The sequence below is a fragment of the Kitasatospora purpeofusca genome (assembly GCF_000718025.1).
Taxonomy (GTDB): domain Bacteria; phylum Actinomycetota; class Actinomycetes; order Streptomycetales; family Streptomycetaceae; genus Kitasatospora; species Kitasatospora purpeofusca.
This window is the reverse complement of sequence record NZ_JODS01000027.1, coordinates 1-57,306: the sequence shown is the minus strand read 5'-3', so window position 1 is coordinate 57,306 and position 57,306 is coordinate 1. Positions and strand designations below refer to the sequence as shown.

The following is a 57,306-nucleotide window of genomic DNA, read 5'->3' as shown; positions in this document are numbered from 1 at the left end:
CGAGCCGCCCACCGCCTCCGGCCGTTACGCGCAGCAGTTCGACGTCGACGGCTTCGCACAGGACGGCCGCGGCTACCAGCCACCGGACCCGAATGCCTGGTGGCGCAAGCCCGCTGAGGTGTACGGCCAGGAACGCGGCTTCGGCACTCGTGAACTGGACGACATCCGGGCCCAGTTGGGTCTGCCGGATGTGTCCGGGGCGCGTGACCGGGCCGGGTTCTTCACCGACCGGGTGCAGCACCTGCGGAGCAAGTACGAGACGGTGCGTGCCGAGGTGGTGCGCCACTCCGGCGGGGGACCGCAGGTCGAGGCGTACCTGTCCGGCTACGACCGGTACTTCAGGACGGCACCGGACGAGTACCACGCCGGGCCGGAGCAGCTGTACCACGACCTCGTCCAGCACGGCCTGCCCCACCTGCCGCAGCTCCGGCAGTACTCGCGGAACCTCGCGTACCAGGCGTACGCCCAGCAGACGGCCGCGCACGCGCAGCCCTCCTGGGGGGGTGACGGGCTGGCCCCGCGGGCGCCGGCCTCCGACAGCACCGGCGCGGTCACCGGCCGGGTCACCGGCCACGCCGCCGGAACGTTCGCCGAGTCCCCGGCCGGGTCCTCGGGGGCCCGTGCCTCCGCGGGACCGGAGGGCCCGACGCCCGCCGGTCCGGCGGAACCCGCCGAGGCGGCCCCGCGCGCTCCGATGACGACCGGTGAGCACGACCTGTCCGGCCAGCAGCCCACCCAGCCCGTCCAGCCCGTCCACCCGCTCCAGCCTGCCCACCCGGTCCAGCCCCCCGCCGGGGCGGCCGCCGGGCCCGCCGCCCAGGGGCACCCGTTCCGCTACGCGGAAGGCGCCGTCGAGCCCGACGCCGCCCACTTCGCCCGTGCCGACGCCCTGGCCGCCGAGGTGGTCCGCGCCGCGGTCGGGCGCGTGGAGTCCGGGCTCCCGCTGCCGAGGATCACGGTCACCGGCCACGGCAACGGAACGGTCGCCGGCCGGCCCCACTTCGGCCGGGCCATGCAGGTCGGCAAGGAGCGCGCCGAGGCGCTCGCCGATCTCCTCGTCGAACGGATCGCCACGCACCTGGGCGGACACGACACCCGGCTCACGACGGCGGACTTCGAGGTCCGCACGCGCTCCCGCGGCCAGCTCGCCCCGCTGGGCACGGACCCGGCCCACCTCACCGCCGAGGAGCGCCGCCAGGCCGTGGTCACCATCGACCACCCGGAGCCGGAACCCGCCGCCGCGGCCCCGGCGGACCACCCCGACGGGGGCACCGGAGGCACGGCGGAGGCGCGGGCCAACGCCGTCCGTCACGGTCTCGGCGCGGAGACGGTCGACTACCTGTTCGGAGACGGCCCCAGGCCCGGGCAGACGGTTGCCGAGATCGGTGAGCACCCGTCCTGGGTCGAGGACCGCGCGCTCGGCCGGTGGGCCGCCGGGGTCGCGATGACCCCGAAGTACGAGACCCTCGTCGCGCTCAACCGGCTGACCCGCTCCGGCGAGGGGCCGCAGGGCGACACGCTGCTCTACCTCGGTGCGAACGCGGACGTCGAGCACCCGCTCTTCACCACCCGGGCGACGCGGATGACCCTCATCGGTGTCGACCCGGAGAACCTGGACGCGGTGACCCGCAAGGCCCACCTGGACCAGGTGGTCGGCGTGATGGAGCGCAGCCTGCGCGGCTACGCGACGCCCGGCCACGCGGTCGTGCGGGCGGAGACCGAACCCGGCCGGGTGACCAGACTGACCGTCGAGGGCCCGGACGGCCCGGTGCTCACCGTCGACTACCACGCGGTCACCTACGACGAGTACCTGCACGCGAACCCCGGCGAGCGGTTCGACGTGGTGATGGACAAGGACTCCTGGTTGCTGGAGTGGCGTTCGGAGCAGGGGGTGGCGGACGCGGTCGACGCTCTTCTGGCGCAGGGCGGCAGCTGGGTCGGCGGGACGGAGCTCGGCGCGGTGGCCGCCGCCCGGTTCACACGGGCCCCGGCGGAGCGGCTGGGCGTCGGCGACCCCAAATGGAGCGGCTACCAGGACCTGCGGCTCCGGACCCGGACCGACCGGCCCGCCGAACCGGCCGCCGCCACCGCCCCGCCCTCGCCCTCGACCTCGGATCCGGCCCCGACCTCGACCGCGACCTCCTCGACGTCGGCCGCTGCTGGCGCCGGTGCCGCCACGGAGGCCAGGGTCGGCGAGCTGTTCACAGGTGTCATGGTGGCCGCCCGGGACCGCTTCGCCTTCCGCGGCTGGACCTTCGACGAGGCCGCGTACAAGTCCATGCTCGACGACGACCTGGCCTACTCCCTCCCGTACCACAACTCCTTCGCCGGGGACGAGGCCAGCGTGCTGGCGAACGCGCTCGCGCTGCTCCCCGGCGTGGCCCGGCGCCTCTCCGCCGAGATCGCCACCTTCGCCGGGACGGACGGCGACTTCGGCGCTCGCCGCATCCTGCGGGACCTCGCGGTGCTGCTCGACCTCGACCCGGACGTGCTCGCCCCGCTCCCGACCGGGGTGACCGGAGAGGAGGGGGCCTGAGCCCACCGCGGCCCTTCGACCGCCCCCGCGTCCACCACCTCACTGGCGGCCACGGCGGTGCCGCCCCCCGAGCCGCACGCAGGACCGTCCACAGCGAGGGACCTTCGCTACCGCCCCGTCGTGGACGGCTGACCGATCGATGCGCCGGCCGAGGTCCGGTCGCTCGCCGACCAGGTCCGGGTGCCGGTGGGCGAGGAGGTCGGCGGCCCACGCGGCCCAGTGCGTCGGAGACGCTCTGTGAGGTCGGCCGGCGGTGGCGGTCCCGGTCACGGCGGTCAGCTCTCCCGGCCGGCGGCGGCCGCGGCGTCGATCTCGGTGATCAGGTTCTCGATCAGGCTCCTGATCTCGTCGCGGATCGGGCGGACGGCTTCGACGCCCTGGCCGGCCGGGTCCTCCAGCGTCCAGTCGAGGTACTTCTTGCCGGGGAAGTACGGGCAGGCGTCGCCGCAGCCCATGGTGATCACGTAGTCGGATGCCCGGACGGCCTCGGTGGTGAGCACCTTCGGCTTCTGGTCGGCGATGTCGATGCCAAGCTCCGCCATCGCGGCGACGGCGGAGGGGTTGATCCGGTCGCCGGGGACGGAGCCGGCGGAGCGGACCTCCACGCGGTCACCGGCGAGGTGACGCAGGAACCCGGCGGCCATCTGGGAGCGACCGGCGTTGTGGATGCAGACGAACAGCACGGAGGCGGCAGGAGCGGCGGTCATGGCGGGTCTTCCTTCGAGTGTGCGGGGGCATCGTGGGCTCCGGCCCGAACGGGGAGAGGGGGCACGGTCGTGGGGCGAGGCGTGCGACATCCCCAGTGGTGGCCGGAGGAGAACTGGGGCTCGCTCGGCGGGTCCGGCGCAGGTAACGTATCAGCCTATGGTGATGTCAGTCGACAGTGATGCAAGCGGGGCTCCGGCCACCGGCACGGCCCCCGACCAGGCCCGGGTCCTCAGGGCTCTGGCCGACCCGCTGAGGATGCGGATCGTCTCCCTGCTCTCCCGGGAGGCACTGTGCACGACGCACCTGGTCGAGGAGACCGGCGCGAAGCAGACCAACCTCTCCAACCACCTGAAGATCCTGCGCGAGGCCGGACTGGTGGACACCGAGCCCTGCGGCCGCTTCACCTACTACGCGCTGCGCCCCGAGGCCCTGACCGGCCTGGCCGCCGACTTCGCAGCCCTTGCCTCCGCTGCCCGCCTGACCGCCGAGGCGGGCTTCAAGCGGTCCTGCTGACCCACGCCGCCCCACCCACGCCACCTGACCCACCCGACCCACCCCACCCGGGCGGCCTGCCCCGCCCCGCGCACGAGGAGCTCCACAGCGTTGAACGCCACGGACGAGGCCAGACCCCACACCGCCGAGCCGCTGGCCGCCGAGCCCCCGGCCGTCCCGCTGCCGAACCGGGTGGCGGCCGAGCTGGTCGGCACCGCCGCCCTTGTCGCGGTCGTGGTCGGATCCGGCATCCAGGCCACCGAACTCACCCACGACGTCGGCCTCCAACTGCTGGCCAACTCCCTGGCCACCGTCTTCGGCCTCGGCGTGCTGATCCTGCTGCTCGGCCCGGTCTCCGGCGCGCACTTCAACCCCGTCGTCACCCTCGCCGAGTGGTGGAACGGCCGCCGCGACCCGAAGGGCCTGCGGCCGGTCGAGGTGGCCGCGTATGCCGCCGCCCAGACCGCGGGCGCGATCGGCGGGGCCGTGATCGCGGACGCGATGTTCGGCCGCGCGCTCGTCTCCTGGTCCGGCCACGACCGTTCGGCCGGACACCTGCTGCTCGGCGAGGTCGTCGCCACCGCCGGGCTGCTCTTCCTGATCTTCGGCCTCGCCGAGCGCGACCTGCTCCGGTACGCCCCCGTGGCGGTCGCCTCCTACATCGGCGCGGCCTACTGGTTCACCTCCTCCACCTCCTTCGCCAACCCCGCCGTGACCATCGGCCGGGCCTTCACCGACACCTTCGCCGGTATCGCCCCCACCTCCGTGCCCGGCTTCGTCGGCGCCCAGTTCGCCGGAGGCGTCCTCGGCCTGGTGCTGGTCGCGCTGGTCTTCGACCACCGCCGTCGAACGGCCGCCGCGAGGTGAGCGAGGTCCGGCACGCCCAGGTGGTCCTGGCCGAGCCCTGGTCATGGTTACCGGCAGCTGGGAGCGCCTCTTCGTCCCCGCCGTCTCCGGCCGGGGCGGGTTCACGGGCCGTCGGCTCCACGCGGACGGCTACCGCGGCACCGGCGGCTTCGCCGGGCGCCCGGCCGCCGGGCCGGGGCCGGGCGTCCGGTAGGTGGACACCCGCCCCGGCCCGGCCCGTCGGCGCCGATACTGGCCGCCGCACTCGGCACCGGCAGGAGGTCACCGCGTGGACTGGCCGACAACCCTGCTCGGCTTCGCGGCCGGGCTGGGCATCTCGACCGTCACCGCACCGGTCGGCGTCTCGGGTGCGGTGTTCCTGCTGCCTGTCCAAGTCAGCGTCCTGAACGTGCCCAGCCCCGCCGTGACCCCGACGAACCTGCTCTTCAACGTGGTGGCGGGCCCCGGCGCGCTCCTGCGGTACCGCCGCACCGGGCACCTGGGCGGCCCGCTCCCCCGCCTACTGATCGGGGGCACCGTTCCCGGCGTGATCGCAGGCGCTGTCATCCGGGTGTTCGCCGTCCCCGGCCCGGCCGTCTTCCGCCTGCTGGTCGCGGCCCTGCTGCTGCCGCTCGGCATGTGGCTGTGCGCGCGTACCCTGCGCCCTGGCCCGTACCGGGCCGCGGTAGGGCCGTCGCCGACGGCCCGGAGCACGACGGCGCTCGCGCTGGCCGTCGGTGTCGTCGGGGGGATCTACGGGATCGGCGGGGGCTCTCTGGTCGGCCCCGTCCTGGCCGGCCGCGGTGTCCCGGTCGCCACCGTGGCACCCGCCGCGCTGGCCACCACCTTCGTGACCTCCGTCGTCGGGGCCGGCACCTACGCGCTGCTGGCCCTGACCACCACCGGCGACATCGCCCCCGACTGGCCGCTCGGCCTGGCCTGCGGCCTCGGCGGCCTGACCGGCGGCTACCTCGGCGCCCGCCTCCAGTCCCACCTGCCCGAAACCGCCCTCCGACTGTTGCTCGGCTCCCTCGCCACCGCCCTCGGCGCGCTCTACGCCCTCCAAGCGGCCCGATGAGCGGTCGGTGCCCGCGCGCGGCGTACATGATCACAGCTTCGCCGGCCGGGCACGCCGGCGCACCGAGGACGTCGTAGCGGTCCGGCCGGTACCCGTCCACGGCCGTGCCGCGGGCCGGCGACCCGGCGACCGACACCCCGCCGTCGGCGGCGAGGATCCGCCGGAGTCGGCGTCCTCCTGCAAGGCGGCGACGAAGCCGCAGACGCCGAGCGCGACGGTGGACCTGTGCCCGGGTACCGGTGGCAGGCCCGCCGGGGGAGACGGGTCAGTCCGCGGTGCGGCTGCGGCGCTCGATCAGCACCACGTCGCGCCACACCCCGTGGTGGCGCGCGATCCGCTCGCGGGTGCCGATCACGCGGAAGCCCGCCTTCGCGTGCAGGGCCAGGCTCGCGGTGTTCTCCGGGAACACCCCGGACTGGATCGTCCAGATCCCGGCCGCCTCGGTCGAGGCCACCAGCGCCTGAAGAAGGGCGCGGGCGACGCCCCGGCCGCGGGCGTCGGGGTGGACGTAGACGGAGTGCTCGACCACCCCCGCGTACGCGGGCCGGGCCGAGACCGCGCTGACCGCCGCCCACCCGAGCACCCGGCCGCCCGGGTCGAGGGCGACGTGGCGGTGGCCGGGGAGGCGGGCGGCGTCGAACGCCGCCCAGGCGGGGGCGGCGGCCTCGAAGGTGGCGTTGCCCTCCTCGATCCCGGCCCGGTAGACGGCCAACACCTCATCGGCGTGCTCGGCCAGCATGGGGGCGAGGGTGAAGTCCGGGCCGGTCACCGGCGATCGCTCCTTCGGGGTGCGGGCGGTCAGCGGGTCAGGTCGAGCAGGGCGGACATGCCGGCCAGTACGGAGGGGGCGACCTTGTAGTACACCCAGGTGCCCCGGCGCTCGGAGGTCAGCAGCCCCGCCTCGCGGAGCTTCTTCAGGTGGTGGGAGACGGTCGGCTGGGAGACCCCGACGTCCTGGATGTCGCACACGCACGCCTCCCCGCCCGGGTGCGAGGCGACCTTGGAGAACAGCCGCAGCCGCACCGGGTCGCCGAGCGCCTTGAACATCGCCGCCATCCGCACCGAGTCCTCGACCGACAGCTCGGCCGAGGTGAGTGGCGGGCAGCACGGCACGGTCTCGGGCTCCAGAACCGTCAACTCCAGATTCGACATATGTCTATGTTGACACTCGTCAATGTCGGGTGGCAAGGTCGAAGGCGCAACCATATCGACAACTGTCGAATCAAAAGGGCGGGCGGACCGTGCTGCCGCCCACCCGATGCGAAGGGGAGAAACCGCCATGACCTCCGACACCGGCTTGCCCGTCCTCGTCATCGGCGCCGGCCCGATCGGCCTGGCCGCCGCCGCCCACCTCCTGGAGCGGGGCATGGAGCCGCTCGTCCTGGAAGCCGGCCCCACCGCCGGCAGCGCCGTGCGCTCCTGGTCCCATGTGCGGCTGTTCTCCTCCTGGGCCGAGGTCGTCGACCCCGCCGCCGAGAAGCTGCTCGCCCCCACCGGCTGGACCCACCCCGACCCCGCCGCCTGTCCGACCGGCGGCGACTGGGTCGCCCTCTACCTCCAGCCCCTCGCCGAGACCCTCGGCGACCGCGTCCGCTACGACACCCGTGTCACCGGCGTGGCCCGCGCCGGACGCGATCGCATCGTCGACGCCGACCGCGACCAGCAGCCCTTCACCGTCCACGTCGCCCACGCCGACGGGAGCGAGGAGCGCCTGCTCGTCGCCGCCGTCATCGACGCCTCCGGCACCTTCTCCACCCCCAACCCGCTCGGCGCCAACGGCCTGCCCGCCCTCGGCGAGCGCGCCAACGCCGACCGCATCTCCTACCGTGTGCCCGACCTCAGGGACCCCGTCGTCCGCGCCCGGTACGCCGGGAAGCGCACCGCTGTCGTCGGCACCGGCGCCTCCGCCTTCACCACCCTCGCCTCCCTGGCAGACCTCGCCGAGCAGGAGAGCGGCACCCACGCCGTGTGGGTCCTGCGCCGCGGCATCACCGGCTCCACCTACGGCGGCGGTACCGCCGACCAGCTCCCCGCCCGCGGTGCGCTCGGCCTCGCCGCCAAGGCCGCCGTCGACAACGGCTACGCCGACGCGCTCACCGGCTTCCGCACCGCCACCGTCGAGCGCACCGGCGACAAGCTCGCCCTCGTCGCCGAGGACGGCGCCCGCACCGACGGCCTGGACGAGGTCATCGTCCTGACCGGCCTGCGCCCCGACCTGTCCTACCTCACCGAGCTGCGGCTCGGCCTGGACGACCGGCTCCAGGCCCCGACCGCGCTGGCCCCGCTGATCGACCCCAACCAGCACTCCTGCGGCACCGTCTACCCCCACGGCGCGAACGAGCTCTCCCACCCGGAGAAGGACGTCTACCTCGTCGGCATGAAGTCGTACGGCCGTGCCCCCACCTTCCTCGCCATGACCGGCTACGAGCAGGTCCGCTCGGTGGCTGCACACGTCGCGGGCGACCTGGAGGCCGCAGCCCGCGTCGAACTCACCCTTCCCGAAACCGGCGTCTGCGGCGGCGCCGGCCTCTACGACCGGCCCACCCCGGCCGAAAGCACCGACGCGGGCTGCTGCTCCGTCTCCGCCGCACCCCGGCTCATCACCCTCGGTGTCGGCAACGACCCCGCCGGCGGCTCCTGCTCCACCCCTGGCGGTTGCTGACACCCCGACCGACCCGCTGCGGCCCGGCCCCGGTCGGCGGTGTCCCGGGTCGTCGGTGTGCTCGTCCTGGTCCTCCTCGTCCCCGGCCGCGGCCCCGCCCCGCGGCCCCGCCCCGCGGGCCCGCGGACCGCGTCTGCGGCTGGGCGCGCTGCTTCGCCTGCCCGCCCTGCGCCGGACCACCGCCTGCGCAGCCCTGCTCGGACTCGCCACTCGACGACCGCACCCTCGCCTACGCCCTCCCGGGCGACGACGGCAGTGACCTGTGGACCGTCCTCGCCGACGGAACCGGCACCCCGGCCCTGCTCGCCGCCGCCGCGCTCGCCCCCGCCGTCGTCCGGTGCCCCGGCGCACGGCCGGACGAGCGGGGGCGTCGGTCGGCTGCACCTCCGGCGCGGCCGCCCCTCCTGCCCGACCCCCCCTCCTGCCCTGCCTCCTCCGGCACTGATGGCCGACGACCTGCGCGGTCGAGGCTCGCACTTCACGGCCCGTCCAGCCGCGCCACCAGGGCGCGCACCCCGATGGGGAGTTCCCTCACCCGTACGCCGGTCGCGTGGTGCACCGCGTTCGCGATCGCCGCGGCCGTGCCGACGATGCCGATCTCACCGATGCCCTTCGATCCCATGGGGCTGACGTGCTCGTCCCGTTCGTCGATCCAGTACGCCTGGACGTCCGGGACGTCGGCGTTCACCGCGACGTGGTACGAGGCGAGGTCCCGCTCGGCGTGGTCGCCGAACAGCGGATCCATCGTCGAATCCTCCAGCAACGCCATCGACGCCCCCATCACCATGCCGCCGAGGAGCTGTGACCGGGCCGTGAGCGGGTTCAGGATCCGCCCGGCCGCGAACACCCCGAGCAGTCGACGCAGTCGCACCTCGCCGGTGTCCCGGTCCACCTGCACCTCGGCGAACTGCGCGCCGAACGCGTGCCGGGCGTACTCCGCGTCCTGCTCGACGAGCTCCCGGGTGTCGGCGCTCGCCGACAGGCCCTCCGCCGGCACCGGCGTGCCCGCGGCGAGTCGGTGTGCCAGCTCGGATGCCGCCGCGTGCACCGCCCAGCCCCAGGAGGAGGTGCCGCTGGAGCCGCCCGCCACTCCGCCGCGCGGCAGGTCGCTGCGCCCGATCTCGATCGTGATCCGCTCCACCGGGGCGGCCAGGACCTCCGCGGCGATTACCGCCAGCACCGTGCGGGCGCCGGTGCCGATGTCGGTCGCGTTGACCCGGACCTCGAACGTGCCGTCCGCCGTCGCCCGCACCTCGGCGGCGGCCGGGGTGATCAGCACCGGGTAGGTGGAGGCCGCCACGCCCGTCCCGACCAGCAGCCGGCCCTCGGCGCGTCCGGCGGGTTCGCGCCCGGCCCAGCCGAAGCGGTGGGCCCCCTCCCGCAGGCATTCGGCCAGGTGGCGGCTGGAGAAGGGCCGGCCGCTGTCGGGTTCGGTGTCGGGTTCGTTGTCGCACCAGAGCCGGTACGCCTCCACCGCGGTGGGCAGTGTGGGGAAGATGCGCCCCTGACCGACGGACTCGGTCAGGCCGTACGCGTCCAGTTGGTCGCGCAGGTCCTGTTTGACGCGTGCCACGGCGAAGACGATGCCACGCCGGTCGAGTTCCCGGCGCAGCGCGTCCACCGAGTCCAGCGCGGTGATGTCGACCTCGACGTTGGCCTCGGTGTTGAGGACGAACCACCGCACCGGGGCCGTCCCGTCGTCGGCGGCGGCCAGCGCCCTGCGGCGGAAGTCCTCGGCGTTGGCGAAGAACAGCGGGGAGTCGTAGCGGTACACCACCAGGCCGGAAATGGTGCGGGCCTTCGAGTAGTCGTCGACGTCGTGCATGCCGGCCAGACCGGGTACCAGTCCCTGGACCGCGTCGTGCGGTCGCGCCACCCGGCTCAGCAGTTCGGTCACCGACAGCGCCACGGCCACCAGCACGCCGTACAGGATGTCCAGCGCGAGGACGCCGGCCGTACAGGCGATCGCCAGCACCAGTTCCCGTCGGCGGAAGGAGGCCAGCCTGCGGAAACCCGCCAGGTCGATCATCCGCACGGCGGCGAACACCACGACGGCACCGAGCACAGGCACCGGCAGGTCTCCCAGCAGCGGGCCGAGGAAAAGGAGCACCGCGAGGACGCACGCGCCGGCTGTCAGCGAGTACACCTGGGTGCGTCCGCCCGTCGACCTGGCGAGCGCGGTCCGGCTGGCGCTGCTGCTGACGGGGAACCCGGAAAGGAGACCGGCGCCGAGATTCGTGCTGCCCAGGGCGAGCAGCTCCTGGTCGGCGTCGAGGCGCTCCCCGCTGCCCTCGCTGCCCTCTGACGCGAAGGCCCGCGCGGTGAGGATCATGTCGGTGTAGCCGACCAGGAGGACGCCGACGGCGGGCAGCACCAGCCGGTCCAGCTCGCCCAGGTCCGGCCAGGAGAAGTGGGGGAGCCCGCCGGGGATCGCTCCGATCGTGTCGATGCCGTGCTGTTCCAAGTCGAACGCGGCCACCGCCGCCGTACCCAGGACGATGGCCACCAGGGGCGCGGGCAGCCGGGGGACGAAGCGTGCGGTGGTAAACAGGAAAAGCAGGGCGGCGGCGCTCAGGGCGGTGGTGGCCGCGTTCGCCTCGGGAAGGTGTCGGGCGAAGGACCACAGCTGTGGAAGGAAGCGCTCACCGGTCACGGGGACACCGGTGAGTTTCGTCAGCTGATCAACCATCATGATCAGGGCGACCCCGGTCAGATAGCCGATCAGGACGGGCTTCGAGAGCAGGTCGGCGACGAAGCCGAGCCGCAGCGCCCACGCCATCAGACACAAGCCTCCGACCACGACGGCCAGCGTCGCGGCGAGGACGGCGTAACGTCCGGGGTCCCCGCTCGCGAGCGGCCCGACCACGGTGGCAGTCATCAGCGCGGTCGTCGACTCGGGTCCGACCGACAGCAGCCGGGACGAGCCGAGAAGCGCGTACACCCCGATCGCCGGCAGGATCGCCCACAGGCCCGCGACCGGCGGCAGGCCCGCGACCCCGGCGTACGCCATGACCTGGGGAACCAGGTACGCCGCGACCGTCAGACCGGCCACCACGTCGCCACGCAGCCGACCCCGCCGGTAACCCCTGAGTACGGTCGCTCCCGGCACCGCGGGCACGAAACGGCGCCGGGACCGGCCCGTGCCGTCGCCGTGGCGCGCCATGGATCTCCTTCCACCGCGAAGTCCGACCACGCCCGACCGACGGAGTGTCGTCGTGACCGCCGTTCGCCCGGCATGGGCGCGGCTTCCCATCTGATCACGCGCCGGCTTCCTCTACGTGCAGGTGTTCACCGCCGGGAGTGCGCGTCGGCCCCCTCGGCGCGGTACCAGGTCGGCGGCCGCGAAGAGGTGGGCGGCGCCCGAACGCCGACCGATGGCGTACGGCGTCGTCGGGGTCGAGGTCCGGCCGGGCGCCCCGGCGTGACCCGACCGGGCGCGGTGCTCCCGCCGCTCCCCGCTGCGGAGTCCGGCCGCGGGACCGAGAATCGGTGGCATGACCGGTTCCGCCACCGGGCGGCCGGGCGTGGTGAGGGAGCAGCCCGATGGACACGACCGATGCCGCCCGGGCGCCGTGGCCCGTCCGGGTCTTCCTGCTCGACGACCACGAGGTGGTCCGGCGCGGCGTGCGCGACCTGCTGGACGCCGAGCCGGACCTCGAAGTCGTCGGTGAGGCGGCCACGTGTGCCCAGGCCCTCGCCCGGGTGCCGGCACTGCGCCCGGACGCGGCCGTCCTCCACCTGCAAGACCTCTGGATCCGGGACGTCACCATCACCACCGGCCTGGTCGACACCCACAGCACCCCGATGCTGCTCGACCTGCTCGCCGCCGGCCGCATCGACGTCTCCGGCCTGGTCACCCACCGGTTCGGCCTCGACGAGATGCAGGAGGCGTACGACGTCTTCGCCGCCGCCGGGGACAACGGCGCTCTCAAGGTCGCGCTCTTCCGGACCTGACCCGTACGGACCACGAGGCGAGGAGCCCACCGTGACCCGCAATCCCGATCTCGAAGCCGTCCGGCGGGCGAACGCCGCCGACGTGGCGCGCCGGATCGACGAACGCCGCCGCCAACTCGGTGTCGACGACGAGACCCTCGCCCGCGAGGCCGCCATGGCGCCCGCCTACCTGCGGCACCTGCTGGAGGTCGGGCCCGGTTTCGACGCCGCTGGATTCGTCCGGGTGGCGGCCGCCCTTCGCATGACCTGGACGGACCTCCTGGAGGACCGGCCGGACGCCCCGCCGGGGCAGTCGGAGCCCGCGGCCGGGGTGAGGCCGCTGCTGAGGCACCTCACCGAGCCCGAGTGCTGGGACCTGGTCGGCACCCACGGCGTGGGCCGGGTGGGCCTGCCCGCCGATCCGGCTCCTTCGGTCTACCCGGTGAACTACGCCGTCGACCGGCACACGGTCGTCTACCGCACCTCGTCCGGCGGTGCGGCCGCACCACCGGAGAACTCACCGGCGTCGTTCCAGATCGACCACCTCGACGACCGGCTGAGCGAGGGGTGGAGCGTGCTGATGGTCGGCACCGCGCAACACGTCGAGGACGTGGACGAGCAGCAACGGCTGCTCCGGCTTCCGGGGGCCACCCCTTGGGCGGGCGGCAGCCGTCCCCTGTGGGTCCGCGTCGTTCCGGACGAGGTCACCGGTCGCCGCATCGGCGGGGGATGAGCGGCAGCCGTCCTCGCGCGCCGACGTCCGGGCTGCGCGGCGTCGGTGGGCCCGAGGGTCACCGAGGGTCCGGAGGCCGCCCGGTCGCGGTGGTGGCCGGGCGGCCGTCGGTGTCGGCGGCGTGGAGGACTTCGCGGATCAGCAGGTCGAGGTCGTCCTCGGTGGTGCGGTAGTTGCACAGGCAGGCGCGCAGGACGATGCGCCCGCGCACGGCGACGGTGGCGAGGTAGGCGCGTCCGCTGTCCTGCACACGGCGGGCCACGCGGGTGTGGAAGGCGTCCGGGTCGCCGCTGCCCGGGTCGGTCACCCGGAAGCAGGCGACGGGCCACGGGCCGCCTGCCAGCAGTTCCAGCCGGGGTTCGCTGGTGATCCGGGTGCGCAACTGTTCGGCGAGGCACAGGTAGTGCTCGATGAGGGCGGTGACACCCTCGCGGCCCAGGTGCTGCAGCGTGGCCCACAGGGCCAGGGCTCGGGTGCCGGGGCGGGTCAGCTCGATCGTGGTGTGGGACAGCCAGGGCAGCGCGTCCGGTTCGTCGGCGGCGAGGTAGGAGGCCCGGTGCGCGAAGGCGGTGTGCAGGTGCTCGGGGTCCGGGACGAGCAGGGCTCCGCAACCCACCGGCACGCTGAGCGTCTTGTGCGGGTCGACGGTCATCGAGTCGAGCTCGTCGACTCCCTGGTAGAGGTGTGCCAGGGTCGGCACCGCGGCTCCCAGCCCGCCCCAGGCGCCGTCCGCGTGGTGCCACATGCCGATGCTCCGGCACAGCCGCGTGACGGGTCCGAGCGGGTCGACGGCACCGGTCGCGGTGGTGCCCAGGGTGCTGACGGTGCAGAACGGCAGCAGGCCCGCGTCCAGGTCCGCGGTGACCGCGGCGCGCAGGGCGGCCGGGTCCAGGCGGTCGTGCGCATCGGTGGCGACGGGGCGCAGCCGGTGGGCGGGCAGGCCGATGCAGGCCGCGGCCCTGGCGACGGACATGTGGGCCTGGGCGCTGCAGTAGAGGGTGAGCCGGGCGTGGTCGCGGTCGTATGCGGGGCCGTCGGAGGAGCCGCGGCGGGTGAGGAACCAGGTGCGGGCGGCGGCCAGGGCGAGCAGGTTGGCCATGGAGCCGCCGCTGGTCAGCACCCCGCCGGTGCCGTCGGGGAGTCCGGCCAGGTCGGCGAGCATGCGCACGGTGCCGCGTTCCAGGTCCATGAGGGCGTTCTCGCCCATGCCGCAGGTCGCGTTGACGGCGCTGGCCAGCAGTTCGGCGATGACGCCGGCCGGTGCGGGCGGCGAGTTGACCCAGGCGAAGAAGGCCGGGTGGCCGTTCCCGGTGGGGAAGGGGGCGATCTCGTCCCGCACGAAGTCGAGCACCCCGCCCAGGTTCCCGGCCCGGGCGCCCAGCTTCCCCGCACGCAGCCGCGCCCGCTGCCCCGGCGGCATCGGACGGGCCACCGGGCCCGCGGGCAGCTCGCTCAGATAGCCGGACACCCATTCCGCCGCGGCGACGAGTTCGTCGCGCAGCACCTTCGGGTGGGCGGCGGGCGGCAGCTGATCCCGCGACAGAAAGGTTTCGCCGAACCGGGGCGGATGAGGCTCAGGCAGCGGGTGGGCCATGGTGGAGCGGGGCCTTTCGTCGTCGTAGGGCCCCTGCTCGGCTCAGCGAGGCCGTGATCATAACGAGCGACTCGACCGGCAGGCACGCGAACCGGTCCGATGGGCCCCTGCGAGCGTTCCCGGCACGGGTCAGACGGCGTGCAGGCCGTGCGCCTCGAAGACGGCGCGGGCCTCGGCGGTCCGGCCGGGTGTGGGCACCGGGGTGTCGGCGAGCGGGAAGTCGAGGCCGAGGGCGCGCCACTTGGCGGCGCCGAGTCTGTGGAAGGGCAGGACGTCGACCCGGGTGACGTTGCCGAGCGAGGCCGTGAACGCGGCGACGCCCTCGATGTTCCCGGCGGCGTCGGTCAGGCCGGGGACGAGGACGAAGCGGACCCAGACCTCGGTGCCGAGACCGGCCAGACGGCGGGCGAACTCCAGGGTGGGGGCGAGTTCCTGCCCGGTCAGGTGCCGGTGGAGCGCGTTGTCCCAGGACTTGATGTCGAGCAGGACGAGGTCGGTGTCGGCGAGCAGCGCGTCGGTGGCGCGGGCGCCGAGGAAGCCGGAGGTGTCCAGCGCGGTGTGCAGGCCGAGTTCGTGCTTGAAGCGGTGCAGCAGCTCTCCGGTGAGCTCCGGCTGGAGGAGCGGCTCGCCGCCGCTGACGGTCGCGCCGCCGCCGGAGGCGCGGATGAACGCGGTGTACTTGGCGGCCTCCTGGACGATCCCGTCGGCGGAGGAGGGCTGTCCGTCGCGCATGTGCCGGGTGTCGGGGTTGTGGCAGTACAGGCAGCGCAGCGGGCAGCCGGCGAGGAAGGCGACGAAGCGGGTGCCGGGGCCGTCGACGCCCGTCGACAGGTCCCAGGAGTGCAGCGTGCCGGTCACCGGGCGCCGGGTGGCTGCCCGGTCGGCGGGGGTGGGCTCGGCCATGGGGTGTGCTCCTTCGGCAGGGCGCGGTGCCGGCGCCCCGGTCGGGGAGGCGTCGGCACCGCGAGGGGGCGGTCGGGGCTACAGCGCGTCGTGGAAGGTGCGGCCGATGACGTCGAGCTGCTGTTCGCGGGTGAGGCGGACGAAGTTGACCGCGTAGCCGCTGACCCGGATCGTCAGCTGCGGGTACTTCTCCGGGTGGGCCATGGCGTCCACGAGGGTGTCCCGGTTGAGGACGTTGACGTTCATGTGGAAGCCGTGGCAGGCGACGTAGCCGTCCAGTACGCCGACCAGGTTGGTGATCCGCTCCGCCGCGGTGCGGCCCAGGGCGTCCGGGGCGACGGTGTTGGTGAGCGAGATGCCGTCCTCTGCGTGTTCGTACGGCAGCTTGGCGACGGACAGCGCGCTGGCCACGTAGCCGTGTCGGTCGCGCCCGTTCATCGGGTTGGCGCCGGGGGAGAACGGCTCGCCGGCCCTGCGCCCGTCCGGGGTGTTGCCGGTCTTCCGGCCGTAGACCACGTTGGAGGTGATGGTCAGCACGGACTGGGTGTGTTCGGCGCCGCGGTAGGTGGGGTGCTTGCGGACCTTGCCCATGAAGTCCTCGACCAGCCGGACCGCGATAGCGTCCACGCGGTCGTCGTTGTTGCCGTAGGTGGGGTGGTCGCCCTGGACCAGGTAGTCGGTGACCAGGCCGGTGGCGTCCCGCACGGGGGTCACCTTCGCGTACTCGATCGCGGCGAGCGAGTCGGCGGCCACCGCGAGTCCGGCGATGCCGCAGGCCATGGTGCGCCGGACGTCCCGGTCGTGCAGGGCCATTTCGAGCCGCTCGTAGGCGTACCTGTCGTGCATGTAGTGGATGACGTTCAACGCGTGGACGTACGTCTCGGCGAGCCAGTCCAGTTGCTCGTCGAAGCGGGCCAGCACCTCCTCGTGGTCGAGCACGTCTCCGCCGACCGGGGCGGTGGCCGGGCCGACCTGCTCGCCGGACTTCTCGTCGCGGCCGCCGTTGATCGCGTAGAGCAGTGTCTTGGCGAGGTTGACCCGGGCGCCGAAGAACTGCATCTGCTTGCCGACCTCCATGGCGGAGACGCAGCAGGCGATCGCGGTGTCGTCGCCGAAGCGCGGGCGCATCAGCTCGTCCGACTCGTACTGCACCGAGGAGGTGTCGATCGACACCTGTGCACAGAACTCCTTGAACCCCCGGGGAAGTCGCGGGGACCAGAAGACGGTCATGTTCGGCTCGGGGGCCGGGCCGAGGTTGTACAGGGTCTGCAGGTAGCGGAACGACGTCCGGGTGACCAGGGTGCGGCCGTCCGTGCCCATGCCGCCGATCGACTCGGTGACCCAGGTCGGGTCCCCGGAGAACAGCTCGTCGTACTCGGGGGTGCGCAGGAAGCGGACGATCCGCAGCTTGACGACGAAGTCGTCGATCAGCTCCTGGGCCTGCTGCTCGGTCAGGAGTCCGGCGTCCAGGTCGCGCTGGAGGTAGACGTCCAGGAAGGTCGAGGTGCGGCCCAGCGACATGGCGGCGCCGTTCTGCTCCTTGACCGCCGCCAGGTAGGCGAAGTACAGCCACTGGACCGCCTCGCGGCCGGTGCGGGCCGGACCGGAGAGGTCGTACCCGTAGGCCGAGGCCATCTCCTTGAGCTCGCCCAGTGCCCGGATCTGCTCGGCGAGTTCCTCGCGCTCGCGGATCGTCTCCTCCAGCCGCGCCGGATCGCGCGGAGCGGCGTCCAGCTCCGCCTTCTCGGCGAGCTTGGCGTTGATCAGCCGGTCCACGCCGTACAGGGCGACCCGGCGGTAGTCGCCGATGATCCGGCCGCGGCCGTAGGAGTCGGGCAGGCCGGTGATGACGCCGGCCCGGCGGGCGGCCCGGATGTCGGGGGTGTAGGCGTCGAAGACCCCCGCGTTGTGGGTCTTGCGGTACTCGGTGAAGGTCTTCTCCAACTGCGGGTCGACCGGGTAGCCGTACGTCCTCAGCGCTCCCGCGACCATCCGCCAGCCGCCGTTGGGCATGATCGCGCGCTTGAGCGGGGCGTCGGTCTGGAGCCCGACGATCAGCTCCCGCTCCCGGTCGATCCAACCCGGGGCGTGTGCGGTGATGGTGGACGGGATGTCGTGCGCGACGTCGTACACGCCCTTGGCACGCTCCTCGGGGAAGCGGTCGGTGATCCGCCGCCACACCTCGGTGGTCCGCTCGGTGGGGCCGGTCAGGAAGCCGGCGTCGCCCTCGTAGGGGGTGTAGTTGTGCTGGATGAAGTCGCGGACGTCGATCGCGTCCCGCCAGGCTTCACCCCGGAAGCCCTCCCAGGCCGGGGCGGGCGCGGGCTGCGTGTGCGGTGCGGTGGTCATCTCGGTTTCCCTTCTCAGGCCTGGTCGCCGTAATAGGCCTGGCGCATCAGCCGCTGCATGTCGGCGAGCATCGGCATCCGGGGGTTGGCGGGGGCGCACTGGTCCTCGTAGGCGTTCATCGCCTGCTGGGGCAGGGCGGCCAGGAAGGCCGCCTCGTCGACGCCGGCGGCCTTGAACGAGCGGGGGATGCCGGCCCGGTCGCGCAGGTCCTCGACCGCGGCCGCGAGCGACTCGACGCCCTGCTCCGGGGTGGCGGCGGGCAGGCCGAGCATCCGGGCGATCGCCCGGTAGCGTTCGGGGGCCGTGTAGCTGCGGTACTTCGGCCAGCCGGTGACCTTGGTCGGCGCGGAGCCGTTCCAGCGGATGACGTGCGGCAGCAGCAGCGCGTTGGTGCGGCCGTGGGCGACGTGGAAGGTGGCGCCCAGGGTGTGCGCCATGGCGTGGACGGCGCCGAGGAACGCCGAGCCGAAGGCCATGCCGGCGATGGTCCCGGCGTTGTGCATCTTCTCCCGGGCCTCCGGGTCGTCCGGGCCGTCGGTGACGGCCCGCTCCAGGTTCTCGAAGATCAGCCGGATGCCCTGGAGGGCCAGTCCGTCGGTGAAGTCGTTGGCGTAGACCGAGACGTAGGTCTCGATGCAGTGCGTCAGGGCGTCGAAGCCGGTGTCGGCGGTCACGTCGGCCGGCAGCCGGGTGGTGAGCGCGGGGTCGACGATGGCCACGCTCGGGGTGAGCGCGTAGTCGGCCAGCGGGTACTTCTGTCCGGTGGCGGTGTCGGTGATCACTGCGAAGGGGGTGACCTCGCTGCCGGTGCCCGAGGTGGTGGGGATGCAGACCAGCTTCGCCCTCTCGCCCAGGTCGGGGAAGGTGAAGGCGCGCTTGCGGATGTCGAAGAACTTCTCCTTGAGGTCGGCGAACTCGACCTCGGGGTGCTCGTACATCAGCCACATCACCTTGGCGGCGTCCATCGGCGAGCCGCCGCCGAGCGCGACGATGGTGTCCGGCTCGAACTCCCGCATCAGTTCGGCGCCCCTGCGCACCGTGTCGATGCTGGGGTTGGGCTCGACGTAGTCGATCACCCGCACCTCGACCGGCTCCCGGCGGCGGTCGAGCACGCCCCGGATCCGCTCCAGGTGGCCGATCGCCACCATGGTGTGGTCGGTGACGACGACGATCCGGTGCGCGTTCGGCATGCTCGCCAGGTACTTGACGGAGTTGCGCTCGAAGTAGATCTTCGGCGGGACCTTGAACCACTGCATGTTGGTGTTGCGCCGCCCGACCCGCTTGATGTTGAGGAGGTTCAGCGCCGAGACGTTCCCGGCGACGGAGTTGTGCCCGTAGCTGCCGCAGCCCAGGGTCAGCGAGGGCGTGAAGGCGTTGTAGACGTCGCCGATGCCGCCCTGCGAGCTGGGCGCGTTCCAGATGATCCGGCAGGCTTTGACCGCGTGCCCGAACTCCTCGACGAACGCCGCGTCCCGGGTGTGCACCGCGGCGGAGTGGCCGAGCCCGTCGAACTCCACCATCGAGGCCGCCAGTTCGACGCCCTCCTCGCGGGAGCCCGCGGTCAGGACGGCCAGCACGGGGCAGAGCTTCTCCCGGGTCAGGGGCTCGGCGGGGCCCACCCGCTCGCAGTCGGCCAGGATCACCGAGGTGTCGGCCGGCACCCCGAAGCCCGCCGCCTCCGCGATCTGCGCGGCCGAGCGGCCCACCACCGCCGCGTTCAGCCGTCCGCCGGAGCAGGCCTCGCCGCCCTCGACGCCGAACAGGTAGCGCTCCAGCAGCGCCTTCTCCTCGGCGCTCGCGTGATGGGCCTTGAGCTTGTGGAACTCGGCGAGCGCCGCGTCGCGGATCTCCGCGTCCAGGACCACCGCCTGCTCGGAGGCGCAGATCATGCCGTTGTCGAAGGTCTTCGACAGCACGATGTCGTTCACCGCCTGCTGGAGGTCCGCGCTCCGTTCGACGTACGCGGGGACGTTGCCCGCACCGACACCCAGGGCCGGCTTCCCGCAGGAGTACGCGGCCCGCACCATCGCGTTGCCGCCGGTGGCCAGGACGGTAGCGACGTCCGGATGCTTCATCAGTTCGGCGGTGGCCGCCATCGACGGCTTCTCGATCCACTGGATGCAGTGCGCCGGAGCCCCCGCCGCGACCGCCGCGTCCCGGACCGTCCGGGCCGCCTCGGCGGAGCAGCGCTGCGCCGAGGGGTGGAAGGAGAAGACGATCGGGTTGCGGGTCTTCAGCGCCAGCAGGCACTTGAAGATCACGGTCGAGGTCGGGTTGGTCACGGGAGTGATGCCCGCGACGACGCCGACCGGTTCGGCGATCTCCACGATGCCGTCGATCTCGTCCCGGTACACCACCCCGACCGTCTTCGTCCGGGCCATCACGTGGGTGACGTTCTCGCAGGCGAAGACGTTCTTGACCGCCTTGTCCTCGAAGATCCCGCGCCCGGTCTCCTCGACGGCCAGGACCGCGAGCGCCGTGTGCCGGGCCAGCGCGGCCAGCGAAGCCTTCTTGACGATGTGGTCGACCTGCTCCTGGGTGAAGGAGGCGTACTCCCGCAGGGCCGTCAGGGCGTCCGCGACCAGCAGTTCGACTGCGCCGGGACGGGTGGGCGGGTTGCTCGCGGGGGACTGTTCGGCCTCGTTCGTGGGGCGAGGGGACATGGTGGACTGCCTCTCCGGGTCATCGTCCGACTGCCGGGCGCCGGCGGGACCGCGGGCGCCTTCTGTTCAAGGGTTGCTCGTGCGGGGCGGGGGGCGGACCGGCCCTTCGGGACCTGGATCCGGTCCGAAGGTCCCTGCTGCGGAACGCCGTCGGTCCCGGCCCGGCCGTCCGTCGCGGGAGGTGCCGCGGCCTCCGGGCGGCGTCGGCGGTGGTGCCGCCACGGTGACGCGGCACCGCCGACGCTGACACAGTCGTTCAGTCGTTCAGTCGTTCAGTCGTTCAGTCGTGCGGTACGACGGCGACGGGGCTGTGCGCGTGGTGCAGCACCGACTGCGTCACCGATCCCAGCCGGGGCGCCGCCACTTGGTGCTTGGGTGTACGCCGTCCGAGCACGACCAGGGAGGCGCTGCGGGAGGCTTCCACCAGGGCCCGCGCGGGGCTCCAGGCGCAGACCTCCGCTTCCGTACGGACGTCGGGGTACTTCTCCCGCCAACGGGACAGGGCGTCCCGCAGGCGCAGCTGCTCGGCGGCCGCCAGCGACTCCCTGATCTGCTGCTGGTCGACGGGGGCCTCGGTCGAGTACGGGCCGTGCGACGTGGTCCGGCTCTCGACCACCCGCAGTGCGGAACCGGTGTCGGCCGCGTGCCGGAAGGCGAATTCGAGCACGGCGTCGCACGGCCGGTCGCCCGCCACGCCCACGACGACGTCGGAGGACGGTCCCCCCGGTCCGTCCTCCCCGGCGCGGACCAGCACGACGGGGCAGCCGGCGCGGGCGGCGGTCCGCAGTCCCACGGAGCCGACCAGCAGGCCGGTGAAGCCGCCGAGGCCGCGCGACCCGAGGACCAGCAGCTCCGCCCGCCCGCCGACGCCGGCGAGCGTCTCCGCCGGATTCCCGGGCCAGATCTCGAAGGACACCGCCAACCCGGGCAGCGCGGCCGCGACGCGGTCGCGGATCTCCGCGATCGGTTGCGGGACCACGGTGTCACCGCCGAGGTCGCGCTCCAGGGCGTCGAACTCCGTCCCCGCGACGTGGACGATGTGCAGCCCGATTCCCCTGCGCTCGGCCTCCCCGGCAGCCCACGCGGCCGCCGCCGCGCTCTGTACCGAACCGTCGATCCCCACCACCACACCGTGCGACATGACTGTGACCTCCCTGGTCCCCGGCCGGCCGTGGCGCCGGTGCGCACGGTCCCGTCCGGAGACCAGAGTCCCGTCGGCCCATGGCCCGGCCACAGGGGCCGAGCAGCCCCACCTCGGTACCGAAGGTCCCGGTGCGGCCGGTGCTCCCGGGGAGTGCCGGCCGCACCGGGACCGTCGTTCCGGCAGCCGGGACCAACGGCCCGCAGACCGGCGCGTCACCGACGGTGCACGCTTTGAGCAGACGCCGGGACCGCGATCGAAACGGTCGTCCGCGCCGCCCTTCTCACCGCAGGCGGCACTGCCACGGGCGCTCGGCCCGGACCACCCCGAAATTCTGCTCGACCCGAGTCGGAACCGGGCGCACAGGCGCACCGGCTCGAACGGACCACCACCGACGAACCACCCCCACCGGAGGAGAACCGATCATGGCCACCCAGCACGCCCACACGCCCCTGACGCCCCGCCGCGCCACCCTCCGTCGCTCCGTCGCCCGGCAGAGCGCCGCACACACCGTGTCGGCCGCGGCCGCAGCTCTCGCGACCGTCCGGATCGCGCTCGGGGCGCTCTTCCTCTGGGCCTTCCTCGACAAGACCTTCGGCCTCGGCTACTCCACCGCCGACGGCCGCGCCTGGGTCGACGGAGCCTCACCCGCCAAGGGCTTCCTGAGCCACGTCGCGGCGGGGCCGTTCCGCGGGACCTTCCACGCCATGGCCGGCCAGGCCTGGGTGGACTGGATGTTCATGCTGAGCCTCCTCGGTCTCGGTCTCGCGCTGATCGGCGGTGTCGGGCTGCGGATCGCCGCGGTGGGGGGCACCGCCCTGCTCGCCCTGATGTGGGCCGCCGAGTGGCCGCCCGCCCGCCACCTGGCCGACGGCGCCGCGAGCGGATCCACCAATCCGCTGCTCGACTACCACGTCCTCTACGCCCTGGTCCTGGTCGTCCTGGCCGTGACCGGCTCCGGCGCCACCTGGGGCCTGGGCCGCCGCTGGGCGGAGCTGCCGGTGGTCCGCGACAACGCCTGGCTCCGCTGACGTCCGTGCACCACCGCCCCCGGGCCGGCCGCGACCTCCGTCGCGGCCGGCCCGCCCGTTTGCCGGGTACCCGCTGGCGGCGCCCCGCGCCGTGGCCGTCGGCCGGAGGCACTGCGCCGCACGGCGACCGTCGACCTGCTCGGACTCGGTGCCGGCGAGAACGGGCGCCGTCGCGCGTCCGAAAAGCGATGTCCTGGGCGGTGTCACGCCGTCACCGTCGTCTGCCAGAATCGACCGGCCGATGGCACGGGACGAGGAGGCTCGCGTGGGTGGGGACGAGGTTCGGTCGAGGATCCCGCAGCTGAGGCTGGACGAGCTGCTGGAGGAGTTGCAGGCGAGGATCGACGCGGCCCGGGGCACCCGGGACCGGGTGCACAGCCTGCTGGAGGTTGTCCTGTCGGTCGGCCGGGAGCTGGACCTGACGCAGGTGCTCCGGCGCATCGTGGAGGCGGCCGCGGTACTGGTGGACGCCCGGTACGCGGCGCTCGGGGTGATCGGTCCCGACGGCGAGACGCTCTCGCAGTTCCTCACGGTGGGCCTGTCCGAGCAGGAGATCGAGCGGATCGGCCCCTATCCGACGGGCCGGGGCCTCCTGGGGGAGCTGATCCGCCGGCCGGAGCCGCTTCGGCTGGCTGACCTCTCGGAGCACCCGTCGTCGTACGGCTGCCCGGTGCACCACCCGGTGATGCGGGCGTTCCTCGGGGTGCCGGTGCGGGTGCGCGAGGAGGTGTTCGGCAACCTGTACCTGACCGACAAGCGCTCCGGCGAGGAGTTCGACACCGACGACGAGTCGGTGATCTCCACGCTGGCGGTGGCGGCCGGGGTGGCGATCGACAACGCCCGGCTGTACGAGGAGGCGCAGCGTCAGCAGCGCTGGCTCGGTACCAGTGCGGAGATCACCCGCGGTCTGCTGTCGGGAGGGTCCCGTTCGGAGGTGGTCGAGCTGATCGCGCGTCGGGCCCGGGAGATCACCGGTGCCGAGCTCTCGGACGTCTCGGTGCCCGTTCCGGGGACCGGGACGATGCGGGTGGAGCTGGCGCTGGGCGGGGAGGCGGCCGGGAGGCTGGGCCTGGACGTGCCACTGGAGGGCACGTTGGCGGGTGAGGCGTGCGTGCAGGGCATTCCGGCGGCCACGGTGGACCTGGCCGGCGATCCGCGGTTCCCGGCCGGGCCGTGGCGGTACGACGGTCTCGGACCGGCGGTGGCCGTGCCGTTGGGCCGGGCAGGCGGTCCGGTGGACGGCGTGCTGCTGCTGGCGCGGCGGACGGCGGAGGCGGCGTTCACGGACCGGGAGATCGCTCCGCTGCTGGGCTTCGCCGATCAGGCGGCGCTGGCCCTGGAGCTTGCCGAACGCCGCCGGGACGCCGAGCAGTTGGTGATGCTGGAGGACCGGGACCGGATCGCCCGCGATCTGCACGACCTGGCGATCCAGCGGCTGTTCGCGACGGGGATGACCCTGCAGAGCGCGGCCAGGCTGATCGACCACGCGGGAGCCTCGGACCGGGTGCTGCGGGCGGTGGGGGACCTCGACGAGACGATCAAGATCATCCGGTCCACGATCTTCGGGCTGCGGGCGCGTGCGGAGGAGGGCGACCAGGGTCTGCGGTCGCGGGTCGTGCGGGTGGCCGAGGAGGCGCAGGCAGCACTGGGCTTCCCGCCCCGACTGAGCATGGAGGGTCTGCTCGACACCGACGTGTCGGCGGAGTTGGCCGACCACGTGGTGGCGGTCCTGGGTGAGGCACTGAGCAACGCGGCCCGGCACGCACACGCGAAGCGGGTCGAGGTGGTGCTGCAGGCGACCGGGTCACAGGTGGTGCTCATGGTCCAGGACGACGGAGTGGGCATCGCGGAGCAGGGGCGGCGAAGCGGACTGCGCAACCTTGCCGAGCGCGCCGAGAGCCTGGGGGGAGCGTTCGAGCTGGCGAGCCCCGAGTCCGGCGGTACCAGGCTGGCCTGGTCGGTGCCCCTGGTGCACTGACCCGGTTCCCGGTGCGGGGCGTCGGAGGCCCGGAACGCCGAGGTCCGGTCAGAGCCTGTCCGGGCGTGTCGACGCGAACAGGCGGCCGCTCACCAGTTCGGGAAGGATCCGGACGGTGACCGTGTCGCTCGGACCGCTCGCTGCCCGGTCCGGCATCACATCGGCGCGGCCGAGGACGGTCACGCTCCAGCCGCTGCCTTCGGTGGCGTCGAGCTCTCCCGCCTCGAATGCGACGATCGCGCCGGACACCGCGCGGACCAGCTCGGACCCGGCACCGGCGTTCAGCAGCACGCTGCCATCGGCGCCGAGGCTGTAACGGGCAGGCTGGACGGCGGGCAGTGCGTCGACGGTGTAGACGACCCGGCCGACCGTGAGGCCGGCGAGGCGTCGTCGGCATTCCCACTCGTCCAGCGTCGTGGAGTGAGGTGTCATGACACCGATGGTGCCGCCGCGCCCGGCGCCGGGGGAGAGGCCGTTGGTCCCCGGTCGCACTGCCGACCGGACCTGCCCGGCCGGGTCTCCCGGTCCGGCCGGTTCAGCGGCCGGCCTGCCCGGTGGGACGGGTGGGGTCGGCCGGGGTCCGGGTGGCGATCAGGGCGGCCTGGACGCGCCGTTCCACGCCGAGTTTGGCCAGCAGACGCGAGATGTGGTTCTTGACGGTCTTCTCGGCGAGGTAGAGCCGCTGGCCGATCTGGCGATTGGTGAGTCCTTCGCCGACCAGGGCCAGGACCTCGCGCTCGCGGTCGGTCAGCTGGGGCAGGTCGGAGCTCGGCGCGGGGGCGGTGTCGCCGCGCAGGCGGGCCATCAGCCGGGTGGTGGCGCCGGGGTCGAGCATCGACTGGCCGGAGGCGACGGTGCGTACGGCGGAGACGAGGTCGGTGCCGCTGATCTGCTTGAGGACGTAGCCGGAGGCCCCGGCCATGATGGCGTCCAGGAGTGCTTCCTCGTCGTCGAACGAGGTGAGGATCAGGCAGGCCAGGTCGGGCATCCGCGAGCGCAGTTCGCGGCAGACCGTCACCCCGTCGCCGTCCGGCAGCCGCATGTCGAGAATCGCGACGTCCGGCCGCAGCGCGGGGACACGGGCGAGCGCCTGCTCGACGGTGCCGGCCTCGCCGACCACCTGGAGGTCGGGCTCCGCGTCGAGCAGGTCGTGAACGCCTCGGCGGACCACCTCGTGGTCGTCCATCAGGAACACCTTGACCGGGCCGCGCGCCCCGACCGCCGGACTCTCCGTCATCACCACTCCAACCCCGTGGGCCCGCCCCGGTGGCGGGTCGTGTGGAACCACCGCGAAGTCTGGCGTGACCGTGGGCGGTTCCGATAGGGCCGGACGTCCCTGTTTCGTCCGGGCCGCCGGGAAGGGCAAGGGGGTCGGGGCGGAATACGCACGGGGAGTCCGGACGGGCAGCAGCGCCCCGCATCTTTCTCGTGGGCGAACCCGGCAAGCTCCACCGGGAAGTGGCCGGCACCGGAGGGGCCGTGCCGTCGCCCCGGATCAGTCCCGGCGGCTGTCGCGCGGGGCGCGCCCGCTCCACACCGGCTCCAGCCGGGCCCAGGCCCGCGTCCACGCCCGGTCAGCCCGACGGTCGAGGGCACCCAGCCGTGCACAGAGCCCGGCGGCGGCGAGAACACCGAGCAGGCCGAAGAGGACCAGGCCCACGCACACGGCGTCGGCGACGAGGTCGGCGGTGCTCGGAGGCGTGGCCGCCACGTGGCCGTCCCGGTCGACCCAGATCCCGACGGTGGCGCCCGGCTCGGTGTTCCGCGGGACATCGATGGTGCCAGTGTTGCTCCGCCCAGTGGGGTAGTTCCACGCGGCGTCCGCGCGGTAGGCGGTCTTCCCGCCGAGGACGGTGGCCTCCGCCTTCCGGACGGAGCCCTCCACCAGGGCCTCGACGTGGTGCAGGACCGCGGTCGCGACCGCGGTCCGCTGTTGTTCGGCGGTGAGGCGGACGGCGGAGGCTCCGACCCCGAGCAGCGCGGCGAGCACGACTCCGAGAGCCGTGAGGACCAGGGCCAGGCTCCGGGCCCGGTCGAGGGGCCTGCTGAGCGGGTTGCGCTCCCGTCCCAGGGCACGGCGCAGGTGGCCGCACGGCGGCGCGGGCGGGCCCTCGGCCCGGTGGGTGCTGTTCATGGCGGTGCTCCTTGTCGCTGCTCGGGCGGGCCGTGGTGAGGGGAGCGCTCGGCTCACGGGTGGGGGACGACGACGACCGGGGCGGCGCAGTGGTGCAGGACGGCATGGGCCACCGGACCGAGTTGCGGTCCCAAGTGGTGCCGGCGCTCCCGCCGGCCGACGACGACCAACTCGGCGTGGACCGAGGCGTCCAACAGCGCCTGGGCGCCGCCGCCGAGACGGATGTCGGCAATGGTGTCGATGCCCGGGTGCTTCGCCCGCAGCCCGGCGAGGGACCGGGAGACCAGGGCCGCCTCGGCGGATTCCTGCTCCATGAGGTAGGCCTGAGGCGGTACCGGGCCCGCGAGGGACCAGGAGGGCGGCAGGCTCCGGCCGTGGACGGCGCGCAGCCGGCAGCCGCGCAGCTCGGCCTCGGCGGCGGCGAATTCGAGGACGGCGTCAGCGGGTTCACCCGCGTCGAGACCGACCAGCACCTCGCGGGCGGCCGCCGCTGTCGCGGGCCGCTCGACAGGCGCCTGCCCGAAGCGGACCAGCACCGTGGGGACGGTGGCGCGTGCCGTCACCGCGAGTCCCACCGAGCCGACCAGGAGGCCGGCGAACCCGCCGAGCCCGCGGGAACCGAGCACCAGCAGATCCTGCTCCTTCGCCGCGGTCACCAGCCCGTCGACGGGGTCGTCCGAGATCACCGCGGTCTCGACCGGCAGGCCCGGCCGGTCGCGCCGGATCCGGTCGGCGAGCTCGCGGACGGCGTCCAAGGCCTTCGACCGCAGGTCGCCGGGCCACGAGGCACTGCCGTCACCGGCGTCGAGCCAGGGCCAGGCATGCAGCAGCCGGAGCGCGGAGCCCCGGCGGTGGGCCTCGGCGGCCGCCCACAGGGCCGCGGCCTCGCTCTGCGGTGATCCGTCGATTCCGGCAAGGACAGAGCGGGTCATCGTGGCTTCCCTTCGTGACGCCGAGGGCTCGGGCCGGGGATCCGGCGCCGGGGCGTGCCCTGAATCTCCCGTCCGGGCACCCGCTTCCGGAAGGGACCGAAGGACCCGGCGACGGGCCGGTGGTCCCGGCCCCGACCGGCCTCGGGGAGCCGCCCCGCGCGGTTCGCGCACGAGCCGGCCGCGACGGGCCCGGGCCCTCGCAGCGGGGCCGGGCCCGGGACCCGGGACTCCCGGCCGGGCGCTCCCACGCAGGTCTGGGCGCTGGTCGAGTCTCCGCGGGCGATCCTTTCCCCGCCCGGCACCGTCCGCACTCCGGGCCTGGCCGGGGTGCTGTTCGGCGCCGCGGACTACGCGGTGGCGGCCGGATGCCGAATCACCTCCCGGGCGATGTGGTACCCGCGCTGCCAGATCGTCACCGCGGCGGCCGCCGCCGGGATCCCGGCCGTGGACACCCCGTACTTCCGTCTCGACGACCCCGACGGGCTGCGGCAGGAGGCGCTCGAGGCGGTGGAGCTGGGCTTCTCCGGCTAGGTCGCCGTCCACCCGCGCCAGCTGCCGGTCATCGCCCGGGCGATCACTCCCGGCCCCGGCGAGCTGGAGGCAGCGCGCTCGGTGCTCGCCGCGGCCGACGGGGCGGGCGGCGGCATCACCACCGCGGACGGCGCCATGGTCGGGCCGCCCGTCGTCGAGGCCGCTCGCCCCGTCGTCCGCCGCGCCGGCCGCGGCGGCGCCACCACTGTCCCTGCTCCGAAGGCGAGCCGATGATGCACGAGCAGCAGTCCCCGTCGTGCAGCCCAACGGGAACCTGGAAGTCTGGACTGCGAGCTGCCCGTGAGGGGGCTGGCTGTCCTTCGGCAACGTGGAGTGGAGCAGCGTCGACCGACCGGCCCTGTGGGCTCGAGCGAGAAATCCCCGGGGGCGCAAAATTTGGCGGGTTATCTCCTGACGGCAAATGATGCCGCATTGTAGCGTATCTCAATGCGCATACACTCAACTGGAATGCGAGGATCCTTTTGTCTATAATTCGCCGCACAATCGGGGCTTTGGCATCATTGGCAGTCCTTTCCTCGGGAATGATGGTTCTGGCGCCAAGTGCCTCCGCCTCCACGGCCTGCGTTCGCGAACGCGTGACAGGAAGTGCTGGGCACGACGGAGTTTCGGGTCGCTGTTACGACGAATGGGACAACGTTCGCTTCTGCACCGAAATTGAGTGCGAGGATCTCCGGAGTGGGACCAGGTATACGCACTACGGTCCGATGACCTGGGCGGGTCGCCATGGTTACGCAGAGTCTCTCGTCTGGTGCGCCACGGACGGTCGCGTCCAGGAGAGCAGGATTCGGTTCCTGTAGAGCTGGTGAGGCCCTCGGCGGTGGCCCCCACTGGAGGGGGCCACCGCTGGGGCGAGTGGCGCGCTCGTTTGGACTGCAGTGAGTGTCCCACCTGCCGCCGAGCCCATCCTCGGGAGGCGCAGCTCGCACTCCTCCAGCGGCCCGGCAGGGCGTCGGCCAGCGGCCTGCTGTCGGTGAGAGCGCCGGACGGCATTTCGATCAGGACTGCGGGGATTACCGGGCCCAGGCGGCGAGCCTTACCACGATTCTGACCGTATCGAGACCTTCGGTACTGCCTTGGAGCCAGTGACTATCCTGTCGACGTTGAGCCTCGTGCCGTTGCGGTCGTGGACCGTCCACACCGAAAGACCGGCGTCCTCCAGAATTCCTGTTCTCTCTGAGGGGACCGCCCGTTCTGGGGGCGGTCCCCTCAGAGGTTGTTCAGACCCGGTCAGTCGCGCGTGCCCTGGTCGTTGTCGTCGTAGTCGGTGGTGCCCCCGTCCAGGAGCGACGTTTCGGTCGGCTGCTTCATGTGGGCCGGTGCCATCGCGCGCAGCACGTGGTACCCGGTCAGCACGATGATGGTGCCGAGCGCGATCCCGGACAGCTGGAAGTTGTCGGTGAACTTGAGTGTCACGTTGCCGATGCCGACGATGACGCCGGCCGCGACGGGGACGAGGTGGAGCGGGTTGGTGAGGTCGACCCTGTTGTGCACCCAGATCTGCGCGCCCAGCAGGCCGATCATCCCGTACAGCACCACCGTGATCCCGCCCAGCACCCCGCCGGGGATCGCCGCGATCACCGCGCCGAACTTCGGGCACAGCCCGAACAGGACGGCGAACCCGGCCGCGCACCAGTACGCCGCCGTCGAGTAGACCCGGGTCGCCGCCATCACGCCGATGTTCTCCGCGTACGTCGTCGTCGCCGGACCGCCCACCGCCGTGGACATCACCGTCGCCGCACCGTCCGCCATGATCGCGGTGCCCATCCGGTCGTCCAGCCGGTCGCCCGTCATCTCGCCCACGGCCTTCACGTGCCCGGCGTTCTCCGCGATCAGCGCCACCACCACCGGCAGCGCCACCAGCACCGCCGACAGCGAGAAACTCGGCGCGTGCAGCGACGGGAACCCGACCCACTCCGCCTTCCCCACCCCCGACAGGTCCAGGCGCCAGTGCTCCACCGTCTGCCCCGCGCCGTTCACCGAGTCGATCCGCCCGAAGACCCGGTCGAACAGCCACGACACCGCGTACCCGAACACCAGCCCCAGGAAGATCGCGATCCGCGACCAGAACCCCCGCAGCACCACCAGCGCCAACCCCGTGAACGCCATCGTCAGCAGCGCCGTCCACTGGTCCTGCGGCCAGTACGTCCCCGCCGCCACCGGCGCCAGGTTGAACCCGATCAGCATCACCACCGCGCCCGTGACCACCGGCGGCAGCACCGCGTGGATCACCTTCCCGCCCAGCGCCTGCACCACCGCGCCGCAGGCCGCCAGCACCGCACCCACCACCAGCAACGCCCCCGTCAGCGTCGCCGCGTCCCCACCCTGCGTCCTGATGACAGCTGCGACCCCCACGAACGACAGGCTCGACCCCAGGTAGGACGCGATCCGACCCCCCGTCACCAGCAGGAAGAACACCGTCGCCACACCCGACAGCATCACCGCGAGGTTCGGATCCAGCCCCATAAGAATGGGGGCCACAAAAGTGGCCCCAAACATTGCTACCACGTGCTGCGCCCCGAGCCCGACCGTCCGCCCCCAGGACAACCGCTCGTCGGGCTTGACGGCCTGCCCAGGCAGGGGTGACTTCCCGTCACCGTGGATCGTCCAGCCGAACGCAACCTTCATTGCTCTCCCTTTACACGGCAACGTGCCCGTGGACGCAGCCCAGAACCACCATCGGACCGTCGGCCTGAGACCGGGTCCGCCGATCCCACTATGGCCAAGACATCGACAGCCTCACACGTCTCGCCACGACGCAAGGGCTGGGTGAAGCCATCCAGATGTCTACAGATCAGAAGCGGTGATCGGCATGTCGGGGGTTTGGGGGCTCTTGATCGGAGGCTCGACTGCCAGCGCCATAGCGCTTCGCAATCAGCCCAAGGCAGTCAGACCAACCCCGACAGCGACTTGCGCCGAATCCACTACTGTGCGGCTTGGCTGCGACCGAGAGCCGGGACCAGTCAGCTACTGATCCCGGGGCCAACCGGAAGCACGGGTCTGGTCCGCCTCTTGATCGGTTGAATTGCGGACGATACGATCGCGGTCTTTACTGTGTGTCGTGAATCAGGCACCGTTGGCTCCGGCGTGGGCGGGGTTCGGTCTGGTCGAACGTGGGGGTGACCGTGACCAAGCAAGCGGTAGCCGTCGCAGCTGGCGTTCCGCCGATCAGCTTCGCAACTCACCATGTGCGGACCGGCAGCGCAGGCGGCGCGCGCGACGACTTCGAGACGATGATCGCCGAGCTGGCCGCCGCCACCAAGCCGGGCGTCCGCATGATCGCAGCCAATCCAGGCGACTGGGGAGTCGACGCCTTCGCCGGCAACCTCGGTGGAGCGATCGCCGTGTGGCAGTCCAAGTACTTCTTCCCGGTCACTGCGGCGGGCCATCAACGGACGATCCGGGAGTCCTTCGCATCCGTCCTCAAAGCCGCGGAGGCGCAGGGACACACAGTGGAGATATGGGTGCTGTGCATCCCCTCCAGCATGGACGGTCCCACCGCGAAATGGTGGGACCGGTGGAAGAAGCAGCAGGAGAAGGCACACGGGCTCGTCATCGAACTGTGGGACGAGACTGCTCTGCGGGTGGCCCTTCACGCCCCTGAGGGGGACCAGGTACGCCGCGTCTACTACGAGCCCTTCACCCCGGCGCCGCAGCAGGAGCAACTTCGGCTTGTGATGGAAGTCGAGGAAGAGGCCGCGGCAGCGCTCGACTCCGCACTGTTCGTCCGGCAGATGGCCGAGGCCGGCCACGTCGAGCTCGACTCCGCGAAGCGCCAGTTCTTCAACGCCGACCTCGTCGCTCGCGAGATCGCCCACAAGGCGGTCCCCACTGAGATCGCCGCGCTCAGTTCCGCCAACGCCACTCTGCACGGCCTGTGGGAGATGCAGTTCAACGACTGCGCCACCGAGGGAACCCTCCCCGCCCTCCACCGCAGAGTCTGGCGCGAAGTACGCAGCGAGCACGAACGCCTGCCCAAGGTCCTCCGTCTGGAGGTCGTCCACGCCTGGGGCCTGGTCCATCGCCTCGTGGACAACCGCAAGGCCGGCTGGGTCAAACACTGGCGCGAGATCGCCGCCACCCATCAAGACACCTGACGCTCGGCCAGCCCCACACACGAGAGGAGCGAGTCCATGCAGACCCACCGCCCGGTCATCATGCCGGAGGACGAGGTGCAGTTCCGACTCGCCCAGCTTCTCCTGCTCCTCGACGCCGTCGCCGACCACGATCTGCACGGCGCCAGTCTGGAACGTATCGGGTACTACGACTTCCTCTCCGCCAACCCGTTCCTCGTCGTACCCGCCAACGACCGCGACGCTGGGAGACTCCGCCTCGCCGGCTTCGACCCCCAAGTCCTGGCTTACGCCTCCTCCTCCCAGCGGTTCACCAGCCGCCGCGAACGCATCCAGCACGACCTAGCCCTGCTCGTCGCCTACGGCTGCTGCGAGGTCCGCAACCACGAGAAGGCCCTCAGCTACGCGATCACTGACACGGGACGCACCCTGAGCAGCCACTTCACCGCCACCTACGCGACCTCGTTCAGCACAGCAGCCAGCATCGTCGTCCGCCGCCTGCGCAGGCTCAGCGACAAGGCCCTGCGCGACCAGACCACGCAGTGGCTCCGCCCGGCGGGACACGACGGCCCAGCCGCAGCCCTCCTGGGCATCCTCGGCACCGGACCGGTCCCCGCCTTTGATCTCGAGACCCCCTGGGGAGAGTGACCTCCGTGCAGACTCCGCAGGGCATCCGCATCCGCCGGTTGCGTCTGGCCGGCATCGACCGGACCTACGACGTCGACTTCACCGTCGACGGTCGTATCCGGAACCTCTCCGTAGTCGCCGGCGCGTTCAGCTCCGGCAAGACCGCCGTGCTGGAGTTCATCGCCTACGGTCTCGGCGCCAAGCGCCATCCCCGGCACCAGGAAATCCTCCGCAAGGTCCGCTCCTGCCTCCTGGAAATCGAACTTTCCGGCGAGCCCCACGTCATCGAGCGATCAGTCGGAGAACCCTCCAAGATCGCGTACATCCGACGCGGCACCATCGACACCCCAGGGCCCGGCCCCGCCGAAGCCAGGCGCCTGGACCCCCCAGGCTCCCCGGAGAGCCTCTCGACCCTGCTCTTGAGCCACTGCAACCTCGAAGGCGTCCAGCTTCGCGAAGCCCCCACCCAGAGCGAATCCCGCACCGACCCGCTCAGCTTTCGCGACCTCATGTGGCTCGCCTTCCTGCCCAACGAACGCGTCGCCGACAAGAACTTCCTCTTCGAAAACGACCGCATGCGCAAGCACAAGCTGCGCCAGGTCGTCGACGTGGTCTTCGGAGTCCACGACGACCGCGCCGTCGAACTCGGCAACCGCATCCAGGCCCTCGAGTCCCGTCTCAACCATGCCAAGAGCGACCTGTCCGCCGCCCGCGCCTTCGTCGCCGAACAGGACCCCACCGCCCTCGATACCAACCCGTCCGTTGACCATCCCGCCGAGCAGGAGCTATCGGAAATCAACAACCAGCTGGCTGAGATCGACCAGCACGCCCGCGCCGCCACCGACTTCGCCACCCGGCTGCGCCGCAACCACCATCAGGCCGCGCAGGAAGCTCGCCGGGCCGCCGCAGTGGTACGCGACCGCGAAACCCAGCTCGCCCGCATGATGCCGCTGCGTGCACAATACGCAGACGACCTCCTGAAGCTCGGCATGCTTGCCCAGGCCAAGCAACTGTTCGACCCCCTGCGCGTCACCACCTGCCCCGCCTGCCTCAGCTTTCTCCCCACCCCGCCGGCCGCTGTGGACGGCCATTGCAGCCTCTGCCGCCACGAGCTGCGCAATGCTGACGGCGAACTGACACTCGGGGACGCAGCAAGACTCGGCGCACCACAGGAAGACCAGCTCGACGTCGCAGCTGAGATCCGGTCGACCAAGGCCCGCCTCAAGGAGATCACTGCCTACATCGAGAACCTCGACACCTCCCTCGACACCTTGAAGCTGCAGGCCGAGGACGCACGCATGAAGGAAGAACAGGCCGCCGCGGCCCTCGACGAAGCCACAGCCCCGGCAGTCTCCTCTTACCTCGCCGCCCGAGACGACCTGCACCGCCAGCGCGAGCACGCTCTGCGCCGCTTTGAGCAGTCCCGGAGCACCGCAAAGCTTCAGGAAGGCCTCGCCAAACGAACCGCAGCCGTCGCTCGGCTCGAAGGACAGCTCACGGCGCTCCGGGACGAACTCCGCGCCCTCGGAGATGCCTTCCTCGATCGACACGCAGTCATCGCACGCGTCAGCGACCGGTTCGGGACCCTGCTCAGATCCTGGCAGTACCCCAAGCTCAGCCTGCCTCGAATCAATGACGATCTCACTCCCTTCGTCCGCGGCGAGTCCTACCACGAGGCATCGTCTGGCGCGAGAACCCTCTTGACACTCGCCTGGCAACTCGCCGTGTTCGAGATCGCCGTCGAGAGTGGAGCCGCCCACCCGGGTTTCCTCATGATCGACAGCCCGCAGAAGAACCTCGGCCATGGCGGCCAGCTCGACGCGGTCATCGCGGACGCGGTCAGCATCGGAGACTTCTACCAACACCTCGGCACTTGGCTTGCTGATCGCGGAGCCAGCGCGCAGCTCATCGTGGCCGACAACAGCCCCCCGCCCCTGGTGGAGAACGACGTCGTCGTCCGCTACAGCCGTAGCGAAGACCGCCCCCCATACGGGCTTATCGATGACGAAACCGAAGACTCGAACGCCAGCACTACTCCCGAGCCGGCTCGCAGCGTCTGACAATCCAGGCCCGTATCAAGGCGCGGATTGACCAGTACCAGCATGTATCATCTCAGCCAGTCTCATCATGCTTCGGCCGGTGCAACGAACGTGGCCCCGAACATGGCCACTACGTGCTGCGCCCCGAGCCCGACCGTCCGACCCCAGGACAGCCGCTCGTCCGGCCGCACCACGACCCCTGGCTGCGGTGCGCGTCCGTCCCCGTGCAGCTTCCACCCGAACCCGACCTTCATACCGCTCCTCGCCCATGGCCGACGCCTGCCGGCACCGTCGGATCTCTACGTACGATCAACCAGGGTCCGATCATGCATCGGCCGGAGCCGCGAACACGCCGTTGGTGCCCGCAAAGGGTGACGGCGGCTGTGACGAACCCCCGACGCGTTCGCGGTCGGCGCTGATGCTGAAGCCGGATCCCACGGGGTGCTCGTTTCGCTCGACGGTGCGGGTCAGGGGTCGATGCGGACGCGGCCGGTGGCACCTGGAGAGTGATGAGGCACCGGAAGCAGCCGGTCGCTGTGACTGTCGGAGCGTGATCGGCATCGGAGTGGGAGCCGCCGTCGTTCCGGTGAGGTTCCGTCAGTGGGTCGACCTCCCGGGACATCGTCACCGAGGCCGGCTGCGGTTGGCCGGCAGGTGTTGGGCTTGCCGGGTTCTCCGGGCGAGGTCCCTGGCCGGCCTCGGCCCGAGGGCCCGGCTCGTTGTACGGGGTCAGGGCAGGAGCTGGGCGAGGAGGCAGGTGTGCCGGCTGCGGCCGGCGGGGACGGCGAGAGGGCGGGCGATGCCGTCGGTGATCTCGACGCGGAAGGTGCCGACGGTGTCGGCGAAGACCGGTCGGCCGTCTGCGGTGGTCTCACCGGTGGCGTGCACGATGATCACTTCCGGTGGGCCGTGCCGTCCGGGCTGCCCGGGCAGGGTCACCGCATAGCGCGAGAGGGTGTTCATGGTGATCGGTCACCCGGTCGGCCGGTCGGATTCGCCGTCCAGCGCGGCGTGGACGCTGTCGTGGAGGGTGAAGAGCCGGTCGGTTTCGGTGAGCTTGAGGACCCGCAGGGCCTGCGGTGTCACGGCGGCCAGTGCCATCCTCGTCCCTGCGGCGTTCGCGTCCCGGCGGGCGGAGAGCAGGGCGTTGAGGCAGACCGAGTAGCAGAAGCCGAGGCCTGCGAGGTCGACCACCAGCAGGGGCGGGCGGTCGACGATCGCTTTGGCCAGGGCTTCGTCCAGGGCGCGGCGGGTGTCCTGGTCGACGTCTCCGTGCACGTGGATGATCGCTGCGCTGCCGGGGATCGTCGTGGAGGTGACCCGCAGCAGTGGGGCGCCGGGACGGGTGTCCCGGCGGGGGAACTCGGACGGAGCGCTCACGGTTCTCACCGCCTGCACCCGGAGGCGGACGTGGCTGGGGCGCCGCGGCCAGCGGCCGTGGAGCGGCCGGGAGCGGTGCATACAGCTGGGCGGTGGGGCCGGGGGTCAGTCGTTGTCCTGTTCATCGTGATCACCGGGATGGGTGGCGGGAACGGGTGCGCTGCCGTGGTGGGGGCGGAGATCCGCGAAGAGGTCAAGGAAACCGGCGATCTCGTGGCCGGCTTCGGCGGGATGGCGGAAGGACGTGTCGCGCGCGACGTGGTAGTGGTTGCGGCGGCCGTGGCGGGAGCGGGTCAGGTAGCCGGCGCTCTCCAGATCGGTGACGATCGCCTGGACGGCCCGCTCCGTCACCCCGCACATCACCGCGAGATCCCGCAAGCGCACATCCGCGTTGCGCGAGATCATCAATAGGACACGGGCGTGCTGCGTCAGGAACGTCCAGCTCGTCCGAGGCTCCCGCTCGTCGCTCGACATACCGCAAGTATGAACCCGGATTCCGGTTTCGTCACGCTTGATTTGTGATGCTTGATTCCTGCATCGGGGGTGAGGAGGGGATGAGTTCGACGTCGGCTGTCTCGGCGTCCCGCCTGCGAGACGACGGACAAGCGGATGCCCCGGCCGCTGCGGCCGGGCGAGCAGGGGCGGAGCCGGAGAGGAGCGGGGATGAATCCGATCGAACGCCTCCTGCGCGGCGCGGACGGTTTCCAGCGGCGGCACCGCCCGGTGGCCGTCGTGGTCGCGGTCGTCCGCAAGTACGGCGACGACCGCGGCGGCCTCCTCGCGGCCCTCATCACCTACTACGCCTTTGTCGCCCTCATCCCGCTGCTGCTCCTGCTCAGTACCGTGCTCGGGTTCGTCCTTCAGGATCACCCGGGCGCCCAGCAGGCGGTGCTGGACTCCGCGCTCGCCGACTTCCCGATCATCGGCGACCAGATTCGCCAGAACGTCCACTCCCTCCAGGGCAACGCCCTGGCCCTGGTCATCGGTGCGCTCGGCCTGCTGTACGGGGCGCTGGGCGTCGCACAGGTCCTGCAGCACGCCATGGCCGAGGTCTGGAACGTCCCTGGCGTCAAGCGGCCCGGCTACTGGCCCCGCCTGGCCCGCAGCCTTCTCCTGTTCACGGTCCTCGCGGCCGGCGTGCTCCTGTCGACCGCGGCAGCCGCCCTCGTCGCCACCACCCTCGGCGGCCGGCCCGCCCGCGTCGGCGCCCTGCTGCTCTCCGCCGTCCTGAACGCCGCGCTGTGCCTGGCCTGCTTCCGCGTCCTCACGCCGGCAACCGTCGCCACCCGGGCCCTGTGGCCCGGCTGCGCGATCGCCGGGCCGCTGTTCACCGCCCTCCAGGCATTCGGCTCGCTCCTGGTGGCCCACGAGCTGCGCCACGCCGGGCAGGTCTACGGGTTCTTCGCCACCGTCATCGGCCTGCTGTCATGGCTGTACCTCACCGCACAGGTCGCCGTGTACGCGGCCGAGACCAACGTGGTGCTCACCCGCAGCCTGTGGCCGCGCAGCATCCTGCAGCCCCCGCTGACGGGCCCGGACGAGGAGGTCCTGGCGTCCATCGCCCGCCAGGAGGAACGCCGCCCCGAACAGCAGGTCGAGGTGACCTTCACCGACCAGGACAGCGACGACGAAGTCGGCGAGGAGGACGAGCACCACCGACCTCCCCAGAGCCCGACCTGACCGGCGCCCCGCGCCCACCAGCAGGACGTGGCCGACCGCCCACCTGTGGGTGCGGCACGATCACCGCGGCTTGTACGGTGTTCGGAGGCTTGCCGTTACCGAGGCCCGGTCGTGCATCGCCCTTCGGCCCGGTGTCCGGATGGCGGCCGGGTGAAGGCCGACCACCTCGCACCCGTGCAAGGCAGGTCACCGTGGTGCCTGCCACTTCCCGGCGTCGAGGTCAGGACGGGGGTACGACGAGCAGGAGCAGTGCGCCGCGGCGCGTGATGTCGGTGAACAGGGCGAACACGGAGGCGAACGCGTCGTGGACCCGCACGTCGACAGCTTCCGTGCGGGTGCGGCCTTGCCCGATTCCGCACGGCAAGGCTCGCGCGGTGGCCGTGCGCGTCGCGCCGGCGGCCCGTAAGGTCGATCGGGCGAACCTGCCGGTTCGGGCGAGACCGAGGGAGGCTTCGATGCCGGCTGCGGCCCTGTTCGATGTCGACGGCACGTTGCTGGACACCAACTACTGGCACACGATCGCCTGGACCGAGGCGCTCGCGCAGTTCGGCCACACGCCGGCGATGGCCCGGATCCACGGCGCGATCGGCATGGGCAGCGATCAGCTCCTGGACCACGTGCTCGGCGAGGACCGCGACCACGGCGAGGACGAGGCGATCACCGCGGCGCACCAGGCACTGTTCGCGCGGTTCTGGCCACGCCTGCGGGCCTTCGACGGTGCCGACGCACTGCTTCGGCAGCTGAAGCGGCGCGGCTGGACGATCACCCTCGCCTCCTCCGCATCGGGCCGGGACCTGGAGGTGATGCGCCGGGTGCTGGACGCGGACGACGCGATCGACCACGCCACCGGTGCCGACGACGTGGACGCGAGCAAACCCGCTCCCGACCTGGTCCACGCCGCTCTCGCCAAGGCCGGCGCCGGACCGGAGCAGGCGCTGTTCGTCGGCGACACCCCGTGGGACGTGCAGGCCGCCGCCCGGGCGGAGGTGGCGTGCGTGGCCGTGCTCTCCGGGGGATTCGGCGAGCGGGCACTGCGAGCGGCGGGCGCCCTCGAAGTCCACGCGGACATCGGCGACCTCCTTGCCCACCTCGACGGCAGCGCGCTCGCGGACCCGGCCCGCTACTCGGCCGCGTCCGGTTAGCCGCGCCGACGTGGGCGACACCGACGACTACGCGGTCTCCGCGGAGTTCTACGACCTCCTGCAGGCCGAGAGCGACCGCCGCTTGGCCGAGCGGCGCTTCGCGGACGCCGCCGACCGTGCCCGCCGCTCGATCCTGGATGTCGGCGCGGGCACCGGGATCGTGACCGAGGTCCTGCTGCGGGCATCCCGTGTTCCCGTCCACGCCGTCGAGCCGGCCCCGGCCATGCGCGCCGCCCTGCTGTCACGCCTGGCCCACCTCGGTGCGGACCGGCGCGCCCGCGTCACTGTGCACCCCGAACCCCTTGAGGCCGCGGGCCTGAGCGGGATCGCGGACCTCGCCGTCGCCTCCAACGTGATCGCCTGCCTGGACCCCGCCACCAGGCGTGCCACCTGGAAAGCGATCGCCGCGGCCCTGGTGCCCGGCGGCCTGCTGCTCTTCGATCCGCCTCCCGGCCGCTTGCCCGCCGAGCCAGAACCAGCCGTCCGACTCGGGCCGGTCCGCGTCGGCCCCGACCTGTACAGCGCGGAAGTCACCCGGCGGCCCCACCGGGGAGTCCTGCGGACCGTCTTCGTCTACCGCGTGCAACGCGAGGACGAAGTGCTTCGCGAGGAACGGGAGACGTTCCAGGTCTGGCCGGCGCCCGCAGAACTGATCGCCGAGGAACTCGACGCCGCCGGCCTCCACCTGGTGACGGCCCCGAACGCCGACCTCATGGCCGCGCGCCGCCCCGCAGCGTGAAGTGGGCCACCCGGTACGGGCGGCCCGCCCGGCCCGCCGGTCAGCGGCCGAGGACGGGCAGGACGAGTTCCCGGTAGGCCTCGAAGAAGACCTCTTGTCCGGGCCGATCTGCCCGACGTGGACCTCGTCGAATCCGGCCCGGACGTAGGCACGCACCGCCTCCACGTGCTCCTCCACCTCGTCACCGCAGGTCACCGCGTCGGCGACCATCTCGTGGGTGACGAGTCCACTGGCCTGCTCGAAGTGCGCCGGCGTCGGCAGCACCTGCGCGAGCTCCCCGGGCAGCAGCTCGGTCGGCCACAGCCGGTGCACGGTCTCGACCGCCTGCTCGCGGTTGCTGCTCCAGCACACCTTCACCGACGTGCCGACCACACCGAGCACGGAGACGAGGACCAGCAGCGCCGGGAGGATCGCCAGGAGGTTGTAGGAGGTGAGCGCGGGAGCACCGGCGGCTTCGGGCCCGGCACAATCGGCCCGGCCCCTGCCTGACCGCCCCGTTTCGCCACCGGTCCCACGGATACACGCGATGGCGAGGGCGCCGCGGCCCATTCCAAGGATTGGCAGTGAAGGCTCCGACACGGCACGGCAAGCGCAATGTCCTCGGCCAGGAATCCATGGGCGAGGTCCGGGAGGTCAGCCCGGCGGTCACCGCCAAGCTCTACGGCCAGGTCCCCGGCGGGCAGGCCGAACTGCTCCGTGTGCCGTACGGCGGCGCCGGGCTCGGGCCGGCGCCGCCGGTGAAGCGGAGCCGTTCTCGCCGACCGCTCGGCCGTGCCTTCCCGACCGCGGAGCGACGGTGCAGTCCACACGGGAGATGACGACGATGGGCAAGATCTTGTACAAGCCGCTCGGCCTGCTGTTCGGCGCACTCGGCGGCGTCGTGGCCGGTTCCGTGTTCAAGCGCCTGTGGGCGGTTCTCGGCCATGAGGACGAGGCGCCCCGGGCCACTGACGAGGACCGCAGCTGGAGAGAGGTGCTGGTCGCCGCCGCCCTGCAAGGGGCAATCTTCGCTCTGGTCAAGGCGGCGGTCGACCGCGGGGGCGCGGCCGGGACCCGCCGGCTCACCGGCGCTTGGCCCGACTGACCCTCGGCCAGCTCCCTGCACCCGGCGCCCGGTCCGGGCGGGTGTCCTCGCCGGGCTCGCCGTTGATGAGCTTGATGAGGACGAGCTCGAGCAGTTACGGAGGGCGCGCCAGGCGGTCGGCTGCACGAGGACCCGACCTTCGTACCGCTCCTCGCCCATGGCCGACGCCTGCCGGCACCGTCGGATCCCTACGTACGATCAACCAGGGTCCGATCGTGCATCGGCCGGAGCCGGGAACGCAGAACCACAACTCCGACCTGCGGGCGAGGGGTGGGGCCTCCCGGCCGGAGCGGACGCAGCGTCCGCTCCGGCCGGGAGGCCCTTTCCTGCCTGCGTGCCTGTGGTGGTGGCTAGTTGACGGTCCAGCGCTGGAGCGCGCTGTCGGTGTCCGGTTGCTGGGTGACGAGGGCTCCGTTGGTGGTGGAGGCGGTGGTGAGGAGGAGTCCGCTGACCTTGGAGGTGATCTTGTAGCCCCCGCTGGTGGCGGGGGTCACGGTCCAGCGTTGGTTGGTGCCGGTGGTGCAGGGCCACTGGATGACGGCGGTGCCGGCGGTGGTGGATCCGCCGTTGACGTCCATGCAGAGGCCGGACTCGGCGTTGGCGATGCGGTAGGTGCCGTCGGTCTGCTGGGTGAAGATCCACTTCTGGTTGGCGCCGGTGCCGGGGGTGTAGGTGATGAGCTGGGTGCCGGGGGCGGTGGAGTGGTTGGGGTCGTCGAGGGCCTTGCCGGAGGCGGTGAGGGTGTGGGTGCCGTCGAGGGCGGTGGTGACGGTCCAGGTGAAGGTGGTGCTGCCGGTGGTGGTTCCGGCGGTGGCGGTGACCGTCGTGGTGTAGGCGCCGGCGGTGGTGGGGGTGCCGGTGATCAGGCCGGTGGTGGCGTTGATCGTCAGGCCGGTGGGCAGGCCGCTCGCGCTGTAGGAGAGGGTGCCGGCGCCGCCGGCGTTCGCCTGGATCTGCAGGCTGACGGCGGTGTTGACCTTGCTCGACCGGGCGCCGGGGTCGGTGACCGTGACGATCGCGGGCGCGGGGCCGGTCTGGGTCAGGGTCAGCGTCTGCTCGGCCGCTCCGCGCGTCCCGCCGACCGGGCTGCTCGTGGTGTTGGTCCAGGTGCGGGTCGGCGTGGTCTCCGTCGGGCGGGCGGTGTCCGCGGACAGCCCGATCACCAGGCCGCTGTAGCGGTTGACCAGGTGGTACGTTCCGGAGGCGGAGCCGTTGCTCGCGGACGTTCCGGGGACGACGAACCACTGCTGTCCGACGGCGGGGCCGATCGCACCGGCGGCGGTGACGATCGGCTTGGCGCCCCAGGCACGGCCCGCCTTCGAGGAGGCGTCGACGCCGAGCAGCTTCCCGGTCGAGGCGTTGGTGATCCGGTAGGAGCCGTCGCCGTTGCCGGTGAACACCCAGGACTGCAGCGCGGAGGCGGTGGCCGTGGCGACGGAGGTGGTCGCGGAGCTGCTGGGGACCTGGGCGAGGATCTGGCCGTTGCCGCCGGAGATCCGGTAGGCCTTGGTCGGGTCGACCGGGGCCGGGGCGGGTGCGGACGAGCCGATGCTCACGTCCACGTACTCGCCGGACGCGCCGCCCGAGCAGCCGAAGGCGCAGTAGGTGCGGAAGTTCTTGCCGACGATGTTGGAGCTGGTGCGGTTCGCGCTGTCGAGGAACCAGCGGTACCAGGAGGCGGTGCGGTAGCTGCCGCTGTCGCCGATCGGGTACCACTTCTGGGTGGCCAGGTTGTCGGTGGCGTAGTACTGCTGGGGGGCGTTCCCGCTCTGGTCGACGCCCTGCGGCTCGCCGATGTACAGGCCCAGGTGCGCGTTGTAGGTGATGTCCATGACGAACAGCGGCGAGGTCGCCGGCATCGTACCCGCGCTGATCTGCTGGGCCGAGGTGCCGGTGTTCGCCGGGTCGTACTCGCCCGCGGCCGGGGTGTAGCCGGTGGTGCTGGAGGCGCCGACCGGCACCATGTTGCTCTCCCTGCCGCCGACCCCGGCCTGGGACCAAGCGCCGTCGTACCACTTCTGCCAGCTGGAGGGCGCCATCTTGCCGGAGATCGGCGCCCGGGCCACGTGCTCGTGGAAGGCCTTCCAGCCGCCGCTCTTGTCGACGATGCGCGAGCCGTAGAAGACGTAGAAGTAGCCCGAGGCGGTGTCGACGAACAGGCGCTGGTCGCCGTCGCCGTAGTGGTAGGTCTGGTTGGGGAACTGCGTGGTGTCGCCCCGGACGGTGCTGAACGGCGAGGTGATCACGTGGTCCTTGATGGTCCACGTGCGGCCCTGGTCGGTGGAGACCGTGTAGTCGATGGCGTCGAAGTGGAGGCCGTCGCCGAAGGGCTGCGGGGTGAACTCGTTGTGGACCAGGCCGTACCAGTCACCGGTGTCCGGGTCGACCCAGATCCCCGACAGGTCGCAGAAGTTCTTCTGCGAGTAGCTGGTGCTGCCGACGGCGAAGCTCGACGTGAGGCCGGTCGGGCTGTTGTTGCACCGCCAGGTCGTGTCGTTGTTCCGGTCGTTGGCGTTGGCCGGGTTCACCGCGTCGCTGACGGCGCTCGACCGGGAGGCGGTGTCGAAGTCGGTCCCGGTGAAGAAGTCCCAGTACCTGGGCTGGTCGGTGCCGTACAGGGCGGCCGACTGCTGGAAGTAGAACGTGCCGTCCTTGTCGGTGTACGGGACGGCGGGGGTGTCCGTCGGGTGCGGGTACGGGACGGGGGACCCGACGCTGATCGTGTAAGCGGCACTGTCGGGGGTCGCCGCTGTTGCGGCTGGGGTGGCGGCGCCGCCGAGCGCGAGGAGCGCGGTGGCGAGGGCGGTGGCGAGGATTCTGCGCGGCGGGGATGACACGAGAGCTCCTTGGGGGGACAACGCACTGGTGGGGGAGGAGCCGACCGGGACTGCCGTTCGGGATTGCCGTTGGGGACTGCCGTTCGGGATTCCCGCGTGGGCCGCCGGGGGCCTGTCGGCACGGCGACGGTCGGGCGGGGCTACGGCGATCGGCGCCGTGAAGGGGGACGTCCGGCTCCGAGGGCCCGGGTGTCGGGCGAGGAGCGGTGGTCCGAGGGACATCTCGATGTCCCCGGGTTCGATCTGGCCGAAGTTGCTCGAAAACCTGCGTCAGAGAGCAACTGCGATCAAACGGTGGCAGGGGACGTCGCGACTGTCAAGGGCTCACTCAGCGATCGGGATGCGCCGGTCGAGCCTGTCGCCGTGCAGGTGCGGGCAGGTCGGCCGACGGCACCGGGCAGCGGCCCGGAAGGTGCTCCTCGGGACGCAACCGGGCAGCTGGGCGCACAGATCATGCGGTTTTCTGGTCGGAAATGCTGATGTTCGAGCAAGTCGGAGCAGGATTCAGCACTGGCCGCCGGGCCCGGCGGCCGGGGCGGTGGAGGCCCCGGCCGGGTCCTCAGAGCGGCCAGGTGTCGCTGTCCTCCGGGGCCGGCCGGACCGGAACGACGGAGGGGTCCTGGAAGATGCCGGCGAGCGCCAGCAGCGCGCCGCCCCGCGCGGCGTTGGAGAGCCCGAGCGTCGAGGCGGCCACGACCACCCGCTCGGTGGTGGGGGCGATCCTGCGCTCGTCGAGGACCTGCTGCGCGGGCTCCACCAGGTAGCGGCCGAACACCGCGAAGTACCCGCCGAGAACGATCCTGGGCGGATTGAGGACGTCCACCAGGACGCTCAGCCCGAGGGCGAGGTCCCCGGCGAGGCCGGCGAGAGCCGAGAGGGTTCTCGGGTCCCCCGCGTCGGCCCGGTCGAGCAGGTCGCCGAGGCGTTCGGCCAGGTCGACGGAGAGGTCGTGCACCCGGTCCGTCGGGTCGGCGGCCGCGTCCAGGAAGGCCTGGAGCCCGACGGCGACCTCCCAGCAGCCGGTCCGCCCGCACGGGCAGGGCCGGTCGAGCCGGTCGAGCTTCATGTGCCCGATCTCCGAGCCGCGCAGCAGTTTGCCGCCGGAGATGCTGGCGCCGCCGACGCCGATCCCGCCGGTGACGTAGACGAGTTCGCGGACGTCGGTGCCGGGGGCGGCGAGGTATTCGGCGAGGGCGCCGGACTCGGCGTCGTTCTCGACCAGGACGGGCGGGGCGTCCCGGCCGAGCCGCACCCGCAGCTCCTGGGCCGCCCGTACGCCCCGCCAGCCGAAGTTGGTGGCGACGACGACGCTTCCGGAGGCGGCGTCGACCGACCCCTGGGTGACGAGGGTGATCCCGATCGGGTGCATGTCCCGCTCGGCGACGGCGCTCAGGCAGTCCGCGACGAGGTCGGCGACCTCCGCCAGGGCGGCCCGGGCGGTCAGTGCCGGCACGTCGAGCGCGCGGCGGTCCTCGTGGACGACCGTGCCGCGCAGATCGAGCGCGAGCACGGTGATGTGGTCGGCACCGATCTCCGCGCCGATGCCGCAGATGCGGCGGCCGTCGAGTTCGACCATGCGGTGCGGCCGGCCGATCGAGCCGGCGCGGTCGAGTTCGCCCTCGCGGACCAGGCCGCGCTCGATCAGGTCGGCGACCAGGACCGAGACCGTCGCCTTGGGCAGACCGGTCGCGGTGGACAGGTGGGTGCGGGACTGCGGGCCGCTGTCGCGCAGGTGACGCAGCAACACGCCGAGGTTGGTGCGGCGCAGCGAGGCCTTGTCGGCCGCCTCGGGGTAGCCCGCCATGACGGCGGCGGCCCCGGTGGCCGGGGTCGGTGCCGCGCCCGGGTGGGTGCGGCCGGCCGGGCCGGCGCCCGTGCCGGTGGTGCCGCGCTGTCCTGGCTGCACGTCGTCTCCTCGTTCCGCTCCGGATCCTGCGCGCAGGGCAGGGCCGATCTTGACCATGTTAGTTGATGCACCGTTCGAAGAAACTCGCCCCGGCGCGACCGCGGGATGCGGCGCTATGCCCGTTTCGAACCGCTCTGCGGGCTGGTGGGGCCTGTTTGCAGAACGTTCCGACGCATCCCTTGACAGCGCCATTCTTAATTAACACACTAGCCGAACTAACAACCCGCAGCGTCAGCGGGTTCCCCCACCACCGCGTCCGGGCCGTGCGCCCCGCCCGCGGCAGGCAGAGATGAGGGCCTCCCCATGAAGTCACGCCCGTTCAGAGCGGCCACCCTCGCCATGGCGCTCACGTCGCTGACGGCCTTCGCCGCCGCCTGCGGCTCCGACGGGTCGGCCGAGCAGGCCTCGGGACCGGTCACCGTCGAGTTCTGGGGCTGGGCCCCCGGTTACGAGAAGTCCGTCGAGCTCTTCAACGCCGCGCACCCCGGCATCAAGGTCACCTACAGCAAGATCTCGCCCGGCTCCAAGGGCGGCTACACCAAGATGCTCAACGCGGTGAAGGCGGGCAACGCGCCCTGTCTGGGATCGGTCGGCTTCGAGACCCTCCCCACCTTCGCCGCCGCCGGAGCCCTCCAGGACGCGACGGAAGCCGCCGCGCCCTACGCCAAGGAGTACGCCCCCTGGGCCTTCGCCCAGTCCGGGGTCTCCGGGCGCACCTTCGGCCTGCCGGTGGACATCGCCCCGATGGCGCTGATCTACCGCAAGGACCTGTTCACCAAGTACGGCATCGCCGCCGCGCCCAGGACCTGGGACGAGTACGCCGCCGATGCGGCGATCATCCACGCGGCCGACCCGAACGCCTACATCGGCTACTTCGGCAACGACGCCTACAACTTCGCGGGACTCGCCTGGCAGGCGGGCGCCAAGTGGTTCGGCACCAGCGGCGACAAGTGGACCGTGAACCTCAACGACCCGGCGACGAAGAAGGTCACGGCGTTCTGGCAGGACCTGATCGACAGGAAGCTCGTCAAGACCGTGCCGAGCTTCGACACCGCGCTCTACAAGGGCATGGGGGAGGGCACGATCCTCTCCGACGTCAACGCGGTCTGGGACACCCCGATCCTGGCCGACAGCGTCAAGCAGACCTCCGGCAACTGGGCCGTCGCCCCGATGCCGGTCTGGGACGCGGCGGCCCCGGCCACCGGCAACGCGGGCGGTTCCCCCAACGCCGTGCTGAAGGGCTGCAAGCACGTCAAGGAGGCCGTCGAGTTCGCCCACTGGTTCGGCACCGACCAGGCCAGCGTCAGCAACCTGATCAAGGAGACGGGGATCTACCCGGCGGCGCTCTCCGGCCTGGAGAACCCGGCGCTGCACCAGCCGGACCCGTTCTACGGCGGCCAGACGATCTTCGACGTGTTCAAGGAGAGCGCCGGCCGCGTCGACACCGGTTTCCGCTGGGGCCCGGTCATGACCAAGACCTCGGGCGTGCTCGGCGACGGCCTCGGCAAGGCGGGAGCGGGCGGCCTCGGCCTGGACGCCGCGCTGGCCGAGACCCAGGCGCAGACCGTGGCCGAGATGAAGACCCAGGGCATGGAAATCGGCTGACCATGAGCCCCTCCTCTGTTGCGACCCGGGCGCGCTCGAAGGTGCGCACCGGGGACACTCCGGAACCGTCCCGGTCGAAGGCCGGCCCCGCCCGGCGGCGCCGGACCGACGGCCGCCGCTGGGCCCCGCTGGGGTTCCTGGCGCCGTTCGGCACGCTGTTCGCCGTCACGTTCGTCGCCCCGATCTGCTACGCCCTGTACGAGAGCCTGTACAAGCTGCACCGCTCCGGGCTCGGCCTCGCTCCCCCCTCCGAGGTCTTCACCGGACTGTCCAACTACACGGACGCGCTGGGCGACCACGCCTTCACCGCCTCGATCGTCCGGGTGGTGCTGATCGGCCTGGTCCAGGTGCCGCTGATGCTGGGTCTGGCGCTCGTCCTGGCCCTGCTGCTGGACGCCCGCCGCACTCCGTTCAAGCGGTTCTTCCGGCTCGGCTTCTTCCTGCCGTACGCCATCCCCGGCGTGATCGGCGGCCTGATGTGGTCCTTCCTCTACCAGCCGGACGTCAGCCCGATCGCCGACGCCCTCGGCCGGATCGGGCTGCACGTCGACTTCACTTCCGACGGCATGCTGCCGTGGTCGGTCGGCAACATGCTGACCTGGGGCTGGACCGGTTACAACATGATCGTCATCCACTCCGCCCTGAAGGCGATCCCGGGCGAGTTCACCGAGGCGGCGGAGCTGGACGGCTGCACCGGCTGGCGGCTCGCCTGGCACATCAAGATCCCGATGGTCCGGCCGGCCCTGGTGATGACCACCGTGTTCTCCATCATCGGCATGGCCCAGCTCTACAACGAGCCCGTCATCATGAAGGCCGTCGCTCCCAACCTGGCCGGTGACTGGACGCCGATCATGGCCGCCCAGAACGAGGTCGCGGCGAACAACTACCACGCGGCGGCGACCCGTTCGGTGATCCTCGCCCTGGTGATCTTCGTGCTGTCCTTCGGATTCATGCGGTTCGTCAACAAGCGCGGAGGAGCCCAGTGAGGACCACGGACCGGGCCGGCCGGGCCGGAGTGATCGCCGTCCTGCTGATCGCCGCGCTCTACTCCCTGCTGCCGGTCTGGTGGCTGGTCGTCTCCGCCACCAAGAGCAGCAGCGACCTGTTCTCCAGCAACGGCTTCTGGTTCGCCGGGCGGATCGAACTGGTGCACAACGTCTCGACCCTGCTCGGTGTCCAGGACGGCATCTTCGGCCGCTGGCTGCTCAACAGCGTGCTCTACGCGGTGGGCGGAGCCGTGGTGGCGACACTGCTCTCCTCCATGGCCGGGTACGTCCTCGCGAAGTACACCTTCCGGGGCCGCGAGGCGGTGTTCAACACCGTGCTCGGCGCCATCCTCATCCCGGCCCCGCTGTTCGCCCTGCCGCTCTACCTGATGTTCTCGGCCACCCATGTGGTCAACACCTTCTGGGCGGTCTTCGTCCCCAGCGTCGTCAGCCCGTTCGGCGTCTACCTGGCACGCATCTACGCGGCCGCCGCGGTACCGGACGAGCTCCTGGAGGCGGGCCGGCTCGACGGTGCGGGCGAGTTCCGGATCTTCCGGTCCCTCGCGCTGCGGGTGCTCCAGCCGTCGCTGGTCACCATCTTCCTGTTCCAGTTCGTGACCATCTGGACGAACTACCTGCTGCCGTCGCTGATGCTCGCCAACGACCGCCTGCAGCCGGTCACCGTCGGGCTGGTCGCCTGGAAGGAACAGCGCGGCCAGACCGTCCCCTACAACCTGATCATCACGGGCTCACTGCTCTCGGTCGTCCCGATCGTCGTGATGTTCCTCCTGCTCCAGCGCTACTGGAAGGCCGGCCTGACCTCCGGCAGCGTCAAATAGCCCGTCACCGGGACTCGTAGCCCGCCACCCGACTCACAAAGGCAGAAGACAGATGAGTGAGCTGCGGCTGACCACGCTGACCCTGCCGACCGCACCGGTCGGCCCCGTCAACCCCCTCCCGCCCCTCTTCACCGGGGCAGACCTCCACGAGGTCGCCGACGCGAGTCAGGCCGACGACGAGATGCGGCACAACATCGGCTACGGCCGGGTGCCCTCCGTCATGCCGTACCTGATGCAGGACGGCTACACCCGCGAACGGGCACCCGCCGAACACCCGGCCGCGGTACTGGAGAACGCCACCCTGCGGGCGACCTTCCTGCTCGGCGCCGGCGGCCGCCTCTGGTCGCTGGTCCACAAGCCGACCGGACGTGAACTCCTCTTCCGCAACCCGGTGTTCCAGCCCGCCAACCTCGCATTGCGGGGAGCCTGGCTGGCCGGCGGCGTGGAGTGGAACATCGGCACCATCGGCCACGCCCCCACCACCTGCGAACCCCTGCACGCCGCGCGCGTGCTGCGCCCGGACGGTACCCCGGTGCTGCGGATGTGGGAGTACGAGCGGATCCGCGGCGTCGTCCACCAGATCGACGCCTACCTGCCCGAGGACTCCCAGGTCCTGCTCGTCCACGTCCGCATCACCAACCCGCGCGACACCGCGGTGCCGATGTACTGGTGGTCGAACATCGCCGTGCCCGAGGCACCGGACGTGCGGGTGCTGTCCCCGGCGGACGCGGCGTGGCAGTTCTCCTACGACCGCCGGGTCCGCCACGTCGCACTCCCCGCCCCCGACGGCACCGACCTGACCCGCACCACCCTGTCCCGGGACGCGGCCGACTACTTCTTCGACATCCCCGACGGCCGCCGCCGCTGGATCGCCGCACTCGACGCCGGCGGCCGGGGCCTGGTCCAGGCGTCGACGGACCGGCTGCGCGGCCGCAAGCTGTTCCTCTGGGGACAGGGCGAGGGAGGTCGGCACTGGCAGGACTGGCTGTCCGGGCCGGACAGCGCCTACCTGGAGATCCAGGCCGGCCTGGCCCGCACCCAGCTCGAACACGTGCCGATGCCCGCCGGCGCGCGATGGTCCTGGGTGGAGGCCTACGGACTCCTGGAGGCCGACCCCGCCGCGGTCCACGGCGAGGACTGGACCGCGGCGCGCGAAGCGGCCCGCGACGGCGTCGACACGCTCGTCCCGGCGAGCGTACTGGAAGCCGAACTCGCCTCGGCCGAGGCGTGGTTGGACCAGGAGCCGGTCGAGATCCTGGCGACCGGATCCGGCTGGGGCGCCCTGGAGCGCCACCGCCGGGCCCACGCCGGCGAACCCGCCCGGGAGGCGTCCGGCACCCCGTTCCCGGACTCGACGCTCGGCCCCGAACAGGAGCTGTGGCTGGAGCTCCTCGAACACGGGCGCCTCTCCCCGGCCGAGCCGGCGCAGCCGCCGCTCTCCTACCAGGTCGACCCCGCCTGGGAGGAGCCGCTCAGGAAGGCGGACGGCTGGCTCGCCCAGCTGCACCTCGGAGTCCTGCGCGCCTACGCCGGTGACCTGGACGGTGCCCGCGAGAGCTGGTCGCACTCGGTCGGGAGCCGGCCCACCGCCTGGGCCTGGCGCAACCTCGCCGCCCTCGCCGACCGCACCGGCGACCTCACCGAAGCCGCTCGCGCCTACCGCGAAGCCCTCCGGCTGGAGCCCGCCCTGCTGCCACTGGCCCTGGAGACGGCCGGGGTCCTGCTGCGCGCCGGAGCCCCGCAGGAAGTCCTGTCGCTGCTCGCCGCCCTCCCCCCGGCCCACCGCTCCCTGGGCCGCGTCCGCTGGACCGAGGCCCGCGCCGCACTCGACTCCGGCGACACCGGGCGCTGCGGCCGCATCCTGCACGAGGGCATCGAACTGGCCGACGTGCGCGAGGGCGAAGGCACCCTGCACGAACTGTGGTTCGCCCACCAGCGCGCGACCCGCGACGCCGAGCCCGACTCCCCGCTGCCGCGGGCGTACGACTTCCGGATGCTCGCCACGAGCTGAGCGGGGCCGGCCCGACCTCGGCGACCGGCGGTGGACGGTCCGCCGACCACAGTGACCCGACCTGACCCGGCCCGACCCGGCCCGCTCGCCCGCGACGCGCGCGGGGGCAGCCCTTCCCGGCCGCCCCCGCGCCGTCGTAATTACTGTTATGCCAATTGACACAACATCAAACGGGCTCCTAGGCTCCCGGCCATGGAGGAAGAGCCCAAACGGCGCGGCCGGCCGCGCAAGGACCCGGAACGACTGGCGCGCTGGACCCCGCCCGAGGGCTGGTCCCGGCTGGTCGCGTGGGTCTCGCCGGAGGAGAAGAAGGCGCTCAAGCGCGTCGCGGTGGACGCCGAGGTCTCGGTCGCGGACCTGGTGCGGTCCCTGGCGAGCGGGCTGGCCACGGGGGCGATCACGCACGAGGAACTGGTCGGGCAGGTCAGGAGAGGCAGGCAGGTCATGGAGAAGATCCCCACGCTGTTCGAGCGCGACGGCGACTTCCGCGTCGTGGACCGGCCGCGGGCCGAGTGCGCCTGGGTCTTCGCCGGGGAGGGCGCGCCGACGGAGAAGCTGGACGGCACCAATGTGCGGCTGACCGTCCGCGGCGGCCACCTGGTGCGGGTGGAGAAGCGGCGCAACCCGAGCAAGGCGCAGAAGCAGCAGGGCATCGTCGACGGCTGGTACGTCGACACCGACCGGGACGGGCCCGAGGACCGCTGGATCCTGACCGCGGCCGACAACACCGATGTGACCGCCTGGCCGGACGGCGAGCACCCCTGCGAGGCCCTCGGCCCGCGGATCCAGGGCAACCCGCTGGCGCTGGACGACCACCTGTGCGTGCCGTTCGACCTGGCGGCGCCGGTGTACACCGCCGTGCCGCGCAGCTACCACGGCCTGCGGGAGTTCCTCGCCGGCCTGGAGAGCCGCTACGCCCCGGGCACCCTGGCGGAGGGCATCGTGTTCCACCACCCCGACGGCCGCCGGGCCAAGATCAAGCGCAAGGACTTTCCCGCGGCGGTCTGAGAGTCCGCCGTCAGCACATCCTGCTATTTCACCGAACCGGCGGTCAGGCCGGAGACGACATGGCGCTCGATCACGGCGAACAGCACCACCACCGGCAGGATCGCGATCACCGAGCCGGCGAACAGGAAGTTCCACTGGACGGTGTAGTTGCCGATGAAGCTGTTGATGCCGACGGTCAGGGGCTGGCTGTCGGACCGGGTGGAGAGGGTGAGGCCCATCACGAACTCGTTCCAGGCGGAGATGAAGGTGAAGACGACCGCGGTGACGACGCCGGGCATCGCCAGCGGCAGCACCACCTTCCGCAGGGTGCCGAACCGCCCGAGACCGTCGAGCATCGCGGCCTCCTCCAGCGCCACCGGGATGGAGCCTATGTAGGCGGTGAGGATCCAGACGGTGAAGGCGAGGTTGAACGCGGCGTTGCAGAGGATCAGCGTCCACACCGAGTTGAGCATGTCGAGCTGGTGGAACTCGCGGTAGAGCCCGACCAGCAGCGCCGTCGGCTGGAACATCTGGGTGACCAGGACCAGCAGCAGGAACAGCTTGCGGCCGCGGAAGCGGGTGCGGGCGGTGCAGTACGCGGCGGGCAGGGCCACCGCGAGGGCCAGCAGGGTGGAGCCGCCGGCGACCAGCAGGGTGACCCGGAGGTTGGTGCCGAGGGTGGAGTCCCGCCAGACGTCGACCAGGTTGGACCAGGCGAAGTGGCTGGGCAGATAGCCGGCGTCGCGCAGTTCGTCGGCCGGCCGGACGGCGGTGACCACCATCTCCAGGTACGGCAGCAGGAACAGCGCGGCCAGCCCCCAGGCGACGGCGGCGACGACGAGGGTGCGGGGCCGGATCGGCTCGCGCCGGGGCCGGAGCACGGCCTGACGTTCTGTCGGTTGCATCAGTTCTCCTCCTGGTTCCACCGGCTGACCCTGAGGAAGAGCAGGACCATCAGGACGACCAGGGCGAAGTTGACGACGGACATGGCGGCCGACTCGCCGATGTCGGTGTTCTTCAACTGGTACATGAACACCGTGGTGGTGGCGGTGTCGCTGTTCGGCCCGCCCTGGGTCATGCCCCAGATCACGGGGAAGGAGTTGAAGACGTTGATCAGGTTGATCACCAGGCCGACCAGGAAGGCCGGCCGCAGCAGCGGCAGGGTGATCCGCAGATAGGTCTGGAACGCGCCGGCGCCGTCCACCCTGGCCGCCTCGTGCAGTTCGGCCGGGACGGTCTGGAGGCCGGCGAGCAGGGTGTAGGTGGTGAAGGGCAGCGAGACGAAGACCGCCACCAGCATCATCCAGGGCCAGGCGGTGTCCGGGTCGCCGAGCCAGTCCCGGGGCGCGTCGATCAGGCCCACGTCGGCGAGCAGCGTGTTGAGCACCCCGGAGGTCCGGTTGAGCATCCACTTGAAGCCGATGGAGGTCATCAGCACCGAGGCCGCCCAGGGCGCGATCAGGGCCCAGCGGGTGAACCGGCGTCCGGGGAAGCGCTGGTCGAAGAGCTGGGCCAGGGCCAGCGAGATCAGCATCGTCAGCCCGACCACGGCCAGCGTCCAGACCACGGTGTGCACGATCACCCGGCCGAGGTCGGGCTCGTCGAAGAGCTTGCGGTACTTGTCGAGTCCGGCCGAGCCGCGGACGAAGCCGCTGGTGCTGATCCGCAGGAAGGAGGTGCGGACCATCTCGTAGACCGGCCACAGGACCACCAGGACGATCAGCAGGACGGCCGGGCCGATCCACGGCAGCGGGCCGAGCCGGGCGGCGAGGGAGCGGCCGGCCGGGCGTCGGCCGGCCCTCCGGCCTTGTGGGGCAGTGGACTTGGGGGACACGAGGGTGCCTTCCGGGCGTGTGGGCCCGCCGGCCGGGCGGCGCGCGGGAGGGCGCGCGCCGCCCGGAGGGTGCGGCGGGAGCCGCGGGTGCGGCGGGTGCGGTGCCGTGCAGCCGGGCGCGCGGGCGGGCTACTTGTCGGCGACCGCGGCCTGGGCCTTCTTCTGCAGGTCGCCCAGGACCTTGGCGGGGTCGTCGGCGACCGCGGAGCCGATGCCCTTCTTGAGCTCGGCGGAGACCTTGTCCCAGGCGGTGTCGCCCAGGGGGTAGAAGGCGGCGCCGGGCAGCAGGGCGAAGAAGGGTTCGAGGTCCTTGTGCTTGCCGCCCGTGCTCATCTCCTTCAGGGTGTCCTGGGTGACGGGCATCAGGTTGTAGGTCTCGACGAACTTGAGGGTGTTCTCCTTGCTGTACGCGAAGTCGAGGAAGGCCTTGATCTGCGTCGCGTGACCGTTCTTCTTGAACGCCATCGTCCAGTCCGCCACGCCCAGGGTGGACTTGAGCGGCCCGGTCTTGCCGGGGATGGGCGCCACACCGTAGTCGACCTTGCCCTCGGTGGACATCTGGATCAGCGAGGGGTGGCCGTTGAGCATGGCGGTCTTGCCGGCGGCGAAGTCGGCGAAGGCGGTCTTGCGGTCGGTGGTGGCCGGGTTGGCGTAAGTGAGGCCCGGCTGCACCAGGTTGGTCTTGAGCCAGCTGAACGTGGCGACGTTGGCGGGGCTGTCGAGGGTGTAGGCGCCGCTGCGGTCGGTGTGGCCGCCGCCGTTGCCGAGCTCCCAGATCATGCTCTCGCCCTGGGCCTCCTCCGGGCCCAGCGGCAGGGCGTAGGGGGTCACGCCCGGCACCTTCGCCTTGATCTTCTCGGCGTCGGCCTTGAGTTCGTCCCAGGTGGTGGGGGGCTGGGCGATGCCGGCCTGCTGGAACAGGGCCTTGTTGTAGAAGAAGGCGCGGGCGGAGGAGACGAAGGGGATGCCGTACTGGGTGTCCTTGACCTTGCCGGCGTCGGCGAAGGTGGCGATCAGGTTGGCCCTGGTCGCGGTGGAGAGCACGTCCTCGGCCTTGTAGAGCAGGTCGTCCGCGACCTTGTCGGCGTAGCCGCCGGTCTGCAGCACGTCGGGGACGTTCCCGCTCTGGATCATGGTCTTGACCTGGCTGTCGATGTCGTTCCAGTTGATGACCTGGACGTCGACCTTGATGTCGGGGTGGGCCGCGGTGAAGGCGGCGGCGACGCCGTCCCAGTAGCCCTTGGAGCTGTTGGAGGCCTTGTCGCCGTAGTCGGCCGCGACCAGCTTGAGGGTGACGTTGCCGCCGCCGGAGCCGCTGGATCCGCCGCTGCCGCACGCGGTGAGCGTCAGCGCCGCGGTGGCGCACAACAGGGGGATGCCGAGGAGCCGCTTGTTCATGGCCGTGTACCGCCTTCGTCCTGCGAACCGGTGTTGCGAGGGGTGGGTTCGTTCCTGGGAGTGCAGAAGCCGAGCACCGCACCGGTGCGTCGCGGGGCTGGGGGAGGCCACCGCTCTGTGCACCTGTCGGCTGTTGAACGGGCGGCAAGCGACCATGGCTGCTTGATTGTGCTCGAAGACAGCCTTTTTCGCGCAAGTCTGAAGTGCCTGCCGCCCGTTGTGCACGGAAGTATTCACGAGGGGCGCCGGACGGTCTAGTTGCCGTTACCGGACCGTTGCGGACCGTGCGGTCGACCGAGGGGTCCGACCGCTCCCGACGACAAGGCTCCGACGTATCGTCAGATTCTGTTCCATGGCTGGTCGTAGTGGCTCGGTCGGGCGCGAAGGAGGTCGGTCGGAGTCCGCGGCGGCGGTCGCGCGGCGGGCCCGGGGGCGGCCGGACATTCGGACGGCCCGCCCTCTGCTCAATTTTGTTTGCAAGGGGTGCAAAAGCACGGAGTGTGCACGGACGCACGCGCGCCCGGAGGCACGCCGACGTCGAAGCCCCGGCTGCCGTGGGTCCGGGGCCGGGGCGAGTGGGTCGGGCTGAGCGGGTCGGGCGGAGCGGGTCGGCGAGCGGTCGGCCGACCGGGGTCAGGCGCGCAGCACCCGCACGCCGCAGCCGGTGACGGCCTTCTCCTGCGCGCCGGTCAACCCGTCGTCGGTGACGAGGTCGTGGATGTCCGTCAGCGGGCAGATCGCGGCGAAGGTCACCAGCCCGACCTTGCTGCTGTCCGCCAGGACGACGCAGCGCGAGGCACTGCGCAGGAAGGCCTGGTCGGTGTGGGCCTCCATCTCGTCGTGCGTGGTGCAGCCCTCGCCGGCGGTGAGGCCGTCGACGCCGATGAACGCGACGTCCAGGTGGTACTGCGAGAGCATCCGCTCGGCGGCCGGCCCGACCAGCTCGTAGCTGGCCGACCGCGCGATGCCGCCGACCACCACCAGCCGGATCTCCGGCCGGACGATCAGGTCGGCGGCGATGTTGACCGCGTTGGTCACGATGGTGACGCCGCCGCGCTCGGCGAGCACCCGGGCGAGCTCGCTGGTGGTGGTGCCGCCGGTCAGGCCGACCACGGCGCCCTCCGGCACCAGGCGTTCGGCGGCCAGGGCGATCCGGCGCTTCTCGGCCTGCCGCTTGCCGTGCCGGTGGCGCAGCGGCAGCTCCAGATTGACGGTTCCGGTCACCGCGCCGCCGCGGGTGCGGTGCAGCAGACCCTGGTCGTGCAGCTCCTGGAGGTCGCGGCGGACCGTCGCGGTGGAGACGCCCAGCAGCTCCGCCAGCGCGTGCACATCGGCGCTCCCCGCTTCGGTGACGTGAGCGAGGATCTTGGCGGTCCGGTCAGCTTTGAGCATGTCGGGGAGTCTAGACGAGGCTTGGTCCGTACCGCAGCGGCGGTCGGGGAAACCGGGGAACGGGGCTTCGGTGCTGGCAGGGCGGCAGGTATGCGACAAGTCACCCCTGGGGGCAGCCTGCTCGGAACTGATTAAAGTACCCGGCACAGCGAACAATTTCGATCGACGCGCGCTGCCGACCGCCGCCCACTGCCAGGATCCGACCGGCGGGGCGGGAGGCCGGTGGCCCGCGTCCTCCTCCCGGAGGTGACCGCGTGACCGCGGACCTGCTCGCACTGTCCGGCGCCCGGCTGGTCCTGCCCGGCCGCGTCGTGGAGAACGGCCGGCTCTCGATCCGGGGGAGGGACATCGCCGGCCTCGGCGGTACCGCCACTCCCGGCGATCTGGACCTGGCCGGGTACACCGTCGTGCCCGGCTTCGTCGACCTGCACGTGCACGGCGGCGGCGGCGCCTCCTACGCCTCCGGCATCGCCGAGGAGGCCCTG

Annotated in this window: 47 protein-coding genes and 4 pseudogenes (1 of these 51 only partly in view); 26 read left to right on the top strand and 25 right to left on the bottom strand. The window is 72.0% G+C overall.

The annotated features are described in order from the left end of the window. Positions 1–2,536, top strand: the final stretch of a protein-coding gene (locus tag IF01_RS44435; protein WP_030396820.1) for a WXG100-like domain-containing protein. 3,680 nt of this gene lie to the left of the window's left edge; the window shows 2,536 of its 6,216 coding nt (coding positions 3,681–6,216); its start codon lies beyond the left edge, outside the window; its stop codon occupies positions 2,534–2,536. Positions 2,537–2,811: 275 nt separating this feature from the next. On the opposite strand, the gene IF01_RS0130535 is transcribed toward IF01_RS44435, so the two are convergent. Beyond that, positions 2,812–3,243 (bottom strand): arsenate reductase ArsC, encoded by a 432-nt coding sequence (locus tag IF01_RS0130535; protein WP_030396819.1) that lies wholly within the window; start codon positions 3,241–3,243, stop codon positions 2,812–2,814. 157 nt (positions 3,244–3,400) lie between these two features. Between IF01_RS0130535 and IF01_RS0130530 the strand changes: the two genes are divergently transcribed. The 4 genes from IF01_RS0130530 (at position 3,401) to IF01_RS0130515 (ending at position 5,660) form a co-directional block, all read left to right on the top strand. Further along, entirely contained in the window at positions 3,401–3,757 is a 357-nt protein-coding gene (locus IF01_RS0130530) for an ArsR/SmtB family transcription factor (protein ID WP_078880449.1), read from the top strand. A 90-nt stretch (positions 3,758–3,847) separates the two neighbouring features. After that, positions 3,848–4,603 carry an aquaporin gene (locus IF01_RS0130525; RefSeq protein ID WP_030396817.1) on the top strand — a complete coding sequence of 252 codons (756 nt, stop codon included), beginning with the start codon at positions 3,848–3,850 and terminating at the stop codon, positions 4,601–4,603. A gap of 43 nt (positions 4,604–4,646) precedes the next feature. Continuing rightward, positions 4,647–4,796, top strand: coding sequence for a hypothetical protein (locus tag IF01_RS48580; RefSeq protein WP_157855389.1), 150 nt, complete (start codon positions 4,647–4,649; stop codon positions 4,794–4,796). A gap of 75 nt (positions 4,797–4,871) precedes the next feature. Continuing rightward, on the top strand, positions 4,872–5,660 hold the full coding sequence (locus IF01_RS0130515; protein ID WP_030396816.1) for a sulfite exporter TauE/SafE family protein: 789 nt from the start codon (positions 4,872–4,874) through the stop codon (positions 5,658–5,660). Positions 5,661–5,670: 10 nt separating this feature from the next. On the opposite strand, the pseudogene IF01_RS46050 reads toward IF01_RS0130515, so the two are convergent. The 3 genes and pseudogenes from IF01_RS46050 to IF01_RS0130505 all read right to left on the bottom strand — a co-directional run. Beyond that, positions 5,671–5,876: pseudogene (locus IF01_RS46050) on the bottom strand (YnfA family protein); the annotation flags it as partial. A 49-nt stretch (positions 5,877–5,925) separates the two neighbouring features. After that, positions 5,926–6,399 (bottom strand): GNAT family N-acetyltransferase, encoded by a 474-nt coding sequence (locus IF01_RS0130510; RefSeq protein ID WP_030396815.1) that lies wholly within the window; start codon positions 6,397–6,399, stop codon positions 5,926–5,928. A gap of 59 nt (positions 6,400–6,458) precedes the next feature. Next, positions 6,459–6,812, bottom strand: coding sequence for an ArsR/SmtB family transcription factor (locus IF01_RS0130505; RefSeq protein WP_030396814.1), 354 nt, complete (start codon positions 6,810–6,812; stop codon positions 6,459–6,461). A gap of 127 nt (positions 6,813–6,939) precedes the next feature. Here IF01_RS0130505 and IF01_RS0130500 point away from each other — a divergent pair, with 127 nt between their 5' ends. After that, complete coding sequence (locus IF01_RS0130500; RefSeq protein WP_030396813.1) at positions 6,940–8,322, top strand: FAD-dependent oxidoreductase; 1,383 nt, start codon at positions 6,940–6,942, stop codon at positions 8,320–8,322. A 478-nt stretch (positions 8,323–8,800) separates the two neighbouring features. On the opposite strand, the gene sulP is transcribed toward IF01_RS0130500, so the two are convergent. Beyond that, positions 8,801–11,485, bottom strand: coding sequence for a sulfate permease (gene sulP, locus IF01_RS48575; RefSeq protein WP_157855388.1), 2,685 nt, complete (start codon positions 11,483–11,485; stop codon positions 8,801–8,803). Positions 11,486–12,048: 563 nt separating this feature from the next. On the opposite strand from sulP, the pseudogene IF01_RS49385 reads away from it, so the two are divergent. Both IF01_RS49385 and IF01_RS0130485 read left to right on the top strand, forming a co-directional pair. Continuing rightward, positions 12,049–12,276, top strand: a pseudogene (locus tag IF01_RS49385) (alcohol dehydrogenase); the annotation flags it as partial. Between the two features lie 31 nt (positions 12,277–12,307). Continuing rightward, on the top strand, positions 12,308–12,988 hold the full coding sequence (locus IF01_RS0130485; RefSeq protein ID WP_030396810.1) for a pyridoxamine 5'-phosphate oxidase family protein: 681 nt from the start codon (positions 12,308–12,310) through the stop codon (positions 12,986–12,988). Positions 12,989–13,046: 58 nt separating this feature from the next. Here IF01_RS0130485 and IF01_RS0130480 read toward each other — a convergent pair whose 3' ends face one another. The 5 genes from IF01_RS0130480 to IF01_RS0130460 form a co-directional block, all read right to left on the bottom strand. After that, on the bottom strand, positions 13,047–14,492 hold the full coding sequence (locus IF01_RS0130480; protein ID WP_244215677.1) for a pyridoxal phosphate-dependent decarboxylase family protein: 1,446 nt from the start codon (positions 14,490–14,492) through the stop codon (positions 13,047–13,049). A 219-nt stretch (positions 14,493–14,711) separates the two neighbouring features. Beyond that, on the bottom strand, positions 14,712–15,485 hold the full coding sequence (pflA, locus tag IF01_RS0130475) for a pyruvate formate-lyase-activating protein (protein WP_030396808.1): 774 nt from the start codon (positions 15,483–15,485) through the stop codon (positions 14,712–14,714). Positions 15,486–15,563: 78 nt separating this feature from the next. Further along, the gene (gene pflB, locus IF01_RS0130470) at positions 15,564–17,834 is read right to left on the bottom strand and encodes a formate C-acetyltransferase (RefSeq protein ID WP_030396807.1); all 2,271 of its coding nucleotides are present in this window, start codon (positions 17,832–17,834) and stop codon (positions 15,564–15,566) included. Positions 17,835–17,848: 14 nt separating this feature from the next. After that, positions 17,849–20,497, bottom strand: a complete 2,649-nt coding sequence (gene adhE / locus IF01_RS0130465; protein WP_030396806.1) for a bifunctional acetaldehyde-CoA/alcohol dehydrogenase — start codon at positions 20,495–20,497, stop codon at positions 17,849–17,851. A gap of 280 nt (positions 20,498–20,777) precedes the next feature. Continuing rightward, the gene (locus tag IF01_RS0130460) at positions 20,778–21,638 is read right to left on the bottom strand and encodes a universal stress protein (RefSeq protein ID WP_030396805.1); all 861 of its coding nucleotides are present in this window, start codon (positions 21,636–21,638) and stop codon (positions 20,778–20,780) included. Positions 21,639–22,063: 425 nt separating this feature from the next. Between IF01_RS0130460 and IF01_RS0130455 the strand changes: the two genes are divergently transcribed. Beyond that, positions 22,064–22,669: a hypothetical protein gene (locus IF01_RS0130455; protein ID WP_030396804.1), complete on the top strand. Its 606-nt coding sequence runs from the start codon at positions 22,064–22,066 to the stop codon at positions 22,667–22,669. 241 nt (positions 22,670–22,910) lie between these two features. Further along, complete coding sequence (locus IF01_RS0130450; RefSeq protein WP_030396803.1) at positions 22,911–24,647, top strand: sensor histidine kinase; 1,737 nt, start codon at positions 22,911–22,913, stop codon at positions 24,645–24,647. 48 nt (positions 24,648–24,695) lie between these two features. On the opposite strand, the gene IF01_RS0130445 is transcribed toward IF01_RS0130450, so the two are convergent. The 4 genes from IF01_RS0130445 to IF01_RS0130430 all read right to left on the bottom strand — a co-directional run bounded on the left by IF01_RS0130445 (position 24,696) and on the right by IF01_RS0130430 (position 27,713). Beyond that, a complete protein-coding gene (locus IF01_RS0130445) occupies positions 24,696–25,079 on the bottom strand; it encodes a pyridoxamine 5'-phosphate oxidase family protein (protein ID WP_030396802.1) in 384 nt (127 codons plus the stop codon). A 103-nt stretch (positions 25,080–25,182) separates the two neighbouring features. Beyond that, a complete protein-coding gene (locus IF01_RS0130440) occupies positions 25,183–25,884 on the bottom strand; it encodes a response regulator (protein WP_030396801.1) in 702 nt (233 codons plus the stop codon). Between the two features lie 258 nt (positions 25,885–26,142). Then, on the bottom strand, positions 26,143–26,781 hold the full coding sequence (locus tag IF01_RS44430; protein ID WP_030396800.1) for an Rv1733c family protein: 639 nt from the start codon (positions 26,779–26,781) through the stop codon (positions 26,143–26,145). A 53-nt stretch (positions 26,782–26,834) separates the two neighbouring features. Continuing rightward, entirely contained in the window at positions 26,835–27,713 is an 879-nt protein-coding gene (locus tag IF01_RS0130430; protein ID WP_030396799.1) for a universal stress protein, read from the bottom strand. Between the two features lie 63 nt (positions 27,714–27,776). Between IF01_RS0130430 and IF01_RS51160 the strand changes: the two genes are divergently transcribed. Then, the gene (locus IF01_RS51160; RefSeq protein WP_078880448.1) at positions 27,777–28,244 is read left to right on the top strand and encodes an aldolase/citrate lyase family protein; all 468 of its coding nucleotides are present in this window, start codon (positions 27,777–27,779) and stop codon (positions 28,242–28,244) included. Between the two features lie 1,248 nt (positions 28,245–29,492). Here the strand turns inward: IF01_RS51160 and IF01_RS0130420 are convergent. After that, positions 29,493–30,890: a uracil-xanthine permease family protein gene (locus IF01_RS0130420; RefSeq protein WP_030396798.1), complete on the bottom strand. Its 1,398-nt coding sequence runs from the start codon at positions 30,888–30,890 to the stop codon at positions 29,493–29,495. A 497-nt stretch (positions 30,891–31,387) separates the two neighbouring features. On the opposite strand from IF01_RS0130420, the gene IF01_RS0130415 reads away from it, so the two are divergent. The 3 genes from IF01_RS0130415 to IF01_RS0130405 are packed head-to-tail and all read left to right on the top strand — an operon-like array spanning position 31,388 to position 35,022. After that, complete coding sequence (locus IF01_RS0130415) at positions 31,388–32,359, top strand: serine/threonine protein kinase (RefSeq protein ID WP_244215675.1); 972 nt, start codon at positions 31,388–31,390, stop codon at positions 32,357–32,359. Positions 32,360–32,395: 36 nt separating this feature from the next. Further along, on the top strand, positions 32,396–32,983 hold the full coding sequence (locus IF01_RS0130410; protein WP_030396796.1) for an ABC-three component system middle component 2: 588 nt from the start codon (positions 32,396–32,398) through the stop codon (positions 32,981–32,983). 5 nt (positions 32,984–32,988) lie between these two features. Then, on the top strand, positions 32,989–35,022 hold the full coding sequence (locus IF01_RS0130405) for a DNA recombination protein RecN (protein ID WP_244215674.1): 2,034 nt from the start codon (positions 32,989–32,991) through the stop codon (positions 35,020–35,022). A 77-nt stretch (positions 35,023–35,099) separates the two neighbouring features. On the opposite strand, the pseudogene IF01_RS50350 reads toward IF01_RS0130405, so the two are convergent. The 4 genes and pseudogenes from IF01_RS50350 to IF01_RS0130385 form a co-directional block, all read right to left on the bottom strand. Then, positions 35,100–35,255 (bottom strand): annotated as a pseudogene (locus tag IF01_RS50350) (nitrate reductase); the annotation flags it as partial. 475 nt (positions 35,256–35,730) lie between these two features. Further along, on the bottom strand, positions 35,731–35,964 hold the full coding sequence (locus IF01_RS48570; RefSeq protein ID WP_157855387.1) for a DUF6296 family protein: 234 nt from the start codon (positions 35,962–35,964) through the stop codon (positions 35,731–35,733). 9 nt (positions 35,965–35,973) lie between these two features. Then, complete coding sequence (locus IF01_RS0130390; RefSeq protein ID WP_157855386.1) at positions 35,974–36,381, bottom strand: STAS domain-containing protein; 408 nt, start codon at positions 36,379–36,381, stop codon at positions 35,974–35,976. Between the two features lie 105 nt (positions 36,382–36,486). Beyond that, complete coding sequence (locus IF01_RS0130385; RefSeq protein WP_051742822.1) at positions 36,487–36,855, bottom strand: helix-turn-helix transcriptional regulator; 369 nt, start codon at positions 36,853–36,855, stop codon at positions 36,487–36,489. A 189-nt stretch (positions 36,856–37,044) separates the two neighbouring features. Between IF01_RS0130385 and IF01_RS0130380 the strand changes: the two genes are divergently transcribed. The 6 genes from IF01_RS0130380 (at position 37,045) to IF01_RS0130350 (ending at position 41,026) form a co-directional block, all read left to right on the top strand. Then, positions 37,045–38,061, top strand: a complete 1,017-nt coding sequence (locus IF01_RS0130380) for a YihY/virulence factor BrkB family protein (RefSeq protein ID WP_051742821.1) — start codon at positions 37,045–37,047, stop codon at positions 38,059–38,061. Between the two features lie 455 nt (positions 38,062–38,516). Continuing rightward, entirely contained in the window at positions 38,517–39,203 is a 687-nt protein-coding gene (locus tag IF01_RS0130370; protein WP_030396791.1) for an HAD family hydrolase, read from the top strand. Between the two features lie 10 nt (positions 39,204–39,213). Beyond that, positions 39,214–39,942: a class I SAM-dependent methyltransferase gene (locus IF01_RS0130365; RefSeq protein ID WP_037781708.1), complete on the top strand. Its 729-nt coding sequence runs from the start codon at positions 39,214–39,216 to the stop codon at positions 39,940–39,942. A 217-nt stretch (positions 39,943–40,159) separates the two neighbouring features. Next, the gene (locus tag IF01_RS48565; protein ID WP_157855385.1) at positions 40,160–40,369 is read left to right on the top strand and encodes a hypothetical protein; all 210 of its coding nucleotides are present in this window, start codon (positions 40,160–40,162) and stop codon (positions 40,367–40,369) included. A 136-nt stretch (positions 40,370–40,505) separates the two neighbouring features. Further along, positions 40,506–40,760 carry a hypothetical protein gene (locus IF01_RS0130355; protein ID WP_157855384.1) on the top strand — a complete coding sequence of 85 codons (255 nt, stop codon included), beginning with the start codon at positions 40,506–40,508 and terminating at the stop codon, positions 40,758–40,760. 5 nt (positions 40,761–40,765) lie between these two features. Then, complete coding sequence (locus IF01_RS0130350) at positions 40,766–41,026, top strand: DUF4235 domain-containing protein (RefSeq protein WP_030396787.1); 261 nt, start codon at positions 40,766–40,768, stop codon at positions 41,024–41,026. Positions 41,027–41,376: 350 nt separating this feature from the next. Here IF01_RS0130350 and IF01_RS0130345 read toward each other — a convergent pair whose 3' ends face one another. Continuing rightward, on the bottom strand, positions 41,377–43,863 hold the full coding sequence (locus IF01_RS0130345) for an RICIN domain-containing protein (protein WP_030396786.1): 2,487 nt from the start codon (positions 43,861–43,863) through the stop codon (positions 41,377–41,379). A gap of 559 nt (positions 43,864–44,422) precedes the next feature. Further along, on the bottom strand, positions 44,423–45,769 hold the full coding sequence (locus tag IF01_RS0130340) for an ROK family transcriptional regulator (protein ID WP_199523432.1): 1,347 nt from the start codon (positions 45,767–45,769) through the stop codon (positions 44,423–44,425). A 303-nt stretch (positions 45,770–46,072) separates the two neighbouring features. On the opposite strand from IF01_RS0130340, the gene IF01_RS0130335 reads away from it, so the two are divergent. The 5 genes from IF01_RS0130335 (at position 46,073) to IF01_RS0130315 (ending at position 52,218) form a co-directional block, all read left to right on the top strand. Further along, positions 46,073–47,374 (top strand): ABC transporter substrate-binding protein, encoded by a 1,302-nt coding sequence (locus IF01_RS0130335; RefSeq protein ID WP_030396784.1) that lies wholly within the window; start codon positions 46,073–46,075, stop codon positions 47,372–47,374. Positions 47,375–47,376: 2 nt separating this feature from the next. Beyond that, the gene (locus IF01_RS0130330) at positions 47,377–48,360 is read left to right on the top strand and encodes a carbohydrate ABC transporter permease (RefSeq protein ID WP_094745674.1); all 984 of its coding nucleotides are present in this window, start codon (positions 47,377–47,379) and stop codon (positions 48,358–48,360) included. Then, complete coding sequence (locus IF01_RS0130325) at positions 48,357–49,199, top strand: carbohydrate ABC transporter permease (RefSeq protein WP_244215673.1); 843 nt, start codon at positions 48,357–48,359, stop codon at positions 49,197–49,199. The genes IF01_RS0130330 and IF01_RS0130325 overlap by 4 nt, the downstream gene beginning before the upstream one ends. Positions 49,200–49,251: 52 nt before the next feature. Next, positions 49,252–51,210, top strand: coding sequence for a DUF5107 domain-containing protein (locus IF01_RS0130320; protein WP_030396781.1), 1,959 nt, complete (start codon positions 49,252–49,254; stop codon positions 51,208–51,210). A gap of 192 nt (positions 51,211–51,402) precedes the next feature. Further along, entirely contained in the window at positions 51,403–52,218 is an 816-nt protein-coding gene (locus tag IF01_RS0130315; protein ID WP_233290478.1) for an RNA ligase family protein, read from the top strand. A 23-nt stretch (positions 52,219–52,241) separates the two neighbouring features. Here the strand turns inward: IF01_RS0130315 and IF01_RS0130310 are convergent, their stop codons facing one another. The 4 genes from IF01_RS0130310 to IF01_RS0130295 form a co-directional block, all read right to left on the bottom strand. Beyond that, positions 52,242–53,102 carry a carbohydrate ABC transporter permease gene (locus tag IF01_RS0130310; RefSeq protein ID WP_051756507.1) on the bottom strand — a complete coding sequence of 287 codons (861 nt, stop codon included), beginning with the start codon at positions 53,100–53,102 and terminating at the stop codon, positions 52,242–52,244. Next, positions 53,102–54,031, bottom strand: a complete 930-nt coding sequence (locus tag IF01_RS0130305; protein WP_030396778.1) for a carbohydrate ABC transporter permease — start codon at positions 54,029–54,031, stop codon at positions 53,102–53,104. Before IF01_RS0130305 ends, IF01_RS0130310 begins: the two co-directional genes overlap by 1 nt. A gap of 129 nt (positions 54,032–54,160) precedes the next feature. Then, positions 54,161–55,429 carry an extracellular solute-binding protein gene (locus IF01_RS0130300; RefSeq protein ID WP_030396777.1) on the bottom strand — a complete coding sequence of 423 codons (1,269 nt, stop codon included), beginning with the start codon at positions 55,427–55,429 and terminating at the stop codon, positions 54,161–54,163. A gap of 633 nt (positions 55,430–56,062) precedes the next feature. After that, the gene (locus tag IF01_RS0130295; protein ID WP_037781705.1) at positions 56,063–56,821 is read right to left on the bottom strand and encodes a DeoR/GlpR family DNA-binding transcription regulator; all 759 of its coding nucleotides are present in this window, start codon (positions 56,819–56,821) and stop codon (positions 56,063–56,065) included. A 254-nt stretch (positions 56,822–57,075) separates the two neighbouring features. Here IF01_RS0130295 and IF01_RS0130290 point away from each other — a divergent pair. Further along, positions 57,076–57,306 (top strand): annotated as a pseudogene (locus IF01_RS0130290) (N-acetylglucosamine-6-phosphate deacetylase); the annotation flags it as partial.

Coding starts and splice junctions, on each gene's coding strand:
- IF01_RS48580 (WP_157855389.1), top strand. CDS start 4,647: ATGGTTACCGGCAGCTGGGAGCGCCTCTTCGTCCCCGCCGTCTCCGGC.
- IF01_RS0130440 (WP_030396801.1), bottom strand. CDS start 25,884: ATGACGGAGAGTCCGGCGGTCGGGGCGCGCGGCCCGGTCAAGGTGTTC.
- adhE (WP_030396806.1), bottom strand. CDS start 20,497: ATGTCCCCTCGCCCCACGAACGAGGCCGAACAGTCCCCCGCGAGCAAC.
- IF01_RS0130295 (WP_037781705.1), bottom strand. CDS start 56,821: ATGCTCAAAGCTGACCGGACCGCCAAGATCCTCGCTCACGTCACCGAA.
- IF01_RS48570 (WP_157855387.1), bottom strand. CDS start 35,964: ATGAACACCCTCTCGCGCTATGCGGTGACCCTGCCCGGGCAGCCCGGA.
- IF01_RS0130320 (WP_030396781.1), top strand. CDS start 49,252: ATGAGTGAGCTGCGGCTGACCACGCTGACCCTGCCGACCGCACCGGTC.
- IF01_RS0130370 (WP_030396791.1), top strand. CDS start 38,517: ATGCCGGCTGCGGCCCTGTTCGATGTCGACGGCACGTTGCTGGACACC.
- IF01_RS0130510 (WP_030396815.1), bottom strand. CDS start 6,399: ATGCTGGCCGAGCACGCCGATGAGGTGTTGGCCGTCTACCGGGCCGGG.
- IF01_RS0130330 (WP_094745674.1), top strand. CDS start 47,377: ATGAGCCCCTCCTCTGTTGCGACCCGGGCGCGCTCGAAGGTGCGCACC.
- pflA (WP_030396808.1), bottom strand. CDS start 15,485: ATGGCCGAGCCCACCCCCGCCGACCGGGCAGCCACCCGGCGCCCGGTG.
- IF01_RS0130315 (WP_233290478.1), top strand. CDS start 51,403: ATGGAGGAAGAGCCCAAACGGCGCGGCCGGCCGCGCAAGGACCCGGAA.
- sulP (WP_157855388.1), bottom strand. CDS start 11,485: ATGGCGCGCCACGGCGACGGCACGGGCCGGTCCCGGCGCCGTTTCGTG.
- IF01_RS0130450 (WP_030396803.1), top strand. CDS start 22,911: ATGGCACGGGACGAGGAGGCTCGCGTGGGTGGGGACGAGGTTCGGTCG.
- IF01_RS0130420 (WP_030396798.1), bottom strand. CDS start 30,890: ATGAAGGTTGCGTTCGGCTGGACGATCCACGGTGACGGGAAGTCACCC.
- IF01_RS0130505 (WP_030396814.1), bottom strand. CDS start 6,812: ATGTCGAATCTGGAGTTGACGGTTCTGGAGCCCGAGACCGTGCCGTGC.
- IF01_RS0130335 (WP_030396784.1), top strand. CDS start 46,073: ATGAAGTCACGCCCGTTCAGAGCGGCCACCCTCGCCATGGCGCTCACG.
- IF01_RS44430 (WP_030396800.1), bottom strand. CDS start 26,781: ATGAACAGCACCCACCGGGCCGAGGGCCCGCCCGCGCCGCCGTGCGGC.
- IF01_RS0130535 (WP_030396819.1), bottom strand. CDS start 3,243: ATGACCGCCGCTCCTGCCGCCTCCGTGCTGTTCGTCTGCATCCACAAC.
- IF01_RS0130530 (WP_078880449.1), top strand. CDS start 3,401: ATGGTGATGTCAGTCGACAGTGATGCAAGCGGGGCTCCGGCCACCGGC.
- IF01_RS0130445 (WP_030396802.1), bottom strand. CDS start 25,079: ATGACACCTCACTCCACGACGCTGGACGAGTGGGAATGCCGACGACGC.
- IF01_RS0130460 (WP_030396805.1), bottom strand. CDS start 21,638: ATGTCGCACGGTGTGGTGGTGGGGATCGACGGTTCGGTACAGAGCGCG.
- IF01_RS0130455 (WP_030396804.1), top strand. CDS start 22,064: ATGGCCACCCAGCACGCCCACACGCCCCTGACGCCCCGCCGCGCCACC.
- pflB (WP_030396807.1), bottom strand. CDS start 17,834: ATGACCACCGCACCGCACACGCAGCCCGCGCCCGCCCCGGCCTGGGAG.
- IF01_RS0130500 (WP_030396813.1), top strand. CDS start 6,940: ATGACCTCCGACACCGGCTTGCCCGTCCTCGTCATCGGCGCCGGCCCG.
- IF01_RS0130350 (WP_030396787.1), top strand. CDS start 40,766: ATGGGCAAGATCTTGTACAAGCCGCTCGGCCTGCTGTTCGGCGCACTC.
- IF01_RS0130380 (WP_051742821.1), top strand. CDS start 37,045: ATGAATCCGATCGAACGCCTCCTGCGCGGCGCGGACGGTTTCCAGCGG.
- IF01_RS0130310 (WP_051756507.1), bottom strand. CDS start 53,102: ATGCAACCGACAGAACGTCAGGCCGTGCTCCGGCCCCGGCGCGAGCCG.
- IF01_RS0130430 (WP_030396799.1), bottom strand. CDS start 27,713: ATGACCCGCTCTGTCCTTGCCGGAATCGACGGATCACCGCAGAGCGAG.
- IF01_RS0130300 (WP_030396777.1), bottom strand. CDS start 55,429: ATGAACAAGCGGCTCCTCGGCATCCCCCTGTTGTGCGCCACCGCGGCG.
- IF01_RS0130385 (WP_051742822.1), bottom strand. CDS start 36,855: ATGTCGAGCGACGAGCGGGAGCCTCGGACGAGCTGGACGTTCCTGACG.
- IF01_RS0130410 (WP_030396796.1), top strand. CDS start 32,396: ATGCAGACCCACCGCCCGGTCATCATGCCGGAGGACGAGGTGCAGTTC.